This is a genomic window from Mycolicibacterium sp. XJ1819, from assembly GCF_053483675.1.
The window spans coordinates 57,474-115,144 of sequence record NZ_JBEFST010000018.1; the positions used below are offsets into that span (position 1 = coordinate 57,474).

Annotated in this window: 56 protein-coding genes and 1 pseudogene (2 of these 57 cut by a window edge); 40 read left to right on the forward strand and 17 right to left on the reverse strand. The window is 63.4% G+C overall.

What is annotated here, in order from left to right; translation table 11 throughout:
- From ABQE89_RS19850 to ABQE89_RS19910, 13 genes are all read left to right on the forward strand, one after another.
- A protein-coding gene (locus tag ABQE89_RS19850) for a fumarylacetoacetate hydrolase family protein (protein ID WP_448419740.1) crosses the window boundary here: on the forward strand, positions 1–392 show its end. It extends 628 nt beyond the left edge of the window; the window shows 392 of its 1,020 coding nt (coding positions 629–1,020); its start codon lies off the left edge, out of view; its stop codon occupies positions 390–392.
- Positions 393–422: 30 nt separating this feature from the next.
- Complete coding sequence (locus ABQE89_RS19855) at positions 423–710, forward strand: YciI family protein (protein ID WP_448419742.1); 288 nt, start codon at positions 423–425, stop codon at positions 708–710.
- Positions 711–858: 148 nt separating this feature from the next.
- Entirely contained in the window at positions 859–1,347 is a 489-nt protein-coding gene (locus ABQE89_RS19860; RefSeq protein WP_448419743.1) for a cupin domain-containing protein, read from the forward strand.
- On the forward strand, positions 1,344–2,849 hold the full coding sequence (locus ABQE89_RS19865) for an aldehyde dehydrogenase (protein ID WP_448419745.1): 1,506 nt from the start codon (positions 1,344–1,346) through the stop codon (positions 2,847–2,849). Before ABQE89_RS19860 ends, ABQE89_RS19865 begins: the two co-directional genes overlap by 4 nt.
- A 78-nt stretch (positions 2,850–2,927) precedes the next feature.
- Complete coding sequence (locus tag ABQE89_RS19870) at positions 2,928–3,866, forward strand: cupin domain-containing protein (RefSeq protein WP_448419747.1); 939 nt, start codon at positions 2,928–2,930, stop codon at positions 3,864–3,866.
- Between the two features lie 178 nt (positions 3,867–4,044).
- Positions 4,045–5,286, forward strand: coding sequence for a CaiB/BaiF CoA transferase family protein (locus ABQE89_RS19875; RefSeq protein WP_448419749.1), 1,242 nt, complete (start codon positions 4,045–4,047; stop codon positions 5,284–5,286).
- Positions 5,283–6,080, forward strand: a complete 798-nt coding sequence (locus ABQE89_RS19880; protein WP_448419751.1) for an enoyl-CoA hydratase/isomerase family protein — start codon at positions 5,283–5,285, stop codon at positions 6,078–6,080. The genes ABQE89_RS19875 and ABQE89_RS19880 overlap by 4 nt, the downstream gene beginning before the upstream one ends.
- Positions 6,077–7,321: an acyl-CoA dehydrogenase family protein gene (locus tag ABQE89_RS19885; RefSeq protein WP_448419753.1), complete on the forward strand. Its 1,245-nt coding sequence runs from the start codon at positions 6,077–6,079 to the stop codon at positions 7,319–7,321. The genes ABQE89_RS19880 and ABQE89_RS19885 overlap by 4 nt, the downstream gene beginning before the upstream one ends.
- Complete coding sequence (locus ABQE89_RS19890; protein WP_448419755.1) at positions 7,318–8,079, forward strand: SDR family NAD(P)-dependent oxidoreductase; 762 nt, start codon at positions 7,318–7,320, stop codon at positions 8,077–8,079. Before ABQE89_RS19885 ends, ABQE89_RS19890 begins: the two co-directional genes overlap by 4 nt.
- Complete coding sequence (locus tag ABQE89_RS19895; protein ID WP_448419757.1) at positions 8,076–8,993, forward strand: 3-hydroxyacyl-CoA dehydrogenase family protein; 918 nt, start codon at positions 8,076–8,078, stop codon at positions 8,991–8,993. The genes ABQE89_RS19890 and ABQE89_RS19895 overlap by 4 nt, the downstream gene beginning before the upstream one ends.
- Before the next feature lie 11 nt (positions 8,994–9,004).
- Complete coding sequence (locus tag ABQE89_RS19900; protein ID WP_448419759.1) at positions 9,005–9,877, forward strand: 3-hydroxyacyl-CoA dehydrogenase family protein; 873 nt, start codon at positions 9,005–9,007, stop codon at positions 9,875–9,877.
- Positions 9,877–10,653, forward strand: coding sequence for an enoyl-CoA hydratase-related protein (locus tag ABQE89_RS19905; protein ID WP_448419761.1), 777 nt, complete (start codon positions 9,877–9,879; stop codon positions 10,651–10,653). The genes ABQE89_RS19900 and ABQE89_RS19905 overlap by 1 nt, the downstream gene beginning before the upstream one ends.
- Position 10,654: 1 nt before the next feature.
- Positions 10,655–11,647, forward strand: a complete 993-nt coding sequence (locus ABQE89_RS19910; protein WP_448419763.1) for an acyl-CoA dehydrogenase family protein — start codon at positions 10,655–10,657, stop codon at positions 11,645–11,647.
- On the opposite strand, the gene ABQE89_RS19915 is transcribed toward ABQE89_RS19910, so the two are convergent.
- The 4 genes from ABQE89_RS19915 to ABQE89_RS19930 all read right to left on the reverse strand — a co-directional run bounded on the left by ABQE89_RS19915 (position 11,636) and on the right by ABQE89_RS19930 (position 14,724).
- Complete coding sequence (locus tag ABQE89_RS19915; protein WP_448419765.1) at positions 11,636–12,490, reverse strand: sugar phosphate isomerase/epimerase family protein; 855 nt, start codon at positions 12,488–12,490, stop codon at positions 11,636–11,638. The genes ABQE89_RS19910 and ABQE89_RS19915 overlap by 12 nt on opposite strands.
- Positions 12,487–13,329 (reverse strand): SDR family NAD(P)-dependent oxidoreductase, encoded by an 843-nt coding sequence (locus ABQE89_RS19920; protein ID WP_448419767.1) that lies wholly within the window; start codon positions 13,327–13,329, stop codon positions 12,487–12,489. Before ABQE89_RS19920 ends, ABQE89_RS19915 begins: the two co-directional genes overlap by 4 nt.
- Positions 13,254–14,057, reverse strand: coding sequence for an NHL repeat-containing protein (locus ABQE89_RS19925; RefSeq protein WP_448419769.1), 804 nt, complete (start codon positions 14,055–14,057; stop codon positions 13,254–13,256). Before ABQE89_RS19925 ends, ABQE89_RS19920 begins: the two co-directional genes overlap by 76 nt.
- Positions 14,058–14,250: 193 nt before the next feature.
- Entirely contained in the window at positions 14,251–14,724 is a 474-nt protein-coding gene (locus ABQE89_RS19930) for a limonene-1,2-epoxide hydrolase family protein (RefSeq protein WP_448419771.1), read from the reverse strand.
- Between the two features lie 141 nt (positions 14,725–14,865).
- On the opposite strand from ABQE89_RS19930, the gene ABQE89_RS19935 reads away from it, so the two are divergent.
- Together ABQE89_RS19935 and ABQE89_RS19940 are read left to right on the forward strand one after the other, a co-directional pair.
- Complete coding sequence (locus ABQE89_RS19935; RefSeq protein ID WP_448419773.1) at positions 14,866–15,678, forward strand: mycofactocin-coupled SDR family oxidoreductase; 813 nt, start codon at positions 14,866–14,868, stop codon at positions 15,676–15,678.
- Positions 15,679–15,716: 38 nt separating this feature from the next.
- Positions 15,717–15,920, forward strand: a complete 204-nt coding sequence (locus ABQE89_RS19940; protein WP_448419775.1) for a ferredoxin — start codon at positions 15,717–15,719, stop codon at positions 15,918–15,920.
- A gap of 11 nt (positions 15,921–15,931) precedes the next feature.
- Here ABQE89_RS19940 and lpdA read toward each other — a convergent pair whose 3' ends face one another.
- The 3 genes and pseudogenes from lpdA to ABQE89_RS19955 all read right to left on the reverse strand — a co-directional run.
- The gene (gene lpdA, locus ABQE89_RS19945) at positions 15,932–17,326 is read right to left on the reverse strand and encodes a dihydrolipoyl dehydrogenase (protein ID WP_448419777.1); all 1,395 of its coding nucleotides are present in this window, start codon (positions 17,324–17,326) and stop codon (positions 15,932–15,934) included.
- 62 nt (positions 17,327–17,388) lie between these two features.
- The gene (locus tag ABQE89_RS19950) at positions 17,389–18,315 is read right to left on the reverse strand and encodes an alpha-ketoacid dehydrogenase subunit beta (protein ID WP_448419875.1); all 927 of its coding nucleotides are present in this window, start codon (positions 18,313–18,315) and stop codon (positions 17,389–17,391) included.
- A gap of 177 nt (positions 18,316–18,492) precedes the next feature.
- Positions 18,493–19,410, reverse strand: a pseudogene (locus ABQE89_RS19955) (thiamine pyrophosphate-dependent dehydrogenase E1 component subunit alpha); the annotation flags it as partial.
- Between the two features lie 304 nt (positions 19,411–19,714).
- Here ABQE89_RS19955 and ABQE89_RS19960 point away from each other — a divergent pair.
- From ABQE89_RS19960 to ABQE89_RS20025, 14 genes are all read left to right on the forward strand, one after another.
- Positions 19,715–20,968 (forward strand): cytochrome P450, encoded by a 1,254-nt coding sequence (locus ABQE89_RS19960; RefSeq protein WP_448419779.1) that lies wholly within the window; start codon positions 19,715–19,717, stop codon positions 20,966–20,968.
- Between the two features lie 14 nt (positions 20,969–20,982).
- Positions 20,983–22,161 (forward strand): cytochrome P450, encoded by a 1,179-nt coding sequence (locus ABQE89_RS19965; RefSeq protein WP_448419781.1) that lies wholly within the window; start codon positions 20,983–20,985, stop codon positions 22,159–22,161.
- A 56-nt stretch (positions 22,162–22,217) separates the two neighbouring features.
- On the forward strand, positions 22,218–23,042 hold the full coding sequence (locus tag ABQE89_RS19970; protein ID WP_448419783.1) for a mycofactocin-coupled SDR family oxidoreductase: 825 nt from the start codon (positions 22,218–22,220) through the stop codon (positions 23,040–23,042).
- 710 nt (positions 23,043–23,752) lie between these two features.
- On the forward strand, positions 23,753–24,493 hold the full coding sequence (locus ABQE89_RS19975) for an MlaE family ABC transporter permease (RefSeq protein WP_448419785.1): 741 nt from the start codon (positions 23,753–23,755) through the stop codon (positions 24,491–24,493).
- The gene (locus tag ABQE89_RS19980) at positions 24,490–25,344 is read left to right on the forward strand and encodes an ABC transporter permease (protein WP_448419787.1); all 855 of its coding nucleotides are present in this window, start codon (positions 24,490–24,492) and stop codon (positions 25,342–25,344) included. Before ABQE89_RS19975 ends, ABQE89_RS19980 begins: the two co-directional genes overlap by 4 nt.
- Positions 25,345–25,349: 5 nt before the next feature.
- On the forward strand, positions 25,350–26,792 hold the full coding sequence (locus ABQE89_RS19985) for an MCE family protein (protein WP_448419789.1): 1,443 nt from the start codon (positions 25,350–25,352) through the stop codon (positions 26,790–26,792).
- Positions 26,793–26,824: 32 nt separating this feature from the next.
- On the forward strand, positions 26,825–27,853 hold the full coding sequence (locus ABQE89_RS19990) for an MCE family protein (protein ID WP_448419791.1): 1,029 nt from the start codon (positions 26,825–26,827) through the stop codon (positions 27,851–27,853).
- A complete protein-coding gene (locus ABQE89_RS19995; protein WP_448419793.1) occupies positions 27,850–29,112 on the forward strand; it encodes an MCE family protein in 1,263 nt (420 codons plus the stop codon). The genes ABQE89_RS19990 and ABQE89_RS19995 overlap by 4 nt, the downstream gene beginning before the upstream one ends.
- Before the next feature lie 23 nt (positions 29,113–29,135).
- Positions 29,136–30,398 carry an MCE family protein gene (locus ABQE89_RS20000; RefSeq protein ID WP_448419795.1) on the forward strand — a complete coding sequence of 421 codons (1,263 nt, stop codon included), beginning with the start codon at positions 29,136–29,138 and terminating at the stop codon, positions 30,396–30,398.
- Between the two features lie 5 nt (positions 30,399–30,403).
- Positions 30,404–31,558, forward strand: coding sequence for an MCE family protein (locus tag ABQE89_RS20005; RefSeq protein ID WP_448419877.1), 1,155 nt, complete (start codon positions 30,404–30,406; stop codon positions 31,556–31,558).
- Between the two features lies 1 nt (position 31,559).
- Positions 31,560–33,035: an MCE family protein gene (locus tag ABQE89_RS20010; protein ID WP_448419797.1), complete on the forward strand. Its 1,476-nt coding sequence runs from the start codon at positions 31,560–31,562 to the stop codon at positions 33,033–33,035.
- Positions 33,026–33,727: an Rv1363c family protein gene (locus tag ABQE89_RS20015; protein ID WP_448419799.1), complete on the forward strand. Its 702-nt coding sequence runs from the start codon at positions 33,026–33,028 to the stop codon at positions 33,725–33,727. Before ABQE89_RS20010 ends, ABQE89_RS20015 begins: the two co-directional genes overlap by 10 nt.
- 273 nt (positions 33,728–34,000) lie before the next feature.
- The gene (locus ABQE89_RS20020) at positions 34,001–34,441 is read left to right on the forward strand and encodes a hypothetical protein (RefSeq protein WP_448419801.1); all 441 of its coding nucleotides are present in this window, start codon (positions 34,001–34,003) and stop codon (positions 34,439–34,441) included.
- A 14-nt stretch (positions 34,442–34,455) separates the two neighbouring features.
- Positions 34,456–34,938: a lipoprotein LpqH gene (locus ABQE89_RS20025; RefSeq protein WP_448419803.1), complete on the forward strand. Its 483-nt coding sequence runs from the start codon at positions 34,456–34,458 to the stop codon at positions 34,936–34,938.
- A 484-nt stretch (positions 34,939–35,422) separates the two neighbouring features.
- Here the strand turns inward: ABQE89_RS20025 and ABQE89_RS20030 are convergent, their stop codons facing one another.
- From ABQE89_RS20030 to ABQE89_RS20065, 8 genes are all read right to left on the reverse strand, one after another.
- Positions 35,423–35,713: a helix-turn-helix domain-containing protein gene (locus ABQE89_RS20030; protein ID WP_448419805.1), complete on the reverse strand. Its 291-nt coding sequence runs from the start codon at positions 35,711–35,713 to the stop codon at positions 35,423–35,425.
- An 85-nt stretch (positions 35,714–35,798) separates the two neighbouring features.
- Positions 35,799–36,074: a cytochrome C oxidase subunit IV family protein gene (locus ABQE89_RS20035; RefSeq protein ID WP_448419807.1), complete on the reverse strand. Its 276-nt coding sequence runs from the start codon at positions 36,072–36,074 to the stop codon at positions 35,799–35,801.
- 2 nt (positions 36,075–36,076) lie between these two features.
- A complete protein-coding gene (locus ABQE89_RS20040) occupies positions 36,077–36,688 on the reverse strand; it encodes a cytochrome c oxidase subunit 3 (protein WP_448419809.1) in 612 nt (203 codons plus the stop codon).
- Positions 36,685–37,440 (reverse strand): hypothetical protein, encoded by a 756-nt coding sequence (locus ABQE89_RS20045; RefSeq protein WP_448419811.1) that lies wholly within the window; start codon positions 37,438–37,440, stop codon positions 36,685–36,687. Before ABQE89_RS20045 ends, ABQE89_RS20040 begins: the two co-directional genes overlap by 4 nt.
- Positions 37,441–37,977, reverse strand: coding sequence for a nuclear transport factor 2 family protein (locus tag ABQE89_RS20050; RefSeq protein WP_448419813.1), 537 nt, complete (start codon positions 37,975–37,977; stop codon positions 37,441–37,443).
- A 496-nt stretch (positions 37,978–38,473) separates the two neighbouring features.
- Positions 38,474–39,289: a histidine phosphatase family protein gene (locus ABQE89_RS20055; protein ID WP_448419815.1), complete on the reverse strand. Its 816-nt coding sequence runs from the start codon at positions 39,287–39,289 to the stop codon at positions 38,474–38,476.
- A 155-nt stretch (positions 39,290–39,444) separates the two neighbouring features.
- Positions 39,445–40,467, reverse strand: a complete 1,023-nt coding sequence (locus ABQE89_RS20060) for a nucleoside hydrolase (protein ID WP_448419817.1) — start codon at positions 40,465–40,467, stop codon at positions 39,445–39,447.
- 25 nt (positions 40,468–40,492) lie between these two features.
- On the reverse strand, positions 40,493–42,493 hold the full coding sequence (locus ABQE89_RS20065) for an SDR family oxidoreductase (protein WP_448419819.1): 2,001 nt from the start codon (positions 42,491–42,493) through the stop codon (positions 40,493–40,495).
- Between the two features lie 75 nt (positions 42,494–42,568).
- Here ABQE89_RS20065 and ABQE89_RS20070 point away from each other — a divergent pair, with 75 nt between their 5' ends.
- From ABQE89_RS20070 to ABQE89_RS20095, 6 genes are all read left to right on the forward strand, one after another.
- A complete protein-coding gene (locus ABQE89_RS20070; protein WP_448419821.1) occupies positions 42,569–43,438 on the forward strand; it encodes a MaoC/PaaZ C-terminal domain-containing protein in 870 nt (289 codons plus the stop codon).
- A gap of 52 nt (positions 43,439–43,490) precedes the next feature.
- Positions 43,491–44,381 (forward strand): universal stress protein, encoded by an 891-nt coding sequence (locus tag ABQE89_RS20075; RefSeq protein WP_448419823.1) that lies wholly within the window; start codon positions 43,491–43,493, stop codon positions 44,379–44,381.
- Between the two features lie 315 nt (positions 44,382–44,696).
- Entirely contained in the window at positions 44,697–46,868 is a 2,172-nt protein-coding gene (locus ABQE89_RS20080; protein WP_448419825.1) for an alpha/beta hydrolase family protein, read from the forward strand.
- Positions 46,865–47,458: a hypothetical protein gene (locus ABQE89_RS20085; protein ID WP_448419827.1), complete on the forward strand. Its 594-nt coding sequence runs from the start codon at positions 46,865–46,867 to the stop codon at positions 47,456–47,458. The genes ABQE89_RS20080 and ABQE89_RS20085 overlap by 4 nt, the downstream gene beginning before the upstream one ends.
- A 77-nt stretch (positions 47,459–47,535) precedes the next feature.
- Positions 47,536–50,862 carry an error-prone DNA polymerase gene (locus ABQE89_RS20090; protein ID WP_448419829.1) on the forward strand — a complete coding sequence of 1,109 codons (3,327 nt, stop codon included), beginning with the start codon at positions 47,536–47,538 and terminating at the stop codon, positions 50,860–50,862.
- A 17-nt stretch (positions 50,863–50,879) separates the two neighbouring features.
- The gene (locus tag ABQE89_RS20095; RefSeq protein WP_448419831.1) at positions 50,880–52,022 is read left to right on the forward strand and encodes an MFS transporter; all 1,143 of its coding nucleotides are present in this window, start codon (positions 50,880–50,882) and stop codon (positions 52,020–52,022) included.
- Here ABQE89_RS20095 and ABQE89_RS20100 read toward each other — a convergent pair.
- Positions 51,988–52,398, reverse strand: coding sequence for a TIGR03667 family PPOX class F420-dependent oxidoreductase (locus ABQE89_RS20100; RefSeq protein ID WP_448419833.1), 411 nt, complete (start codon positions 52,396–52,398; stop codon positions 51,988–51,990). The genes ABQE89_RS20095 and ABQE89_RS20100 overlap by 35 nt on opposite strands.
- 22 nt (positions 52,399–52,420) lie before the next feature.
- Here ABQE89_RS20100 and ABQE89_RS20105 point away from each other — a divergent pair, with 22 nt between their 5' ends.
- Positions 52,421–53,080, forward strand: a complete 660-nt coding sequence (locus ABQE89_RS20105) for a nitroreductase family protein (RefSeq protein ID WP_448419835.1) — start codon at positions 52,421–52,423, stop codon at positions 53,078–53,080.
- Here the strand turns inward: ABQE89_RS20105 and ABQE89_RS20110 are convergent.
- Positions 53,064–53,528 (reverse strand): tRNA (cytidine(34)-2'-O)-methyltransferase, encoded by a 465-nt coding sequence (locus ABQE89_RS20110; protein WP_448419837.1) that lies wholly within the window; start codon positions 53,526–53,528, stop codon positions 53,064–53,066. The two genes, ABQE89_RS20105 and ABQE89_RS20110, sit on opposite strands and share 17 nt — an antisense overlap.
- Before the next feature lie 251 nt (positions 53,529–53,779).
- On the opposite strand from ABQE89_RS20110, the gene ABQE89_RS20115 reads away from it, so the two are divergent.
- The 4 genes from ABQE89_RS20115 to ABQE89_RS20130 all read left to right on the forward strand — a co-directional run.
- Entirely contained in the window at positions 53,780–56,590 is a 2,811-nt protein-coding gene (locus ABQE89_RS20115) for a HAMP domain-containing sensor histidine kinase (RefSeq protein ID WP_448419839.1), read from the forward strand.
- Positions 56,587–57,006: a roadblock/LC7 domain-containing protein gene (locus tag ABQE89_RS20120; RefSeq protein WP_448419841.1), complete on the forward strand. Its 420-nt coding sequence runs from the start codon at positions 56,587–56,589 to the stop codon at positions 57,004–57,006. Before ABQE89_RS20115 ends, ABQE89_RS20120 begins: the two co-directional genes overlap by 4 nt.
- A gap of 70 nt (positions 57,007–57,076) precedes the next feature.
- A complete protein-coding gene (locus ABQE89_RS20125) occupies positions 57,077–57,442 on the forward strand; it encodes a DUF742 domain-containing protein (RefSeq protein WP_448419879.1) in 366 nt (121 codons plus the stop codon).
- A protein-coding gene (locus tag ABQE89_RS20130; RefSeq protein WP_448419843.1) for a GTP-binding protein crosses the window boundary here: on the forward strand, positions 57,423–57,671 show its beginning. 363 nt of this gene lie beyond the right edge of the window; only the first 249 of its 612 coding nucleotides appear in the window; it begins with the start codon at positions 57,423–57,425; its stop codon lies off the right edge, out of view. Before ABQE89_RS20125 ends, ABQE89_RS20130 begins: the two co-directional genes overlap by 20 nt.

The following is a 57,671-nucleotide window of genomic DNA, read 5'->3' on the forward strand; positions in this document are numbered from 1 at the left end:
ACCAGGTCGGCCCGTCGAAGGGCAAGGACTTCTGCAACGTGCTCGGGCCCGTCCTGGTGACTCGCGACGAGTTGGGTGATGGTGTGCTGGAGGTCGCGGTCCGGGTCAACGGCCAGGAATGGGTCCGCACCGACACTAGCGGAATGCACTACAGCTGGGCAGATCTCGTCGCACACGCATCGTGGGAAGAGGAATTGGTGCCGGGTGACCTGATTACTGCGGGCACGGTTTCAGGTTGCTGTGCGCTCGAGTACTTCCTGGAGAAGGGGCTTCCCACAGCTGGCCCACTGCTCTCGCCGGGGGACGTCATCGAACTCGATGTGTCCGGGATTGGCGTGCTACGCAACACGGTTGGCCCGAAACCCGAACGGATGGTGTTGGACTATGGGTGAGCTCCGTAGAAGTGACCCGGAGGAAGTGCGGTGACGGTGCTTTTCGAGAAGGTATGGCTGGTCGAAGCGTCCTATGGAGCCGATGCTCTGGCCAAACGCGAACCGTTCCGTGCGGTCCACCTCGCGCGCGTGGCCGCGTTGCTCGCTGCCAAAACTGCGGTCCTCGCCTCCTCATTCGAGGATGCCAGTGGGTCTCTCATGGTCTATCGGCTCCCGGACGAGGCGTCGGTCTGCGCGCTCGTGGAATCCGACGTGTACTGGAAGGAGGGCGTCTGGTCCGCCTACTCGGTCAAGGCGTTGAACATGGTCCAGGGCTGAGTGCAGGGCATTGACCCCGTTTGCAAAATGTCCTATATTTTCACTTGCGTGTGGGGAACAAGATCTGCGAGGAACCGAACTCAAATTTGTGCCCCACCGTTCGCCCGGCTCCTGCGGTGCCGGATTCACCAACGAAAGAGAGATTGTTGTGCCTTCACAGGAATCTGACGACACAGTCGTCGCACCGAACGTGAGCCTGTTAACCGGTCCGATCCAGAACCCCGGCGAGCCGACATTCATCAAGATCGAGAAGCCTGAGATGAAGCGCGGCCGGCACGTGAGAGTTCTGGCTCGGACTGAAACCATGTACTGCAATGTGCAATTCATCCGCGAGGGCGGTGAGAACAAGCTTCACTCGCATCCGAATCTCGATGGCCTCTGGTTTGTACTGAAGGGTAGGGCGCGCTTCTACAAGGATCACGACGAGGTTCTTGTCGAACTCAACGCGGGCGAAGGCGTGGTCATCCCGCACGACTACAAGTACTGGTTCGAGAGCGTTGGCGAGGAGGACTGCGAAATGCTGCAGGTGGAGTCATTCCTGCACGCTGGAGAGGAGATTCAGCGGGTGGTGCATGACAAGAGCGGTGAACTTCAGAATGAGACATGGGATATGGAGAAAGCAGGAACAGGTAAGTGAGCACTCCGACGCAGACGGCGACCAACGTTCAACTACGCAGCCCCGATCGGTTCTTCATCGGTGGTGAGTGGGTTGAGCCGTCAACAAGCAACGCCTTCGAAGTGCTGGACTCCAGTACCGAGGGGCTCTTCCTTAGAGCTGCCGAAGCGGGACCGGAGGATATGGCTCGTGCTGTCACCTCCGCGCGCAAGGCATTCGACGAAGGGCCCTGGCCTCGGATGGCGCCGGCCGAGCGGGCAAAGTACATCCGAGCGTTGGCAGAGAAGATTCGGGATCGCGTACCCGACCTTGCGGAGATCTGGACCCGTCAATCGGGGACCTTGCACAGCGTGGGGCAGGCTCTCATGCCTGGCGTGGCCGGTCAGTACGAGCATTATGCGCACCTGGCAGAGACCTTCCCATTTGAGGAAGAGGTAGAGACCGACAAGGACTCGCCGATCGATGCCGGAGCGTTCGGATTACGTGTTCGTGAACCGGTCGGCGTGGTGGGCGCGATCATCCCGTGGAACGGTCCGGCGCTGCTCATCGTCATCAAGCTTGGGCCAGCGCTGGCGGCCGGTTGCACCGTAGTGCTGAAGGCGTCCCCGGAAGCCCCCGGCGAGGCGCTGGTGGTTGCCGAGATCGCTGAGGAGATCGGCCTTCCGCCCGGAGTTCTCAACGTCGTCACCGCGGACCGCGAGGTGTCGGAACTGCTCGTCACGGATCCGCGTGTCGACAAGATCGCCTTCACCGGTTCTACCGCGGCGGGGCGTCGAATCGGCTCCATCGTCGGCGGCAGAATAGGACGGTTGACGCTTGAGTTGGGCGGCAAGTCGCCTGCGTTGGTGCTCGACGACTATGACATCGAAGCCGCCGCAGCAACACTGGCAGCTACCGAGACGTTCATCACCGGTCAAGCGTGTATCTCGCTTACCCGCATCCTGGTGACCGAGTCGCGTCACGACGCGATGGTAGAAGCCCTTGCCAACAACTTCTCCAAGCTGAAGGTGGGCGATCCGTTCGATCCGACGAGTGAGATGGGGCCGTTGGCAACCAAGCGGCAGCTCGATCGGGTCCTGGGTTATATCGAGAAGGGGGTGGCCGAAGGCGCCGAGTTGGTGACCGGCGGTGGCCGCCCGGCAGGGCTGGAACGCGGATATTACGTAGAGCCGACACTGTTCGCCAACGTCGAGAACTCGTTCACGATCGCGCAGGAGGAGATCTTCGGTCCGGTGTTGAGCGTCATCCCGGTGAAGGACGAGGAAGACATGATCCGCGTCGCCAACGACACCATCTATGGTCTGGACTCCTCGGTCTTCACCAATGATGTGGACAAGGCCAGGACTATCGCTCGGAGTATCCGTGCCGGCACCGTCGGCCAGAACGCGCTGCGCTGCGATACGAATATCGGTACCGGCGGCTTCAAACAGTCCGGCCTTGGTAGGGAGGGCGGAGTCGAAGGTCTGATGGCGTACCTCGAGACAAAGGCCGTCGTGCTCGACGCGCGGCCCAGCGGTTACTGACCGATAGGCAGGAGTCCCTTCCCCGTCGATTATCCACGACGGGGAAGGGACGTGCTGCACCAAGAGAAGGGGTTTGGCATGCAATTGGTTCTGCACGAGTCCGACACGTTTGACGGCACCGCCCCGGTGTGTGTTGGCTACGATGAACTAGCCGTTCAAGGCCAAGGGTTCGGCGGGCGCAAGGCATCGAGCTGGGATCAGAGGTTCTTCCAGGTAATCAATCCCGAGCTCAACATCGCGGTCACCAACAACAGCGCGCTGGAGTTGGAGCGGATCGACAACGTTCGACACGCGCACACGTTCTCGCAGATCAGGTATTTCCATCGTGGCGCAATGAAATTCGGGTCGGATACGGTCGGCGAGGGGGATATCCAGTTCATCGGTGACTCGGTGAAGTACGGGCCGATGCGCTCGGTGGATAATCCAACGACCAGATGCCATATGCTGCAGACGCAGTTCACCGGTCCGGCGAACCGCCCCTTCCTTGATCAGACACTGATCGCGAAAACCACGAAAGAACTTGAAAAGAACGGGACATTCGCCGACGGAATCTACCGCCCGGACGGTGGACGACCCATCGATTCGTTCGAGGCGATCACCATCGCCATCGAGCAGCAGAAGACACGCTTGACCGGCGAGGAGTCGGTACGATATGCCGAGCCTCGTTCGCTTAACCCGGTTTATGTGCGGACCAAACAGCTACCGTGGCGGCCGTTGGGCGACGGGGTTGACATCAAGCACGTTCTCTACATGTACGAGACCGGCCCCAACGTAAAGCTCGTGCGATTGTCGAAAGGGGCGACCCTTCCGTCCGGGAAGGTGGATTTCCAGCAGACACGTTGGCTGGTCGAAGGTGCGGTGTCGTGGGAAGGTGAACGGCGCGAAGCTATTTCGTGCATGTTCTACCCGCCGAATGTCAAGTATCCGGAGACGCGGGCCGAGGCAGACGAAACCGTGTTGTTGATCCTGCAGTGGACGAGTAGCGGGAACCCGGTTTTGCCGCACATCCACCTCTGAGCTCGATTGAGCGCAACGCGCGGGTAAGACGCGTTGGGATGGCACTGGCGTATTCGCTGCGGTCGTACCGGAAAAGTTTGCTGATCAATACATTGAAATTTCACAACAAAATTGGAGAGGCGATGGCCGGTCTAGGTGGTTGCACCCTCGAGGTTGTACGAGGCCGAGGCCGGCCGCAATGAATCCAGATAGTGATGACAAATCGGCAGTCGGAACGCCGCCAGCTTCCGGACCGCTAAGGGGCGTACGCGTTGTCGACATCACCACCTCATTCGCGGGCCCAACTGCGTCAATGTACCTCGGTGACCTTGGTGCCGACGTCATCAAAGTCGAAAGGCCGGGCGGCGGCGACGACTGCCGCTCTTGGGGCCCACCGTTTGTCGATGGTCTATCGGCGTGGTTCACGGCGGCTAATCGCAACAAGCGCAGCATCGTCCTCGACTTGCGTTCGGAGCGTGGTGGCGAGGTCCTGTCTCGATTGCTCGATACCGCTGACGTCTTTCTGGAGAGCCTGAACCCCGCCAAGCTCATCAAGCTGGGGCTGACACCGGAGCATGTATGCACCCGTAGCCCACAGCTGATCTATTGTGCCGTGTCCGGATTCGGGCTCAGTGGGCCTGACCGCAATCTGCCCGGGTACGACCTCATCGCTCAGGCGAGATCGGGCATGATGAGCGTCACCGGTGCGAAGGGCGGTTCACCTCAGCGAGTGTCCACAGCCTTGTCGGACATCGTCACCGGACTGAGCGCCGCGCTGGCGATATCTGCGGCATTGGTTCGGCAACGGACAGGAGGACAGGGCGAGATCATCGATGTCTCGCTGCTGGATTCGGATCTGGCCTTGATGGCTCCGCGCCTGGCCGCCTTCCTGGCCGGGGATCCCGAGCCCGCACCGAGCGGCGGGACTGATTCGGTGTTGGCGATCTACCAGTCTTTTCCGACGGCGGACAGGTCGATCGTGGTCGCAGTGGGCAATGACTCGTTATGGCAACGGTTCTGTGAGGCAACCGGGTTGACCGAATTGGCAGCGGATGAGCGGTTCACCGACAACGCTCGGCGGCGCCAGCACCGCGACCTACTGGTGGAGCGAATTACAGCCAGGCTGGCCGGAGAATCGGCAGAGCACTGGTTGGCGGCTCTGAGGCGGGCCGGAGTTCCGTGCAGTAAGGTGCACACCCTCTCCGAGGTGGTCAGCGATCAGCAGGTGCTCGCGCGGAGCTCACTTCTTCCGGCTGGGGAGGACCAACAGCTTTTCAGCGTGCACAGCCCATTCCGGCTGGCCTCTGTGCGACACCCACGCAATGACCCGGTTCCGCGTCTCGGCGAGCACACGACCGAAGTGCTGACCCAACTCGGATATCCACCGCACGAGGTGGACACGATCATCTCCGAAACCAACGGATTGCGAGTGACACAATGACCGAATCGGTGGTGGTGACCGAGGAGCACGGCAAAGTGGCACTCGTACGGCTGAATCGGCCACGGGTACTTGGCGCGCTCAACGCCGCATTGCTGGCAGAGCTCGATCAGATCATCGCGGAGTTGACGTTACGTTCGGCTGTTCGGGCAATCGTCTTGACCGGCACCGGGGAGAAGGCCTTCAGTGCCGGTGCTGACCTCGACGAATTGGCCGGCTTGGGGGCCGCGGCCGCGTACGACGCGCTGGCGCGGGGGCAGGCAATCTTCCGGAGGATCGAAACCTGTCCCATTCCGGTCATCACTGCGGTCAACGGCCTGGCCCTGGGGGGCGGCTTCGAGCTGGTTCTCGCAACGAGCTTTCCGGTGATGGCCGAACACGCCACGTTTGGACTGCCCGAATCCTCACTTGGGCTCATTCCCGGGTACGGCGGTACGCAGAGGTTGACTCGCGCGATTGGCAGACGGGCTGCGGTACACGCGATGTTGACGGCGTCCCGAATCACCGCGGCGCGGGCCTACCAGATCGGTCTGACACCCGTCGAACCGGTTCCTGGCCCCGACTTGCTTGACACCACGTTGGCGTTGGCCGCCAAGGTAGCGCAGATGGGTCCCCGGGCGGTGCGCTCCATCCTTGCGGCCACTGCTGTGTCCGCCGATCAATCACTGGAGGCGGGCTTGTCAACCGAGACTGGGTTGGCAGCGGTCGCAACGGGAAGCTCGGACGCGGCGGAGGGAATCGCGGCATTCCGCGGCAAACGTGCAGCGAATTTTGCCGATTTCGGAGACCGGAGTTGAGCAATATCGGCACGGCCCCGTCGGTGCGAACACGGATTGCGACGAGCCCGGAGGCCTACCTGGCGGTACACGCGGCACTCGACGAACCGAGCACCGAATGTCTGCTCGACGGCCGGGAGCGGTCTGTGCGCGACACCGCGCGGTCGGTATGTGCGCAGTATGTCGCCCCGGTAGCCGCTGAATTGGATCAGACCAAAACCTTCGCACACGACAGTGTTCAACATCTGGCGCGCGCGGGGTTGTTGGGACTTCTCTTCCCGACAGAACTCGGTGGATCCGGTGACAGTACGGTCGCCTACGCCGCGGCGATGGAAGAGATCGCGGCCGCGTGTCCGGCTACCAGCCTGGTCTTCATGACTCAGACGCATGCGGCCTATCCGATCATGCTGGCAGGCAGTACCGAACTCGCACGGCGTTACATTCCTGCGTTGCTTGACGGTTCAGCGTACGGGTCATTGGCGATCACCGAAGCCGATGCCGGCAGCGATGTCTCCAGCCTGCAGACCACGGCACGCCGCACAGACGACCACTACCTGCTGCGAGGCTCGAAAACCTTCATCACCACTGGAGACCGAGCCGATGTTCTGGTGTGCTTCGCCACCACAGATCGAACGGCGCGCCGCGGCGGTGTGACCGCACTGGTGGTCGATGGTGCTGCGGCCGGCCTGCAGCGTGGAAGGACGCTCCACAAGCTCGGCATGCACGCTTCCACAACGGCCGAACTGTTTTTCGAGGATGTGAAGGTACCGATCGCAAATCGGCTGGGACCCGAGGGTGCTGGCTGGGAGGTCGTGATGCGCTCGGTAATCAAATCGCGTATCAGCGCGGCGGCGCAGGGGGTCGGCATCGCGCGTGGCGCCTATGCGCATGCGATCGCCGACCTCACTGACCGCTATGGCCCCCGGTTGCCTGCGCCGGTCGGCGCGATGCTCGCGCAGCTGCGTGGCCGCTTGTTGCAGGCACGGCTACTGCTCTTCTCCACCGCGCGTGAGGTCGATGCCTCACCAGAACCGTCGACGGCGTCGATCAGCATGCTCAAACAGCAGTGCACCGATACAGGCTTTGCGGTGGCGGCAGAACTGGTGCGGCTGCTCGGCTGGCGGGGCGATTTGCAGACGATAGGCGTGGAGCGCTACCTGCGCGATGCAAAGGTGACGCAGATTTACGACGGGACCAATGAGATCCAGCGAATGCTGGTGGCCAGGGACACAGCCGCACGGATGAAGGATGCGACACGATGAGCAATGCCGAACGCGTCCTTGCCGGCCGAGTCGCGGTGGTCACGGGAGCTGGGCGCGGTATCGGGCGAGCACTCGCAAAGGCATTGGCGCAAGCTGGCGCTGACATCGTGCTGGCGGCCCGCAGCTTAGAGCAGCTCGAGCACGTAGCCACTGAGGTGGAGGATTGTGGCGTAAGGGCATTGGTACAGCCGACCGACATCACAAGCGCCGAGGCCGTCGAGGTGCTGGCGGCACGCACTTTGGAGGCCTTCGGCCACGTGGATATTTTGGTCAACAACTCCGGCATCCTCGCCACCAGGTCGCTTCTGGACCAGGAGCCCGATGAGTGGGATGCGGTGCACGCTACCAATGTTCGCGGTACCTATCTGGTAACCCGGGCGATCGGGCGACACCTCGTCGAGCAAGGCAGCGGCAAGGTGATCAACATCGCGTCCAACTTCGCCCTCACCGGGGTGGCCATGCACACGGCGTATTGCTCGTCGAAGGCGGCGATTATAGCCTTCACGCGTTCGCTGGCCATCGAATGGGCGCGCCACAATGTGCAGGTCAATGCCGTGGCGCCCGGCTACTTCGCCACGGAGCTCAACGCCGCCGCCAGGTCGGATCCCGAACTGTATCAACGAATCTTGAAGGGTGTTCCGGCTCGACGCATGGGGGAGCCGGATGAGATTTCTCCGTGGCTCGTGCAGTTGGCGAGTCCGGCTTCGGACTTTATGACGGGATCAGTGATTGTTATCGATGGAGGACAAAGCGTATGAGTGCATCGGCTGACCCCGCTGCTGAATTCACCCACGACACCGCATCAATCAAGACGGTCGCAGTTATCGGAGCCGGGACGATGGGCTCGGGTATCGCAGTCGTCGCTGCGCGCGCGGGCTTCCGGACCATTATTCGTGACATCGACGAGAAGAATTTGGGCCGGGGCCTTGAGACTGCGCGAGGCTTTCTCAGCAACAGTGTTCAGAAGGGCAAGCTGGACGCCGAAGCCGGCCAGGCCGCAATCGCGCGGCTGTCAGCGACAACTGAGCTGAGCGACCTCGCGGATGCCGATGTGGTTGTCGAGGCGGTCTTCGAGGACCTGGCGATCAAACAGCGGCTGTGGTCCGAACTCGACTCCGTGGTATCGCCAGAAACCCTCTTTCACAGCAACACGTCAACGCTCTCCGTGACGGGTATCGCCGCCGGATCCCGACTGCCGAACCGAGTGGTCGGCACCCATTACTGCAACCCCGCGCCGATGATGAAGTTGGTCGAGGTGGCTCGCGGTCAGTACACCGATGACACTGCGTATCAGCGCACGCTCGGGTTCATGGAACGACTCGGGAAGGTGACAGTGAGTGTCAAGGACCGGCCCGGGTTCATTGTCAACCGGTTCCTCATCCCATGGGAGAACAACGTCATCCGCGCCTTGGAGGCTGGGGTCGGCACGGTCGAGTCAATCGATTCGGCTGTCGTCAATGCTCTAGGGCACCCGATGGGGCCGTTCCGCCTGCTTGACATCGTCGGGATGGACATCCACAAAGAGGTCGCGATGCGACTCTATGAGCAATTCCGTGATCCGCGCTTCGCCCCGCCCCCTCTGGTGGATCGAATGATCGCCTCCGGCGACCTCGGGCGCAAGACGGGCCGCGGGTTCTATAGCTACGACGACTCCCGACTCTTCGGGGCGTGAGGAGGATCCAAATGTCTGATTTCACACAGGTCGCGGTGCTCGGATACGGCACGATGGGGACCGGAATCGCGCAGGTTGTCGCCCAATCTGGACGGCGCGTCAAGGTATTGGAGACCGACGGTGACCGTATCGCGGCGGGACGGCAGAAGCTCACCGACTTCCTCGTTGAGGGCATCCGGCGTCACAAGATTACTGCTGAGCAACGTGATTCGACGCTTGACAACATCACGGAGACGACCGCCGTCGACGAGTTGGCGGGATGCGGTCTCGTGATCGAGGCGGTGGCCGAAGACGTGGTGCTGAAGGAGGCGTTGTGGCCGCAGGTAGCCCGGGTGGTCGGCCCGGATGCGGTGTTGACGACCAACACATCGGCCCTCTCGGTGACGCGGCTTGCCAACTGCGTCGACAACCCGAGCCGGTTCGCGGGGCTGCACTTTTTCAATCCGGCGCCCCTGATGGCGCTGATCGAAGTAGTTGGTGCATTGCAGACCGCTCCAGAAGTTGTTGCCGCCCTGTCTGAGTTCTGTATCTCATTGGGCAAGACGCCCGTACAGGTCAAGGACCGGCCCGGCTTCCTGGTCAATCGGTTATTGATGCCGTACCTCAATGATGTGATCGACGCCTATGACAGCGGACTTGCATCAGCCGAAGACATCGACACCGCACTGGAACTGGGACTCGGCTACCGGATGGGCCCCTTTCGACTGCTCGATGTCATCGGCCTTGACACACATCACCACGCAACAGTGAGCGCATATGAGCAGACGCAGGATCGGCAGTATGCGCCCTCGCCGTTACTGAGTCAGATGGTCGCCGCGGGATACCTGGGAGACAAGAGCGGCCGCGGCTTTCGTGCCGGCGGCGGAATCACAGAGGAGAGCTGATGACGTACCGAGACATACTCGTCAACGATGCTGACGGTGTCCTGACTATCACTTTGAATCGTCCGGAGGCTGGCAATAAGTTCCGCGACGTCACGTGTGTCGAGCTGCTCGACGCCTTGCAGCGCTTCCGAATCTCACCCAACCTGCGAGTCGCGATCTTGACGGGGGCAGGCGAAAAGTTCTTCTGCATCGGCGGGGAACACGACGAGGTCCACGGGCTGGACTATTCCAATGTGCTGCCGATCATTGATGTATATCAGGCCATCGATACGATCGCGAAACCAATCATCGCGGCCGTCAATGGTTTCGCCGTGGGCGGGGGCAACGTATTGCACACCGTGTGCGATCTGACGATCGCCGCAGAGAACGCGGTGTTCCGACAGGTTGGACCTCTAGTCGGCAGCTTCGATGCGGGTTACGGCACCTGGTACCTGGAGGACACGATAGGGCGCAAGCGGGCTAAGGAGATGTGGTATCTGAACCGGAAGTACACTGCAGAGCAAGCGCTGTCGTTAGGTCTGGTGAATGACGTCGTGCCGGCAGATCAACTCATCGACCGGGCGAACGAGGTGGCCGGCGAACTGATGAGCCGCAGCCCGATGGCGTTGGGCGCGCTCAAGGCGGCCTTCTCGGCCAAGCACAATGGGGTTTCGGGTCAGGCTCGGATGGCCCACGACCAGCAATTGACGTTGTACTTGACGACGCGGGAAGCCCACGAAACAAGCGCCGCGTTCGCCGAGCGGCGATCACCGGATCCCAGCGTGGTTTGGAAGTGAGATGACCACTTCGCCGATGCCCCTTCTCACGCCGGAACACCGAGCGATGTGCGAGTTGATCGCTGACTTGACCTCGGGTCCGCTGAAGCGAGGAGCCGACTCCGAGCGGGCCCGAAAGACGCTGGCCGATAGCGGGATCTGGGCGCTGGGTATACCTGAGCATCTCGGAGGGGGCGGTGCTGACCATCTGACGACGATGATTGCCATCCGTCAGGTCTCGATCGGCTGGCCGGCGATGGGATTGGGCATGGCGCAGTTGCATGCGTGTATGCCCCTCATCAACGCGGCCTCCTCCCATGCGTCGACCCTCTCGTCAGCAATCGAACGCGGCGACGCGGTGGGAGTTGTCGATCTGTCGGTCGTCGGGGCAGGTGACGGCTCGACACGTATTGAGCGCTTCGACGCCCTTGGAGGCAACGCGCATCTGCTGGTTCTGCGCGGATCAGAGTTCTGCGTGGTGTCGACGTCCGAACTCGCACGACGAGAGCCCGTGCGCTGTACGGGTCTCGACGGCATGGTGGCCTGTGCGGCGGATCTGGCTGAGCGTGTTTCATGGCGCCCGGCGGTGGCCGACGACGAGGTCCGCGCTTCGCTCTACAGCGGAATGATCGCTGTGACGGCCGGCCTTGTCCATCGTGCCGCGGCCTCCGCCCTCACCTATGCCCAGAGCCGGGTTCAGTTTGGTGGGCCCCTCACGGCGTTGCCCACCATGAGGGACGAGCTCGTCCGACTGCGGGCGGCAGCAGACTTGCTCGAAGCCCAGATACATGCTGGAGAGCCGACTGTGGCACGGGCGGCCGGGATACTGCTAGATGCGCTGGACACTGCCGTCGACATTGCGGCTCGCGCCTTGCAGTGTTTCGGTGGCTACGGCTATCTCGAAGAGTATCCAGCTGCGGGACTGCTCCGGGATGCGGTTTCGCTGCGGGCAGTCGCGGACGCGGCGGGCATCGGCCAGATCGCCGCTGCTGCCGCGGTCATATCAGTCCGCTGACAGCCGATCCAGCAGTCGCATCATGGCCTGTGAGCAAGCCTGGGCGGCGGCGAGGGGAGGCATTTCGACCAGCCTATCATTGAAAATCTCTGGGCCCGTGGGGGGAAGGGGCCCCTTGTCGAGGATTCGTTGGACGATATCGGCCACCGGCAATTCGCCCTCGCCCGGCAGCTCGCGGAAGTGCGTCGAGTCGTAGAACCTATCGACCTGGGTGGCGAATGAACCGTCCACGAGCTGTACCTGAAAAATGCGTTCCAACGGAACGGGATCGACGTCGACGGGGCGACCTCCGGATTTGATCAGGTTGTAGGTGTCGATCACCAGACCCAGCCCTTCGCGCCCCACCGCCTCCACCAGGGCCAGACCGCCGGCGATGGTGCTGACCTTCGATCCGTTGCTCACCTCGAGATGAGGTCGAACTCCGAGTGCATTCGCCCGGTCGGTGAACTGTCCCAGAGAATCGACAACGGCCTCGAACGGAGCATCCGCGCCCTGGAACGGCGCCACGAGCGAGATGAACTCGACACCCAGCTCACCTGCATACCGCAGAATGTCTTGCTCGCTGGTTTTGAGTAGGTCAGCTGCCGCGCCGGCGGCGCAGCCCGGATCGTAGCCCGGATACCAGCCGATGTAGAGGTCCAGACAGATCACCGGAGCATCTCGTTCGGCCAACGCATCTCGAATCGCGCGTGTCGAGCCTAGACGAGCTTCAAGCTCTTCGACATCGCTGACGAATGCGGTCATCGAGTCGAAGCCGGCCGGGCGCAGACATTCCGCCCGAGTCAGTAGGTCGTGATTGTGGAGGCAGGCCCCCCACATCACGTTCACCGGGCTCGTCGTCACGCCTGCATGAAACCCATGTCGACTTCGAGCACCGTCCCGCTCACATACGATGCCTTGTCCGACAGCAGCCACGCTATGGCTTCGGCCATCTCCTCGGGTTCGGCCAGCCGACCGCAGGGCATCAGTGCTGCGAACCGCTGCTGTGCTTCTTCGGGGTACGAGCGGATCAGCGCGGTCGCCGTTGCACCGGGGGCAAGAGCGTTGATCCGGATGTTGTCTTTGATGTAGTCCACTGCAGCGCTTCGGGTCAGCCCCACCACGCCGTGCTTGCTGGCCGTGTAATTCGTGAGCCCGGGCGGCCCCGCCTTCAATCCGGCACCGGACGCGACGTTGACGATGCCACCCCCGCCATTGGCCAGGAAATGCTTGACTTCGGCACGCAAACACAACCAGGTTCCGGTGAGATTGAGGTTGATCACAGCATTCCACTGCTCAAGCGTGATCTCGTGCGTGCGTGCCTCCGCCAGAGAGATGCCGGCATTGTTGACCGCGATGTGCAGTCCACCGAACGTTGACAACGCAAAATCAACCATTCCCGCGACGGCCGACTCGTCGGTGACGTCCACGTGTCGGTATGCGGCTTGTCCTCCACCAGCTCGTATTTCATCGACGATACGCTGGCCGGCTTCATCGGATATGTCAGCGACGACCACGGCGGCACCTTCGGCCGCCAGCAGCTGAGCGGTGGTTGCGCCGATACCCGATGCGGCGCCGGTGACGATCGCTACCTTGTTCTCGAACAGCACGTTGTCCTCGTCCTCGTCTATATCGTTGGGTCCCAGCGCCGGAGGCTCACCGGTGCTGTCTTCGGAGTGATGGCGAAGTTGTAGTTGAGCCACGAAGTGGCCACCTCTGCGACGTAGATCCGGCCACCGGAGTCGACTGCGACGTCGTGCGGTGCGACCAGATTTTCCCCTTGCGTGTGGCGATCAAGTACGAACCGCTCCCGCCCTCGAGCGTCGATGGCTACCAAGCGGTTACCGAGAACGTCGACATCACGTTGGATGCCGCTGGCGCCAAGTTCGGCGACGAGAAGCAAATCCTCGCCGTCGATGGAGATGGGAACCGCAGCGCAGGGGCGATGCGAGTGCCATTGACCCAGCGTCATCCCGCCGGTGTCGAAGAACTGCAACCGGAAGTTCTCCCGGTCGGAAACTACCAGGATGTCTTCGGTCAGGAAGTGAAGATGGTGCGGAAGACTGAAGCAGCCGAGTCGACTCCCGGGTTCGCCCCAAGACTGCATATGGTTTCCTCGGCGGTCGAACCGGTGTACACGTGAGTTCGCGTAGCCGTCGGCCACATACATATCGCCGGTACGGGGATGCACCGCCACTGAAGTCGGCCGGTTGAACCTCCCGCCACCGTGTGCCGGCGCCGCTTGGCCGCGAGAACCAAGAACCAGCAGCAGTTCGCCTTCCGGGCTGCGCTTCTCGACGACATGAGCGAATTCGTCGACCAGATAGACGTCGCCGAATCGGTCGACCCGGATGCCGTGTGGACGCACGAACTCGTCGCGGCCCCAGCAGCGCAGGAGCCGACCGGACTCGTCGAACTGGGCAACTGGCACTGGACCGCGGTGAAATACCCACACGCTGTCATCCGGTCCGATTGCGACGGACGCAGTGTCGCCGGTTACTTCGATCTCATCGTTGCGCGTTGGCCAGCACACCGGTCGGTGGGTGGTTCCCACCGGATCGCAAACCGAACCCCGGCCGGGCAAATCGGCGAGCTCAGTTGTGGGCGGAAGCAGCGACGGCATGCTACATCGAACTGTCGGACATATTAACAATCCCGTTCTCTGTACCGGCTACCGAGCGAGTGTGGATGACTGTCGGGTCGAAGTAGTCCCGGTGCGCACTGATCTTCCCTGCCCGAATGTCGAGCCTGCCCATGATGGCGATCGACGAGATTACCGATCCGCTGTCGTCGAACATCGTGTCGATGCGCTCGGTGAGAACAAACCCCGTCCCCACGGCGAGGCGCAGGATGTTGATCTCAGATCGCTTGTAGCACTGTTTCACCTGTTCATCGACGAAACTCAGCATCGACGACATACCGTGGATGGCGCGATAACCCGGCGCCGACCAGACGAAGTCGTCGGTGACGAGGCGAACCAATTCCCGCTTGAAGTGGCCAGGATCGTGTGCGCGGGCGGCGAAGTACGCGCGAGCCAGCGCGTCGATCTCGGTGACGGCCGAACCCTGGGCTGGTGTCGACCGGCGCGATTCTTGCAAGGTGACGCCTCCCGGCTTCTAGATTATGTCCGACATTTATCGTACCGTACTGGGACCGACGGCGTTAGAAATCCCCACCACGCCATCCAGCGCAGTGGATCGAGTCCGCACGCCGAGGCAACGAAGAAAGGAAGCACTGGAGTGGGAAATTTAGCTGGGAAGGTTGTGCTGATCACCGGGGCCGCCCGTGGGCAGGGGCGCAGCCATGCATTACGGTTGGCTCGCGATGGCGCCAACATTGTCGCCGTCGATGTCTGCAAGAAACTGCCGCACACTGATTATCCGGCGGCAACCCCGGATAACCTGGAGCAGACCGTCAAGGAGGTCGAAGCGGTCGGCGGGAAGATCTTCGCCGCGCAGGCCGATGTGCGAGACCGTGCTGCGCTCGAGGGCGCGATCAATGACGGTGTCGCTCAGTTTGGCCGGTTGGACGGTGTGATCGCCAACGCAGGCATTATCACGCTTCAGGAGTGGTCGGAAGTCACCCCGGAGTTGTGGGGCGACATCATCGACATCAACCTGACCGGCGTCTGGAACACCGCTCAGCTTGCGATCCATCACCTTCTTGACGCTGGTGGCGGTTCCATCATCTTCACCAGCTCGGCCGCCGGCCTCAAGGGTATTCCCTTCATGCAGCCTTACACGGCAGCGAAGCACGCGCTGGTGGGCTTGGCCCGATCGTTGGCCTTCGAATTGGCCGAGCACAATATCCGTGTCAACACGATCCACCCGACCGGCGTTGAGACACAGATGAATTCCGAGTCGTCGATGAACAAGCTCAATGAGCTCATCACCAAACATCCCCGTCTCGGCGGAATGTTCACCAATGCGTTGGATGTGCAGATGATCCAGGCACAGGATGTCAGCAACACGATCGCTTTTCTAGTCTCCGATGATGCCCGCTACATCACCGCCCACGCTATGACCGTCGACGCCGGGAACATTCCGTACTAACGATTGCCTGGATCCGGCGCTGACAAACGAAGTCTGGAATGGAGGAAAAAGTGAAGATCAAGGTCGACTACGACAGATGCCAATCACACGGTGAGTGCATGATGTACGCTCCGGACGTTTTCGAGGTCCGAGACGATGGCTTTCTGTACGTCCTACAGGAGGAACCGCCGACTGAGCTCATGGGTGACGTAGTGGCCGCGGTGAATTGCTGTCCTACTCAAGCGATTTCAGTTGAGCAATGATTGCCGAAGTATTAGCCGTGCACGTGTAGCGGCTTGCCGGCCAGTGCCAGGTGGGCTTCGCCCAGGGCCTCGTTCTGCGTAGGGTGCGCATGCACCAGCGGAGCGAGGTCCTCGGCGCTCGCCTCCCAGCTGCAGATCAGTTGCGCTTCACCGATGAGTTCGCCCACTCGGGCCCCGACCATATGGATGCCCACGACGGGTCCGGGAACGTCCTTCCCGCCCTTCTTGACCAACTTGACTGCGCCGGCGGTCCCGAGAATCTGACTCTTCCCGTTCCCGGCCAGATCATATGTCACAGTTTGGACTTCACCGTAAAGGTCACGTGCAGCAGCCTCGGTCAGTCCCACTGAGGCGACCTCGGGGTCACTGTAGGTGACGCGCGGAATCGCCGAATCATCGCTCGGGGTGGGGTTGAGACCGCCGATATCTTCGGCGATGAAGATTCCGTGTTGGAACCCGCGGTGAGCCAGTTGCGGTCCCGCAACTATGTCTCCTGCGGCGTATACACCAGCCCGCCCGGTACGCAGTCGCTCGTCGGTGACTACGAACCCGTGGTCCAAGGTGAGTGCGTCTTCGAAGCCCAAGCCGCTGGTGTTCGGGCCTCGTCCGACGGCTACCAGCAGGAAGTCGGACCGCACGGATTCGCCGTTGGACAGCGTCACCGACACGGAATCGGCGGTCTGAACGGCGCTCTCGACAGCAACGCCGGTGTGGATCTGGATGCCACGGCGCCGGAAGGCCCGTTCCAACTGCGTTGAGCTGAGGTCGTCGTCACTTGGCAACAGACGCGGCAGCGCCTCGACGATGGTGACCTCAGCACCGAAGCTACGCCAGATGCTGGCGAATTCGACCCCGATGACACCACCACCAAGAACTATCACCGACTCCGGGAGCGTGGCCAACGCGAGCGCGTCTTCACTCGTGATAATGCGCCCGCCGAGGTGGAGGTTGGGCAGAGACTTGGCGTAACTGCCGGTTGCAAGGACCAGGTTCCTGGCCCGGTAGACTTGTCCATCGACGGCCACACCCGTTGTGTCGCCGTTGGTCACAAGCTTTCCATGCCCCTTGAGAACAGTAATCTTACGGCTCTTGACCAACGCCTGGAGTCCCTTGTAGAGCTTGGCGACGACGCTCTCGCGATATGAGTGGATCGCGGGGAGATCCACCTCCGTCAGCGATGCACGGATTCCGAACTTACTGCTTGTGCGTATCGAGTCGGCAATCTCGGCTGTATGGAGCAGCGCCTTCGTCGGAATGCAGCCGCGGTGTAGGCAGGTCCCGCCGAGCTTATCGCTTTCGATGAGCAGTACCGACATACCCAGCTGTGCGGCTCGTAGCGCGCATGCGTAACCGGCCGAGCCCCCTCCGAGGACCGCAATGTCGTGGTTGATTTCAGGCGAGTTCATGGGCAGGCGCCCTTTCCGTAGGTTCCTTGAAAAGGATTGGCTGTCAGTACATATCGCGCCGGTCAGTACACGAGCACCGAGTCGACCGCGTCGAGCACACGGTCGACATCTGGCAGGTACAGGTGCTCGAGCTTCGCGGGTGGATAGGGCATGTTTCGACCGCCCACGCGACGCACCGGCGCCTCGAGATGTAGATAGCAGTCTTGGGATATGGTCTGGGCCAGTTCGGCGCCGAAGCCGCAGAACAACGGTGCCTCGTGCACGACTACGGCTCTGCTGGTGCGCTGCACTGACGCGACAATGGTCTCGATGTCCAGGGGCGCCAGTGAGCGGATGTCGATTACCTCGATATCGACACCGTCCTCGGCCGCGAGATCGGCAGCCCGCCGACATACTTCGACGGTGCCGCCATAACTGATCACGGTGACGTCGGAGCCTTCGCGCAGGATGCGCGCAGCCTCCATCCCGCACTGCTCCACGCTCAACGGTTCCGAGATCGACTTCGTATAGTAGAGCCGTTTGGGCTCATAGAAGATTACGGGGTCGTCACACTCGATAGCCTGGCGCAGCATCCAGTACGAGTCGGCAGGCGATGAGCAATACACGACACGCAGACCTGCGGTGTGGGCGAAGTATGCCTCGTTTGACTCGCTGTGATGTTCGACGGCGCCGATTCCGCCGCCGACCGGTATGCGAATGACGACCGGCAGTGAGACCTCTCCCAGAGTGCGGGCTCGCATTTTCGCGAGCTGGGAAACGATCTGATTGAAGGCCGGATACACGAAGCCGTCGAACTGGATTTCGCATACTGGCCGGAAACCACGCAGGGCCAACCCGATCGCTGTACCGACGATCCCTGACTCAGCCAAGGGAGTATCCAGCACGCGGTCGGAACCGAACCTGGTTTGAAGGCCATCGGTAATCCGAAAAACACCGCCGAGCAGGCCGACGTCCTGACCCAGCACCAAGACCCGATCATCGTCGGACATAGCGTCGTGCAGGCTCCGGTTGAGCGATTTGGCGAGGGTGGTTGGCGCAACCTCGTCGCGGGGCGATTCGATCGTCCTTGGGTTCGCGACGCTCAATGGAGATGGTGTGGAAAGTACCACGCTCTCCAGATGGTCGATATCGGGTGGAGCCAGGGTCGAGCACACCTGTCGTGCCTCGGCGGCGATCTCATCGCACAGCTTGTCCACCGTCGTCAGCAGGTCTGCCTCCAACCAGCCAGAGGCACGCATGAACGACGCAAGGCGAACCAGCGGATCACGCGCGCGCCATTGGTCCACTTCGGTGGTGGATCGATACCGAGTGGGGTCGTCCGCTGTACTGTGGCCAGCCATGCGGTAGGTGACCGCTTCGATGAAGGCAGGACCGTTGCCGCTGCGGACGTGCTCAGCCATGGCACGGGTGACCGCGTGCACCGCGAGGACGTCGTTGCCGTCCACCACCGCAGACTTCAGGCCGAATCCGGCTGCTCGCTGATGCAATGGCGCACCCATTTGTGCGCTCGTCGGCGTAGAGATGGCGAGTCCGTTGTTCTGACAGATGAATAACAACGGTGCGCCCGTGACCGCCGCCCAGTTGAGGGCTTCATTCGCATCACCCTCGCTGCTCGCGCCATCGCCGAAGTAGACGACGGCAATGTCGTCGGAGTCGTCCCGCTGCAATCCCATCGCGTAACCGGTGGCGTGCAGTGTCTGAGCTGCCAGAACGAGCGTATAGATGTGGAAGCGGTGCTTGTTCGGACTCCATCCGCTGTTTCGACACCCGCGCCACTGGGCCATGATCTCGTCCGCCGCGACGCCGCGGGCCAGTGCGGCGGCATGCTCGCGGTAGCTGGGAAAGACGTGGTCCTCTGCCCTGATCGCGGTGATCGAACCGATCTGCGCGGCTTCCTGTCCGACGCAACTGAGCCACAGTCCGAGCTCGCCCTGCCGCTGCAGATTCTGACACTCTGCGTCGAAACGTCGTGCAACGCGCATGTGCCGATACAGCTCCGCGCAGAGGTCGGCACCGAGTTCGAGATGAATTTCCGGATGCGCGGTGAATTCACCGTCCGGGCTCAGCAGAGTGATGGGGGTCATGGGTGCTACCACCTCGTCGTCGGTGCCGGCGTAGGTTTGCCACAGCTGGCGTGATCAGGCGCTTCGTCGGCCGGGGTGTGGTCCGGAAGCAGCATCGCATCGGGTGTGCGCGACACCTGTCTATTGTCCGACATAAGGTCTACCTGTGCAAGCCACTTGTCAGGGCCGTGGTGAGAATCGAACTACGCGCTTAGGGTGTGTGTTCCTGGTAGGAAACAAGATTCACCAATCCGACGAATCCCCTATGCAACTGTAGGACAATATGCCAAGCTGATTCATCGTTGACGACAGTGAGGTGGTGGCAATGGCCGATTTCGATCCGTACGACACCAGTTTCAAGCATGACCCGTATCCGATCTTCGAAGAGATGCGTCGTACCTGCCCGGTGCACCACTTTGTGGTCCCGGCGGAGCGAATCAATCGCGGGTCGGGCAATCCGTGGGTCGCGGAACCGACCGAAGAACTGTTCTCCCTCTTCCGCTACGAAGACATTGCGCGTGTGTTCCATGCGCATGAGGTCTTCTCCAACAAAGAGGGCCCGGGCCCGGAGCGGATGCAACAGATCAGCGAGGACGGCATGCTGTTGGTCGCCGACGAGCCCGCCCACCGGCGCCAACGCAACATCGTCAACAAGGCCTTTACGGCCCGAACTGTGCGCAACTACGAGCCCGAGATCGAAAAGATCGCGGAAGAACTGGTTGACCGATTGCGTCCGCAGGGAAAGGCCGACCTGGTAACCGAGTTCGCCGCGAGCCTGACAATCCAGGTAATCGCGAAGATCATCGGCGTCGACGATTCGCGCCTTGAGGACTTCTACCGCTGGGGTTCCGATTTGGTAGGCGCGTTCGGTGCCGACGAGGAAGCTGTGCAGCGGTCCTTGGTCTCGGGACTGGAATTCATGGAGTACATGACGTCGTTGATCACACCTCGCCGAGAGGCGCTTGCTCGCGGTGAAGCCATTCCTGATGACGTGCTCAGCGCGATGATAACGGCCGAAGACGACGGTTGGCGGCTGGATGACCAGGAGTTGCTACTCGGTTGCCAGCAGTTCATGACGGCCGGTTTCGAGACGGCGATGACCACGGTCGCCAGTGCCGTTTATCTGCTGTGTACGCACCCTGAGCAGCGTGCGCTCGTCGAAGCGGACCCGAAACTCATGGAGATCGTGGTCGAGGAGACCCTGCGATACATTTCGCCACTCGACGGGATCTGTCGTACCGCGTTGGAGGACACGGAAATCAACGGCGTTCCGATTCCAAAGGGCGCCAAGGTGCGACTGGTGCTCGCGTCGGCCGGCCGCGACGGTGAACGATTCGCGAATGCGGACAAGTTCGATCTCATGCGCGATCGTGCTGACGTCCGTGGACATCTGACCTTTGGGGTGGGTATCCATTCTTGCATCGGCGCCGCCTTGGCGCGCGCCGAAATCCGGATCGCCCTGACGGCGTTGTTCGGGGGCCTGCCCGGTTTGGACTTGGATCCCGACGAACCACCGACACCGGCCGGGGCAATGCTGCTCAATGGGTTCAGCCGACTCCCGGTCCGCTGGGAAGCATGAGGGGTACTCACCCGGTGACGTCGCAAATCAGTGAACTCCTCGACGGCTTCGACCAATACAATCCTGACCACGTCCAGGTCATGCATGACGTCTTCGAGCATGCAAGACGCGAGTGCCCGGTCTTTCACACCTCCGCGGAGCCGGGATATTGGGTCGTAACCCGCTACTCTGATGCCAAGCGGATCTTGCTCGACACCGAGACGTTCTCGAATCGGAACGGTGTGACGGTGCATGGCGTCAGTGAGCCGATTCCACTGCCCGCAGCTTCTGATCCGCCACTGCACAAATGTTACCGAGACCTGCTGCGGCCGTTCTTCGCCCGGGATGCGTTCCGCGCTTACGAATCGGAGATCCGCACGATCGCGCGGCAACTGATGGAGCCGTGGCTGCACACCGGCAGGGTGGAATTCGTCAACGACTATGCGGCCAAACTGGCGTACGCGTCGCTGTTCGCCGTCTTCCTGCAAGCCAAGGACAGTGCCGACGTCGACCTGCTGGTCGAGGGCGCCGACCGAATTGTTCAGGAGAGCACCCAGGAAGCATATTCCCACCTGATGGGACTGGTGCAGCAACTGCTCGCCAAACGCCGTGCACAAGCGGAGCAGATCGACGATATGCTCAGTGCGGTAGACCAGGGCGTCATCGACGGGCGACCGCTGAACGAGAACGAAAAGTTGGGGCTGATCTTCTCAGCCATTGCCGCCGGGTTCGAGACGAACTACGCGACGATGGCACTGATCATGCACGAGGTGGTGCAGCGGCCAGATCTCGTGGCGAGCATCGAAGGTCCCGATTGGACTGGCAGGTCGCTGTCCGAGTTCTTACGCTTCACCACGCCGGTCACCGGACTGATACGAACGGTGACGCGAGACACGACGATTAGAGATGTCGAACTGAGGGCGGGGGACACGGTCCTCATCAGTTACGCATCGGTGGACCGCGACGAGGAACAGTTTCCTCAGCCGGACACACTGGACTTCGCCCGGCTCAACAGTGGTCAGCACATGGCGTTCAGTTATGGGGTCCATCGGTGCCTGGGGGCGCCGTTTGCCGAGTTCGTCATCGGTATCGGCCTTGACGAACTGACGCAACGTGCAACCAACTTCCAGCTGCAAGAGGGCTGTGAAGTCACCTATACCACTGGGGTTGTGCGGCGCCCTGAAGCGCTTCCGCTCACTTTTGAACTGCGCTGACTTCAAGGAAACGCCAAAATGACGAACAGACGTAGTAGTACCAGGAGGTTTCAGGAATGACCGGCCGAGTTGCAGGAAAGGTCGCCTTCGTCACGGGGGTGGCACGCGGGCAGGGACGCAGTCATGCTGTTCGATTGGCCGAGGAAGGCGCGGACATCATCGGGATTGATGTGTGCGAATCCGTCGACACGGTGCCTTATCCCGGTGCGACCAAGGGTGACCTCGAGGAGACGCGTCGCCTCATCGAGAAAACCGGCCGACGTTCGGCCTTGAGTGTCGCCGATGTGCGGAATTACGGCGAAGTGGCAGCTGCGCTCAATGAGGGTGTCGTACAGCTCGGCCCACCCAACGTCGTGGTGGCCAATGCGGGCATCTTCTCGTATGCGCCCGCCGACAACATGCCGGACGACGTGTGGCTTGAGATGATCGGCGTCAACCTCACCGGAGTGTGGTGGACGTGTCGCGCAGCAATGCCACATCTGATTGCCGCCGACGCGGGCGGTTCGATCATCATGATCAGTTCACGGGTCGGCTACGCGAGCGGATCGCCGAACCTGGTTCACTACTCGGCCGCCAAAGCAGGCGTGGTAGGCCTCATGAAGTCCTTGTCAGTCGAACTGGCGCCACACAGGATTCGGGTAAACACCGTGAACCCTACGAACTGCGACACTCTGATGCTCCGCAATGAGGCGATGATGCAGTTGTTTTTTCCAGACAACAGCGACGCCACCGAACAAGACTTCGCAGACGCCTGCCAGGCGACACATAACTTGCCAATCCCCTGGGTCGACCCGGTTGACGTCAGCAACGCCGTGCTGTATCTCGCATCAGACGAATCACGTTATGTGACAGGTGTTTCCCTTTCTGTGGGCGAGGTCTGATTCAAGGGTTACGATCCGGCGCATGATCTGAGCGCCGATACCGCACCGCAGGAGTGCCGTCGGTGCGGGGCCGTACGACACACGCGGCTAGTCAGGGGCTGCGAGACGCCCAACTCCGACTGGCGCTGACGTCATGCGTAGCTCCTCCCAAAAGTAACTACGTCGGCTTCGTCCAAGGCGGGCCTGGCCAGGCTGCGTCGCCGGCCGACGAGAAGCCCTTCCCATGAGAAATCAGATCCATTCCCTCGATTCTTACAACTGTAGGACAATATGCATTAAGCTCAGCTTGTCCGAATACCAGGTAGGTAGAAAATGTCCGACAGATACGGCATCACCACTGCTGGGGTCCCTCCTTGCATAGCGACTGACCGACGCCAGCAGGATGTTCCTGGCGCAGAAGGTGCAGCAGCCGCCGCCGCTGGGACTACTCACGTAACTAGCGGACATTTTGGCTTGCGGGGCGAACGGGTGCCCGCCCGGGGTCTCGATGCGAGTGCCTTTTCCCGTCTGAAGAAGGATGAAGATGGCGAACCATACGTTCGAATGCAACCCGTGGATGACGTAGTGCACGCATTCCTGGTTAGGGGCCAGCGCTGGACACCCTCGGCAGTTGGAAGTGCGCAGTGGTAAGCGAGACCGATGCCCGGCCGAAATCGGTTATGGGAGACCGAGCTCGGCTCCAACGGATAAGACGAAGTCTGGCCAAGCCGATGGCCGACGTGGGCAGCTTCATAGGCCTGTCGCTAGACATCATTGTGGAGACTTTCCGACCGCCGTTCCCGTGGCGGGAATTTCTCGACCAGACGTGGTTCGTGGCGCGAGTCGCGATCGTGCCGGCGCTCTTGCTGGCACTTCCCTTCAACGCGTTCGTTATGTTCCTTTTCAACGTGTTGCTGGTCGAGTTGGGCGCAGCAGACGTCAGCGGGGCTATCGCAGCGCTGGCTTCTGTATCCCAAATCGGGCCTCTGGTAACAGTTTTAGTTGTAGCCGGTGCGGGTGCGTCGGCGATGTGCGCAGATCTTGGTGCACGAACAATTCGAGAAGAGCTCGACGCGATGCGGGTGATGGGATTGGATCCCATCCGTATGCTGCTCGTGCCACGAGTTGCCGCTTTGACGGTCAACGCGTTTCTCCTACTCTCGATCGCCATCATCGTGGGAATCGCCAGTGACTATGCCTTTGCAGTCTATTTCCAGCACGTGACTCCCGGTGCATTCGCCGCAAGCATCCCCTTGGTTGCTGGTCTCCAGAACGCGGTGATGGCCATCGCGAAGTCCGTGATGTTCGGCGCCGCCGCAGGATTCATCGCATGCTACAAGGGAATTTCAGTGGGGGGTGGCCCGCAGGGGGTCGGTAATGCGGTCAACGAAACCGTTGTGTTCACATTCATCGCGTTGTTCGTGATTCATACGCTGATGAATGGTGTTGAAGGTGAGTTGATGCTGTCGTGAGTTCCTCGATCGTCGGTAAGCCGGCAACACGGCTGCGTAATGGGTGGGCCGCCTTCGTCAGTACCTGGAACCAACTCGGAGTCCAGACGGCATTCTTCATGAGGGTCACCGGCCTTATCGCGCACGCCGTCAGCCGCCACACCGGAGAAGTGGTGCGCGTGATGGCTCAAATGAGCCTCGGTGTAGGAACGCTGGCGGTGATCGGCGGCAGCATCGTCATCGTCACCTTCTTGGTTATGACCGCATCGCTTGCCGTGTCCGCGTTCGGACATGCCGCGTTGTCCTACATCGGGGTCGATGCGCTCGGTGGCTTTGTGTCCGCGTACGTCGTCACGCGGATCGGCGGACCGTTGATCACCGCGTTCGCCCTCGCTGCGACGATCGGCGCCGGCGCGACGGCGCAGCTCGGAGCGATGCGGATTGCCGAGGAGATCGACGCCCTCGAAGTGATGGGCATCCGAACGATTTCGTATCTGGCCAGCACGCGCGTGGTTGCCGGGGTGATCGTGACGATTCCTTTGTTCTGTCTTTCGATGGAAGTGGGCTATCTGGGGTTCCGCTTCGCGTATACGCTCGGCTACGGCCGGTCGGCCGGAACCTTCGCGCATTACTTCGACACCTACTTGAATCCCACCGACGTCATGACGTCGCTCGTACAGGCGATGGTGACCGCTTTTCTGGTCATGCTCGTCCATACCTATTACGGGTTCAATGCGACGGGCGGGCCGGCAGGCGTGGGCGAAGCCGTCGGACGCGCGGTGCGCGCCTCACTGTCTGTCGCCGTGGCCGCGACTCTAGTCATCGCCATGACGGTTTATGGCATCACCGGCGACTTCAACCTATCGGGATAACAGCTATGCAGCCGAAACTCCGTGAAATGGGACTTCACCCAGCCGTCTGGACGGCGTTCTTGCTGGCCGTCGTCGTAGCCATAGGAGTGGTGACGGTAGGGATGTTCAATCGGGACTTCACCCGATACGCATACGTAACCGTTGTCGCTGACCGAGGTGGCCTCGTGATGGAACCCGGCGCCAAAGTCAAATTGCGTGGTGTCCAGGTGGGCCGGGTCGCAGACATTCAGCACGGCAGCACCGTCAAATTGCAGCTCGAGCTCTATCCTGATCAGCTCAGGTATATTCCGGCAAACATCAACGCACAGATTGCAGCGCCCACCGTGTTCGGCGCGAAGTACGTTGAACTACTGCCGCCGAGTAAGCCCGAGCAGCAGCGACTTCGGCCCGGGGCAGTGGTGGCGTCACGCAATACGAGTATCGAGGTCAACACCGTATTCCAGAACCTGGTTCGTGTGCTGAACAAGATCGATCCAGCCAAGTTGAATGCTGTTCTCGCGACGTTCTCCCAGGGGTTTGCCGGCAAGGGGCCCGAAATCGGACAAGCCATTACTGACATGAATCAGGTGTTGGCCGAGATCAATCCCCGGAGTGAAGCCATCCGGCAGGATTTCCAGTCGCTCAAGGGATTCGCGGACACATACGACGTTGCGGCTTCTGACATCGTCTCCGTATTGGATTCGGTCTCCACCACGAGCGCTGCGATCTCCGATAATGCGAGCGCGCTCGATTCGTTGCTGGTCAACGTCATCGGTCTATCAAACGCAGGCATAAATCTACTTGCCCCCAACAAGGACAACCTCATTCGCGCTGTCAACGGTTTGGAACCGACTACGAACCTGCTCGAAAAATACAACCCCTCGCTGACATGCACGCTGCTCGGCGCGAAGAAGGCGTTGGACATGGGATGGGCCGACATCGTCGGGGGGCGCAACGGAAAGTCGGTCATTTTGGACGTCGCGCTGCTTGCTGGTGATGACCCGTACAGGTATCCGGAGAACCTGCCGATCAACGGTGCAAAGGGCGGGCCCGGCGGGAAACCCGGATGCGGTTCGCTCCCGGATGTGGCCAAGAATTGGCCTCAGCGTTACCTGGTGACCAACACCGGCTGGGGGACCGGCGTGGACGTTCGGCCGAACCCGGGGATCGGATTCCCCGGCTGGGCCAACTACTTCCCGGTGACCAGGGCCGTGCCTGAACCGCCGACCATCCGTTACCAACGCCCCCAGGCTCCGGGACCGATTCCGTACCCCGGTGCACCGCCCTACGGAGCCAAGCTGTATGCGCCGGATGGCACGCCGCTGTATCCAGGACTTCCGCCCGCGCCGCCGCCGGGGCGCGCACCCGAACCGGGGCCACCTCCGCCGGGGTCGGAACCCTTCGTGCCCGCACACCCAGGGGCGCAACCCACGCCGTTCTCGCCGCCGCCGGCCGCCCCGATGCCCTGACTGCCCCGAAGTGATGAGGAAGTGAAGTATTGATGCGACGCAGTTTTCATGGCCTTCTCTGGCGCCTCGCCGTCTACGCGGTGGTGTGCCTGACGGGCATGGCGCTCGTGGTCGCCACCATGGGCGAACTTCGGTTCGATTCACATAACACCTACAGGGCTGTGTTCGCCAATGCCTCCGGCCTAGCAGCCGGAAACTTCGTCCGGGCGGCGGGGGTCGAGGTCGGCAAAGTGAAGAGCGTGAAGCTCCAGCCAGATTCGACCGTGCTGGTGGAATTCGGTGCCGCCGACTCTGTGCTACTCACCGAGGGTAGTAGGGCTGCGGTGCGGTACCAGGATCTCATCGGCGGCAGGTTCCTGGCGCTTGAGGAAGGGACGGGGGGACCGAAGCGAATTCACCCCGGAGACACCATCCCGCTAAGCCAGACCGAACCGGCATTGGATCTGGAAGCTCTTGTGGGGGGCTTCCGGCCGCTGTTCCGCGCCCTGGAGCCCGAACAGGTCAACGCCTTGACGGGGCAGTTGATCGCTGCCTTCCAGGGGCAGGGCACGGCGATCAGTTCCATCCTGTCTCAAACAGCAGCGTTGACCAATACGCTCGCCGACCGCGATCAATTGATCGGTGAACTGATCACCAATCTGAATACCGTGCTTGGTTCGTTCGCAAGCCAAAGCGGGCAACTGGCCACGACAGTCGAGTCGTTGACCGCTCTCGTTGACGGTCTGGAGGCCCAGAAGAAGGACATTTCAGACGGTCTCGCGTACGCGGATGCGGCTGCGAAATCGCTCGCCGACCTCCTTACCGAGGCGCGAGAGCCGGTGAAGAAGATTGTGACAGAGACGGATCGGACAACGGCCACCGTGCTGGCGGACAAAGAGTATTTCGACGACCTGCTGAAGACGCTGCCCGATGCATACCGGATTATCAACAGGCTCGGCCTCTACGGAGATTTCTTCAGTTTCTACCTTTGCGAACTGGTCTTGAAGGTGAACGGCAAGGGCGGCCAGCCCGTGTACGTCAAGCTCGCTGGTCAGTCGTCAGGAAGGTGCGAGCCCCGATGAAACGCTTCTCGGAACGAAACCCGCACGCCATAGGTGCGATCGGTATCGGTGTGGTCCTGGTGGCCGGAGCGGTCTCGCAGAACTACACGGCACTGCCGATATTCAATCGTGGCCACGAGTACTCGGCCTACTTCGCAGAAGCCGGTGGACTTGAGTCAGGCAGCTTCGTCGAGATGTCCGGTGTGCGTGTCGGCAAGGTATCCAGCGTCGAGCTCGACGGTGCGCGTGTGCTGGTCAAGTTTCGCGCCGCGGACGTACATCTCGGTGATCGCAGCGAGGCGGCGATAAGACTCGCCGGCGTGCTCGGCACCAGGTTCCTACAACTGACCTCTCGCGGAGATGGCGAGCAGGCTGGACCCATACCGCTGGAGAGAACCACGCCACCATACGAATTGCCCGACGCATTAGGCGACCTCACCAACATCATCAAGGGGATGGACACGAACCAGCTCTCGGATTCGCTTGCCACACTGGCTGACACATTTTCGGACACCCGACCGCAGCTCAAGGTGGCAGTCGAGGGCGTGGCCCGGGTATCAGACTCGATCGACAAGCGTGACGAGCAATTGCGCACACTTCTGCGGGATGCCAACAAAGTCACCACGATTCTGGCAGAACGAAGCGACGAAATAGTACGGCTGGTCACCAATACCAATGCACTACTGGTTCAGTTGAGATCCCAAAGCGACGCACTGGATCACATCTCTAACGATGTGGCAGAGCTGGCGACACAGCTGGACGGATTCATCGCTGACAATCGGGACACGTTACGTCCGGCGCTGGAAAAGCTCAACGAGGTACTCGGGATCGTCGACAACCGGAAAGAGGCCGTACAGGAGGCGATCCAAGGACTCAACCGCTATGCACTTGGCTTGGGCGAGGCGGTCGCGTCGGGGCCGTTCTTCAAGGCCTACCTTGTCAATCTTCTGCCCGGCCAGTTTGTCCAGCCGTTCATTGATGCTGCATTTTCCGACCTGGGCGTGGATCCGAACGTGCTTCTCCCGAGCGATCGCAACGATCCGCCGACAGGCCAACCGGCGACACCGCCGCTACCGGTACCGTTCCCCCGTACCGGCCAAGGCGGTGAGCCGAAACTGCACTTGCCCGACGCTATTACCGGTAATCCGGGCGATCCCCGGTATCCGTATCGAGAGACACTTCCGGCGCCGCCGCCTGGTGGGCCGCCGCCCGGGCCCCCCGCGACGGATGACGGTTCAACTGCCGATGTTCCTGAACCTACTGAGAGTGGGAGGCCGTGAAAAGGATTAGCCTGAAAGCCGGTTTGGCGACCGTACTGGTATTGGTGCTGCTGGCTGGTGTAGCGGTTATCGTCCGTGGATTCAGCACCACGGGACGCACCCATGTGGTTGCCTACTTCGACAACACGAATGGGATCTACGTCGGAGACCGCGTCGTCGTGCTCGGTGTTCCGATTGGGCAAATTGAGCGGATCGAGCCGCAGCCTCAACGGGTGAAGGTTTCGTTCTGGTACAGCGACAAGTATCGCGTTCCTGCTGATGTCAAAGCGGTCATCCTTTCGCCGACTCTGGTCACAGCCCGATCCATCCAGTTGACGCCGCCATACACTGGTGGCGAGGCGATGCGAGATGACATGGTTATTCCACAGGAACGGACGGCTGTGCCAGTGGAGTGGGATGCCTTCCGCGAGGAACTCGAGAAGCTGACGGAAACGCTTCAGCCGACCGAACCCGGCGGCGTCAGTGCCTTGGGATCTTTCGTGAACACGGCAGCAGATAACCTGCGCGGCCAGGGCGTCGGAATCCGCGAAGCTCTCATCAAGCTGTCACGAGCTGTCAGTGCGTTGGGTGATCACAGCGATGACATCTTCACCACCACGAAGAATCTTTCGATCCTGGTGTCAGCGTTGCGCGACAGCAGCAATCTGCTGCAGCAGTTGAATCGCAATCTCGCCGCCGCTACCGGTTTGGTTGCCAACGATCCTGGAGAAGTGGGGCGCGCGGTCAAGCAGCTGAAAGAGGTAGTCGGCGACGTCACGAGTTTCGTAGCGGAAAACCGAGAGGCAGCGGGTGTGGCATCCGAACGCCTAGCGTCGATAACGAAGGCGGTGACGGATCGGCTCGACGATGTGAAGCAGACGCTGCATGTCGCGGCACCGGCCATTCAGAACTTCGTCAACATCTATCAGCCGGCTCAAGGGACGCTCACGGGCATACTCGCCGCCAACAACTTTGCGAACACGATTCAATTCCTTTGCGGAGCGGTGGAAGCCGCCTCTCGGCGAGGTGCTGAGGAGTCAGCGAAGCTGTGTGTGCAGTATCTTGCGCCTATCGTCAAGAACCGTCAGTACAACTTTTTCCCGCTGGGGATAAACCCGTTCGTGGGCACCATGGCCCGTCCTAATGAGCTCACCTACAGCGAGGACTGGCTTCGACCCGATTACATTCCGCCGGCTGGCCCGCGAAACGAGCCACCGTTGGCCGCGGAACAATCGGTGCCCGCTGACACTCCCATGGATCCGAAAGAAGATCTGCACGACATGATGCTTCCTGGAGGTGGCCGGTGAAACGCGTGGCCTGGCGACGTCACCTGACCGTAGGACTGCTGACAATACTGACGGCGGCCGCGGCGTGCGGATGCGGCAGCTTCCGAGGACTGAACTCGATCTCCCTCCCCGGAACGAAAGGTGGTGGACCCGAGGCGATTATCGTTCAGGCGCAGCTTCCCGACGCCCAGAACCTCGAACGAAACTCTCGCGTACGGGTGGGCGACGTCACAGTCGGGCACGTGACAGACATTCAGCTCCAGGGATGGCACGCGTTAGTCACCATGAGCCTTTTAGATGACGTTGATTTGCCGGCCAACGCGACAGCCACCATCGGGCAGACGAGTCTCTTGGGTTCGGTGCACGTCGAACTGGCCCCGCCACCGAGTATCGCGCCGCAAGGCAGGCTTACAGATGGATCCTTGGTGCCGTTGGCGTCCGCCGGTGCTTTCCCGTCGACGGAGCAGACGCTCGCCGCTGTGTCCATGGTGCTCAACGGCGGTGGTCTGGGCCAGCTCGAACCCATCGTAGAGGCGTTGAGTACCGCATTCACCGGCCGCGACGCAGATCTGCGAAGCCTGATTGAGCAATTTGACATCTTCGTCGGACACCTCAACGAACAAAAAGACGACATCATCGCGGCGATGGACAGCCTGAACAATATGGTGGGCAAGTTCGCCGATGAGAAGCCTGTGCTGGATAAAGCGTTGAACGCCATACCACGTGCACTCGAGGTTCTAGCGGACGAGCGTGAGAATCTCACAGAGACTTTTGGCAAGTTGGGCCAGATCGGCTCTCTCGCTGCGGATTCTGTTGACCAGATCAAAGAGAATCTGGTCAACGAACTTCGAGACGTCGGACCAGTGTTGCAGTCGCTGGCCGATGCCGGCCCGGCATTGACGCGATCACTCGACATGTTGGTGACCGTACCGTTTCCGAAATCGACGCTAGATAAGTGGATCAGGGGTGACTATGCGAACCTGACCGCTGTGGTTGATCTGACGTTGAGCCGTCTTGATGCCGGACTTTTCACCGGTACCAGATGGGAATGCGACTTAACCGAACTCGAACTGAAATGGGGCCGTACGATCGGCCAGATGCCGAGCCCGTGTACTGCCGGGGGCCCGGGCGTACGCGGGAATCCACTTGTCGCACCTTACCGATTCGATCAGGGACCGTAATATGCGCCTCAACAGAAGAACCAGAATTCAGTTGTCGATATTGGGCGTCGTCTCGCTGATCTCGATTACTGCAATGGTTGTCGTCTATATGCAGATCCCGACGACTTTCCTCGGGTTTGCTCGCTACACCGTGACAGTGCAACTGGACCAAGCCGGCGGCCTGTACGAGCGCAGTAATGTCAGCTATCGCGGTGTTGAAGTCGGCCGGGTCTTGGAGGTCCGCCTGACCGATAACGGCGCGGAGGCGAAGGTTCAGCTGAAGTCCGACGTTCCCATACCGGCTGACGTCGATGTCGAAGTGCACAGCGTATCGGCAATCGGAGAACAGTATATTGCGCTATTGCCGCGAAGCGATGATGGTGCGTTGTTGAAGAACGGGGATGTGATCGCCGCTGACAAGGTGCATATTCCGCCGGACATCAACTCATTATTGGCGGCAACAGACCGGGGCTTGGATGCAATCCCGGCCGACAATCTGAAGACCGTGGTTGATGAGAGCTACGTGGCCTTCGGTGGTTTGGGGCAGGAGCTGTCGGACCTGATCAAAGGCTCAACCGCGCTGGCCGCCGGCGCGCGAGACAACATCGAGTCGATCACCAACCTGATCGATCATTCAAAGCCATTGTTGGACAGTCAGACTCAATCGGCGGACGCCGCCCAGGCGTGGGCAGCCAATCTGGCAACAGTCACGGCTCAACTTCGTGACAACGACCCAGCAGTTCGAGATCTACTGCAGCAAGGCGGACGGGCCGCTGACGAGGTACGACAGTTACTCGACCGCGTTCAACCGACGTTACCCCTCCTGCTAGCTAACCTGGTCAGCGTCGGCCAGGTCGCGCTCGACTATCATGCCAACGTCGAGCAGCTCTTGGTGCTGCTGCCGCAGGTCGTCGCGAACGTCCAGTCGATCCTGGTACCGAACGCCTACTCGAAACAGGATTATGCGGGAGCCTTCCTGAGCTTCAACTTGAACCTCAACCTGCCGCCGCCATGCACCACCGGGTTCCTACCTATTCAACAACAGCGTGCGGCGAGCGACCTCGATTATCCGGACGTCCCAGACGGTGATCTCTATTGCCGTATACCGCAGGACTCGGCCATCACCGCGGTGCGCGGCGCGCGCAACTATCCGTGCGCGACACGGCCGGGCAAACGCGCGCCGACCGCCAAAATGTGTGAGAACGGCGAAGATTACGTGCCGCTGAACGACGGCTTCAACTGGAAGGGCGACCCAAACGCAACGTACTCGGGTCAAGATGTCCCGCAGCTGCGGGACGGTGCGACACCGCCCGCGTCAGAGGGATCCGCGCTAGCGGAGCAGTCACCGGGGCCGACTTCGCCCGTTGCCATTGCGGCGTACGACCCAGCGACGGGGACGTTCGTGGGCCCTGACGGACGAGTGCACACCCGAGGCGATCTCGCTCACGGTGCCAGAGAGGGGATGACGTGGGAACAGATGCTGACCCCGTGGAAGTGACAAGGGCCGACCAATCGCGCTCGACCAACATGGGTAAGGCACGGTATGGCGAGTCGGTGCCTATGGGGCATGCAAAGGCGATTGTCGAAGCGGAGGGTGAAGAGTCGGCCGCGGCCGCGGATCTTGCCGATGCCTCCGGCACTGCGATGACCGAGGCCGCCGGCAGTGCCTCCCCGAAAGGTCACGTGTCGCAGGGGAACCGATTCAGCTCCCGGAGGCACCTAGTGGCATCTATGGCATCGGTTCTGCTGGTGGGTGGGTTGTTAGTGCTCAACGGATGGCTCGGATACGAGGACTACCGAGAGCGCCAGGCCGGCCAGGAGCGCGAACGACTCGTCGAGGCGGCTCGGCAGGGTGCACTGGACTTGACCACCATCGGCTGGGAACACGCTGAAGCCGATACTGAGCGGATTCTGGCGACTGCGACAGGAACCTTCTACGATGACTTCAAGGAGCGATCGCAGGCGTTCGTCGACTTAGTCAAGAAGGCAAAGTCGAGTTCGAAGGGGACAGTAGCCGAGGCCGGCTTGGAATCTGAATCCACCGATGGAGCCGACGTTCTGGTCGCCGCCAGCGTCGACACCTCGAATGTCGGTGCTGAAGAACAGGAGGCAAGACATTGGCGAATGCGAATATCGGTAACCCGTGTCGGCGAAGACATCAAGATATCGAACGTCACTTTCATCCCGTAACTGCCGTGCTGCGAGATATTCACGAATTCGCGAGCGACCCGTGCGGGCGAGGCCGGATAGGAGTGTAGTTCGATGCGGAGCGAGACCGAGACAGTCGACGACGCTGAGCGAGAGATGGTCAAGCCACGAGATGTGTCGGCCGCCGACAGTTCAGAGCCGGGGGGACAACCGCAGAGATCACGGCGCGGTCGGGACGGTCGCGAAGCGACATCGCCCAGTGCGCGCCGAATGCGCAAACGGTCTCGCCTTGTGGTCTACGTGCTATTGTCCATCGTGGCCGTCGTGCTGGCTGCCGGAGCAGGATTCCTTGGGCAGCAGCGTATTTCGGCCGGCCTGACGGAGAACGCGCGCGCAGAGGCTGTTGCGGCCGCTGAAGAGGCGACGGTTGTGCTTCTGTCGTACAAGCCCGAAACTGTCGACCAAGACCTCGCGTCCGCCGAGGCTCTGATGACGGGTGACTTCAAGGAGTCCTTCGCGCAACTGGCGCGCGACGTGGTAGGCCCAGGCGCCCGTCAGCACCAAATATCGTCTGCTGCTCAAGTCCCTGCTGCGTCCGCCGTTTCGGTAACTCGTGACCGTGCGGTAGTGCTCGCATTTGTCAATCAGTCGGTCACGGTAGGCGAAAAACAACCCAGCGAGAGCTCATCCAGTGTTCGGATTGCTCTTGACAAGATCGGCGACCGCTGGCTGATATCCGATTTCAAGCCCGTGTGAGGAGCCTTAGAGGCGTGTTGAACATCAATGTTGGTGCGACCAAACCTGCACGAGACCTGACTCGGTGTAGAACCGCGATATTCGCCACCGCACTTCTTCCGCTCATCGCCGCGGCTGGGTGCTCGGCGGACCGATCCGCCGCGGACGCGCTGACCAGTCTGTCCCCCGGCGGTGGAAAGCTGACGATCGGAGATCGCGATTTCCACCGCATACACAACCTGAAATGCGGTGTCACGGAACATATTACGATACTAGAATCCTCGCAAGAGGAGTTCGAGATCAAGGCTATGGTGTCCACCATTGACTCGCCAACCGTCAAATGGGTTCGCCTTCGTGATGATAGCTTCGCGGGCAGTTACACCGAGGACCTGAGTGGGGAAGCCGAGGTGTCATTCAATGGTGCGGTATATCGAATCGTAGGTACCGCTACGGGATTCGATGGGAACAAGCCGCCCCGCCCCACAACAGAGGACTTCGTTCTCGACGCATTGTGCTAAAGCCAGAGGTATTGGACTTAATCGGAACCTTGATGGTGCCGAGGACATGCGATCTTGCGACGGGCTAATGAGCCAATTCGCGCCTGGTCATCGACGAGCTGCAACGTCAGACCTCGGTTGGGTGAAGTGCTCTTGATTTCAGGCGCCAGACATACGCACTGCAACCGCAAGCCCGCCTTCCCTCGCCCCGCCAGTTACCGCGGCGAAACCCTGCGCCGCAGCACCACCGGAACCCGCCAACCACTACACTGACCGCTGCTCACAGGTGAGAAATTTCGGCGAGCACACCTCGGGACTTTCGATGAGCGTGATCACAGAGGACGTCCCGGCCCGCTCGCGCGAGCTCCGCACCTGCAGACCCTCTGCGCGGCCGGCAGGCGGCGGTACGCGGAGCGGGCCAGCCCAATGGCACTGCACGCCAACCGTTCCGACATACTCAGCGTCTCTTAGAGCATGTCTACGGCGCGGCGCTTGGCAGCTGGGCTCAGAATTTTCCCTTCGCCGCCTCCCGCAGCGCGTCCTTTTTCGAGTTCGGCCTCGGCCAGCAGCCGCTTGAGGCGGAAGTTCTGCTCGCGCAGTTCCTTGAGCTCCTTCGTGCGTCGGTGTCCATGCCGCTATAGGTGCGTCGCCAGTTGTACAGCGTCGCCGGCGAGACCTGCAGCTGGGCGGCGATCTCCTCGCCGGTCTTGCCCTCGGCACCCAGCTCATCCGCGCGCCGCAACTTGCGCACGATGTCCTGCGCGGAATTTCGCTTGAGACCAGTCAGGTGTTCCATTGTCCCTTCCGGCCCGACTTCGGGCCGCAGGCCTCTAGATCCTCCCGGTCTCAACCACGGGGAACACGCCATCGACACTGGCTGGTCAGCCCCACAGGTAAAGAGATATGAGAAGCGCGAAAAGAATCAGGCAGTACGCTTCAAGTGCGGCTCTCAGCCCAAAAACAGCGTCCTGGAGTTCCATGAAGTAAAGGCCGATCATCCGGATCTTAAAAACGGCAACCACCATAATAACGATGCTGGCGGGAACATGTTTATCGGAGCCGAATCCGTGCTCGACGCCGAGCATCCAGGATATCAGCGTCAGTACGGTTAGGACGCCCCAAGTCAGCGTGACCCTATCTCGCAGTAGTACATTCACGATTACCTCACCAAGTATAGAAGGGGGAAAATGACGATCCAGAGCAAATCGACCAGATGCCAGAAGCATGCGCCGCCCTCGAGAAGAGCGGTCTTGCCACGAGTGGACCGTTGATTGCAATACGACTGCGCAATGACCAACAGTACGCCGAGACCGACAAGCACATGGAACAGGTGTATGCCGGTGATGACGTAGTAGTAGGTAAAGAATTCGTTGGTACTCGGTGTCAGCCCAGCAGCAACCTTGGTGCTGTATTCGATTGCCTTTATCAGGACGAAACACGCGCCGACCCCGGCAGCCGCAAGTGTCAACGGGCGGGTGAGTTGGGCAAGCTGTGGGTCGCGGCGGGACTTCACGGCGAACACCACCAATAGCGAGCTAGTTAGTAGCACAAGGGTATTGATCGCGCCCCAATGACGGTTCAGCAGATTCTGTGACTCCGCGAACTGAGTGGGGTGCGCAGCGCGCGAATTCAGATAGACGATGAACAGAATGGTGAATACGGCCATGTCGCCGAAGATCAGAATCCACAGACCAGGCTCCCCCGGTATGCGACTACGGGCGCTCGGTGCGTCTTCTGGTTGATTTCTTACCCCATATATGGTGTCGGTCATGCCAGTTCCTTCTCTATGGGTTCGCTCACGCGCTGGAGGGGTTCGGTGCTGGGAGTTTCGAGTTGTTTGATGGCTCTCAGCATGACTGTTGACATCGAGACCATCCAGATGAAGAACACCCCGAGCGGAACCAGGTAGGCGAACACGCCACTCCAAGAGAAGGGCCCGTCCTTGAAGAAGGACATCAGGCCGCCGGCAACCGAACACAGCGCGGTCCATAAACACAAGTACCCGGCCCAACGGGGGAACACGGGCTCGGCCGAGTTGTCGGTCAATATCGTCCATCCCGTTACGACAAGCCAAATCATCAGGGGTGGCCAGGGATAGAGAAAGAGGAACCAGCCGATATCGCTGATCGAGACAGTGATGTCCGGGGCGATCTCACCGGGTCGGAACGCCGCGATGGCCCACATCATGGGAATGAACAGCACGATGACGAGCACCGCAGCGATGCAGGTCACCTGCGTGTAGGTAATGACCGACGAGTGACCTTTCACGTGACGCGTAAGCGAGGCGAGCGCGCATCCCCACAGCGACACGAAACTGAAGCCGGTAACCATAAGGAAGCAACCGATACGGATCGGACCGATATCGGCGATATAGCGGGCGACAACGGCTTCACTGGAGTCCATTGCGGAAGGCGGTATCACCAGACCGGACAAGATGTAGCCGCCTCCGAAGAGGAGGAGCATGCTGATGAGACCGGCCCAGATCGCGATCTTCTCTGCGCGCAGGTCGAGCGATTCGGTCATTTACTCTCCCAATGCCTTATATAGCGGGTCATTACGATCCGTTGTGCCAAAATGAATTTCGTCAGCTGGCCATTGATCCCACATCTGCGCAGTAGGCGCCGACATCCGGGAGTAGTCAAAAACCACCCGCCGGTGCGCGATCGCCCATCGCCCGTTCCGCTTTTCGAAGCGGTCGATGAAGCGTCCGCCCACAAGTGCGTCCGGTTGCGTCGGGTCTGCATGCCGACGCACCATTGGGTTGTAGAGGTATGACTCGACGTGCGCCACATCGCCCTCACGCTCGATCAACGTGTTGGTCATGACATGTTGCATGATTCCGAACTCGGATTGCGGGCCGCGGAACTGATGTATCAGCTCGGTGAAACCTTCGAGATTGCCGTTGAATATCCCGTGCTCGTCGATCGCGTCGGGGTGGTAACAGGACAAGACCAGATCTAGGTCATAGCGATCGATCCCACGGCTGTATCGGTATAAGCAGTCCCGTATCTGTTCGCGCGCCCAAAGCTCCTCGACGATTGCGGGCGTGTCCAACGCCACGCCGGCCCCTTGTTCACGTGGCGACGTCAACCCGTGCCCTCCCGTTCGTGTAAATGTCGAATAGTTAGCAGAGAATACGTGGGTCGCGCCGGGTGGTCAACCAGTTGTTCTGATCCGTCGCAACCGGTGGCAGCTGGGAGGCGGACCCGCGTGGTGTCCCTGTTCGCGTCGCATGTTTACGCAGCTGTCTTCGACTAACTGTCTGAACTGTTAGTCAGTTTCGGCATGATGGACGACAGATGGTGGCCAAGTGAAGGGAAAGATCGGACGGTTGGTTGTCGGGTTAGCCACAGGGCGAAGGCCTCAAGATTTATCGCATGTTGGCAACTACTAAAACATTGGACATTTCGGCAGGTGTGACGTGGCCGGAAGCGGTCCACGTTGCAGGTTCCACGGGAGCCGTGCCCCGCACCGATGAGGCTCGAAGCGAGGCGCGAGAGCGTCTCCTGGTCCGTCGATCACCTGCGCAACATCGGTTTCAGGTGCGCGAAGCACGTCAACGAAATGTCATCAAGCCACGCTTTTCGGCTCTGTGGCCCGTGTCCAGGTGGGCGTGATCGTTGATAGACATCACCGAAGTGCCGGTTCGTCCCACGATCAGTTTCGTGATGGATGCATTAAGCATCGTGCGCGACAACTGAATCCAGGACCGCGCATCCATGCCTAATAGATTCGCTGTGACATGGCTGATGGTGCCCGCCGAAGACACGACGAGGACTGACCTCCCTGATACAGCATGCCGTTGGACCGTCATAAGCGCTGCGGTGCAACGTTGGCGGTATTGCGCGTATGTCTCAGTTCGAAAATCGTCGTCCACTCCGGCGCATTCCGTCCACCGCGAAAGCCGATCGTCAACCAGGCGCTGGAGTTCCCGACCGCCGGTCGTTGCGGCCACACCGCCGCCACCCAGGACTGCGTCGAGATCGTATTCGTTCCACTGCGGATCGGTGTTTTCCGAGAAGTCGCCGCCAAACCGCTCCATCACGATGTGGAGAGTTTCCCGTTGCCGATCGATTTCGCCCGAGACAGCCCAGTCAAAGCTGTCGACGCGGCGCGCCAGCGCTGCGGCCGCCAGCCTTGCTTGTTCCCGGCCAAGAGGAGTCAGACCGTGACCTGGTAATGATGAGCCCGGCATAGATCCGTATGATTCGACGGGCGCCTGGCCGTGCCGAAGAAGGTAGATGACTCCCACGGCAGCATTATGCCGGTCCCACGACGCCTCGGAAGGGTCGCCCGCCGCGGCGGTGACCTTCGCGTTGTTCCGATGCATCAGCACCTGGAATGTGGCAGAACTCAATTCGTCGGCCCGCAAGGACGGTGACCGTTAGTGGACCGTTGTGGCCTGCGGCGCGAATATCGACGACGAGTGCACGGCGGTACTCTGGATTTGAGGTACACCGATGGCCGCACGAGTTCACCTCGTGTCCGGCGATCGTGTCGCGCCTCCGGTGAGACGCGTATCAGAATTCAACCCAGTCGCTGCGCGAACGTCCCGACCCGGGCGATGAACCGGTCGAAGAATCCTGTCGGGTCGACGTGAACACCGACGTGCGCATTGGGCTCCCGGCCCCACCGGTGGCTCCAGTCGGCGATGGTCATACCCCGCGTCAACGTCCCCGTGAGCTCGACACCTAGTGTGGTAGCACGATATTCGACGAGGTCGGGATCCAGTGCCACGGCGGCGGCCAGCGGGTCGTGCAGATGGGCGAGGTAGCCCTCGTTCTGGTCGAAGTGGAACTCGAAGTAGAACCTCATCGCGTCTTCGAGCACCGCGATCAACGGGTTGGACGCCGTCGATCTCGTGCCGCGGCCGTCGCGTTCGCTCATCGGGGTCGACGACGACCGAGCCTCCTCGGCCAGCCGGGCCAGCAGTGCCGGCGTCATCGCGATGTGCTCGGTCAGGTTCAGCCCCAACACGATCGGAAGATGCCCGGGCGGGTTCTCGGACCAGGCCGCGAACACTTCGGCGGCGGCTTCGGGGTCGACGCTGATGTTCCACTCGGCGACCGGCGTGGTGTTGCCCCGGTAGTCGAAGGCGCCGCCCATGATCACCAGTCGGCGCAGCATCCCGGGCAGCGCCGGTTCCCTGCGCAGCGCCAGCGCCAGGTTGGTCAGCGGGCCGGTGGCCACCCCGACCAACTCGCCGGGAAACTCGCGGGCCGCTCGGATCCAGGCCTCGGCGGCGTCGTAATCGGTGAGCGTCCGGTCGGTGGCGGGCAGTCGGGCATAGCCCATGCCCTCGGGACCGTGGGTGTCCTCGGCCGTCCGCAGCGGTGTGCTCAGTGGCTGCTCGGAGCCCTTCGACACCGGAACGTCGCCCATTCCGCACAGGTCCAGCAGGGCGAGGTTGTTGCGGCAGACCTGTTGCACCGCAACGTTACCCGCGGTCGAAGCGATTCCCACCACCCGGGCGTCGTCGCTGGCGAACAGGTACACCAACGCCATCGCGTCATCGACGCCGGTGTCGACGTCGACGAAGACAGGATTCATCCCGCCAACGATAGGGCCCCGTCGGTCACCAATGCACTCCGGGCACCAGCCGCACCGCCCGCTTGACCGGGCCGGGGACGCGCAGCGGCGTCACCGTGCGCGACGGCCGCCTGGGGCGTCGCGCCGTCGGCTCGGTCGGCTCGAAGGTCTCCCCGCGCGCCGCGGCGGAGTCGGGGTAGCCGAGGTAAAGCTGATGCAGGATGCGTCGGGACAGCTTCGGCGTCAGATAATTACCGAAGTCGGCGAGCGTACCCAGCGGGGTGTCGATGCGTGCGGGCTTTTCCACCAGGCCGCGCACCACCATCGCCGCGGCGTGTTCGGCGCTGATCGCCGGCACCGGGTTGAGACGGCGGGACGGCACGATCATCGGCGTGCGCACCAGCGGCATGTGAATATTGGTGAACGTGATGTGATCGGACAGGGTCTCGGTGGCCACCACGTCGGCGAACGCGTCCAGTGCCGCCTTGGTCGGCAGGTAGGAACTGTACTTCGGATTGCGTGCCTGCACACCGGCGCTCGACACGTTGACCACGTGGCCGAACCGGCGTTCACGCCAGTGCGGAAGCATCGCGAGCACCATCCGCACCGCGCCGAAGTAGTTCACCGCCATCACACGTTCGTAGTCGTGCAACCGGTCGGTGGAGGCGATCACCGAGCGTCTGATGGACCGGCCCGCGTTGTTGACCAGATAGTCGACGTGACCGAACCGGCCCAGGATGTCCTTGATCGTGTGCTCGACCGAGGTGGAGTCGGTGACGTCACAGGTGAACGCGTAGGCCCGCCCACCGGCCGCACGAATCTCGGCGACCAGCTCGTCGAGCGCTTCTGCGTTGCGCGCCAACGCGAATACCGTTGCGCCGCGTTCGGCGACGGCGATCGCCGAAGCGTGCCCGATGCCGCTGGAGGCGCCCGTGATGATCACGTGCCGGCCCACGAGCGGCCCGGCCGGATCGTCGCGGCGGGCGCGGTCGGGATCGAGATGCGCGGCCCAGTACCGCCACAGCCTGCCCGCATAGGACTCGAACTCCGGCACCGTTATCCCGGTGCCGTGCAACGCTTCGTCGGTGTTGGCCCGCGTGAACCTCGGGCGCAGGTCGACGACATCGAGGATCTCCGGTGGCACCCCCAGTTGGGTCGCCGCCATGTTGCGCAGCACCTTGGCACGGCCGGTGGCGTGGGTGACCGGCACCGCGGTGGCGCGCGGTAGCGACCCGCGCAGCGGCGGCAACCCGGCCGCCTTGGCCACCCCGCGGTAGATACCGCGCAGCCCAATAGTTTTCGGCGCGGTGAGGTGGAAGGTCTGCCCGTCGCGGCCCTCCGCGTGCATGATCGCCACGAGGGCGTCGGCGACGAAGTCGACAGGGACGATGTTTGTGCGGCCGGTGTCGGGAAGCAGCATCGGGGTGAATTTGGGCAGCCGGGCGAACTTCGCCAGCACGCCGAAGAAGTAGTAGGGCCCGTCGACCTTGTCCATTTCGCCGGTCTGCGAGTCGCCGACCACCACCGCGGGGCGATACACCCGATAGCGCAACCCGTGCGCCTCACGGACCAGCAGTTCGGCCTCGAACTTCGTCTGGTGATAGGGGGTGGGCAGGTCCTGGCCCACATCGAAATCGTCCTCGCTGAACTCGCCGCGGTAGTTGCCGGCGACCGCAATCGAGGACACGTGGTGCAGCGTCGCGCCCAACCGCGCGGCCAGGTCGACCACCGCACGGGTGCCCTGGACATTGGCGGCGCGCTGGTCGGCGGCCGGGGCGGTCATGTCGTAGATGGCCGCGCAGTGCACGACGTGGTCGACGTCGCCGAGGTCGGCGACGACCTCGCCGGTGAGCCCCAGGTCCGGCGCGGTGAGGTCGCCGACCAGCGCGTTCACCCGATAACCCCAGTCGGCGGCCAGCTGTTCGAAGCGCGAGAGGGACCCGCGACGCACCAGGACCCACACCTCGGCGTCCGGGCGCTGAGCCAGTAGTCGCGCCACCACGCGGCGGCCAATAAACCCGGTACCGCCGGTAACGACATAGCGCATGCGAGCAATGGTCACCCCTCGTCGGCCATACGTCAATACCCATGCGCCAAGCAGCGGAAGCGGTAGCGTCCGCCTATGTCGATCGACCCGAACGCCGTAGGCGCCAAGACCGAACCGCAACTCTTCGAATGGACCGACCGAGACACGCTGCTGTACGCGCTCGGGGTCGGGGCCGGCACCGACGATCTGGCGTTCACCACCGAGAACAGTCACGGGATCGAGCAGCAGGTGCTGCCCACGTTCGCCGTCATCGCCTGCCTACCGTTCGCCGCGGCGGCCAAGATCGGCTCGTTCAACTTCGCCATGCTGCTGCACGGTTCTCAGGCGATCCGGCTGTACGAACCGCTGCGGCCGGCGGGCAAGCTCAGCGTCGTCGCCGAGGTCGCCGACATCCAGGACAAGGGGGAGGGCAAGAACGCGATCGTCATGCTCAAGGCGACCGGTACCGATCCCGATACGTCGAAGGTGGTGGCCGAGACGATGATGACGGCGGTGATCCGGGGTGCAGGCGGCTTCGGCGGGCAACCCGGTCAGCGTCCGGCTGCACCCGAAATCCCCGACCGCACACCGGACTCGACGATTTCTCTGCCCACCCGCGAGGACCAGGCGCTGATCTATCGGCTGTCGGGCGACCGCAACCCGCTGCACAGCGATCCGTGGTTCGCGCGCGAGATGGCCGGTTTCCCAAAGCCGATCCTGCACGGCTTGTGCACCTACGGGGTGGCCGGGCGCGCGCTGGTGTCCGAGCTCGGCGGCGGTGACGCCACCAAGGTCAGTGCGGTGGACGCCCGGTTCACCTCGCCGGTGTTTCCCGGTGAGACGTTGACGACGTCGATTTGGCGCACCGAGGCCGGGCGTGCGGTGTTCCGCACCGAGGCGGCCCACCCGGACGGCTCGAACAGCCGCGTCGTTCTCGACGACGGTGCCGCGGAGTTCACCGGCTGACTTTTCGGCAAAAGCGGGAGCGACGGCCGTCACCGCTTGTCAGGATTGAGCGATGAAGGTGCTCGTGGGCTATCTGGCGACGGCCGGCGGCGCCGATGCGCTCGCGCTCGGTGTTCGTCTTGCGCGCACCCTCGATGCGCAACTCGAACTGTGCATGGTGCTGCCGCCCGACTACCGGGTGGTGCCCGGCGTCGTGCTGCCGGGCGGTTACGAGCAGCTTCTCGCCGAACAGGCCCAGGAATGGCTCGACGAAGCCTGTAAGTCGGTGCCCGGCGAGATCGCCACGGACAGCCATGTCCGTTTCGACGAATCAGCGGCCGAGGGGCTGATCAAGGAGAGCTCCCGGCTCGGAGCCGACGTCGTGGTGGTGGGCGGTACCGGCGGAGGCCTGATCGGCAGGCTCACCCTGGGATCGGTCGTCAATGAGCTGTTGCATTCCTCGCCGGTGCCGGTCGCGGTGGCGCCGCGGGGGCTTCGGGAGTCGTCGGTGGATCGGGTGCGGGAGGTGACGTGCGCCCTCGGTGAGCGGCAAGGTGCGGATCTGTTGTTACAGAACGCAGTCAGATTCAGCCGGGCTGCGGGCAGTCCGTTGCGGTTGGTTTCGCTGGTGGCGCTCGACCCGGTGTTCGGCGCGCTGCGTGGCGACGACGACGCCATCCGGCAGCGGGCGCGAGAGCATGCCGAGCAGATCCTCGACGCCGCCAAAAGTGAGCTGCCCGAGGAGATTCCGGTCACGTCCACGGTCGTCGACGGTACGACCGTGGAGGATGCGGTCGCGAAGCTCGCCTGGCGGGACGGGGATGTGATCATGGTCGGCTCCAGTCGGCTCAGCGCGCCGCGGCGACTGTTCCTCGGCTCGACCGCGGCCAAGATGTTGCGGGTGCTCGAGGTGCCGATCGTCGTCGTGCCGAGGGATCAGTTGGGACGGGACGAACTGCCTTAGCGAGTCTGATGTCGTATCGGCCGTGTTGTCGATCGTGACGATTTCGGTGCTCGTGGCACCACCCCGCCATGCCAAAACCCCTGTTAACCGCATTCTGGTACCGCAAACTCTTGTTGCGATTTCAATAACCGCTTCACGGCTACCGGTTATTTTTGACTGCATCGTTAATAACGCTGCTAACCTGCCGCTCCAGAGATTGGTTCTCGCGAGGGGTGGTCTGTCATGCGCGAATTGGCATCCAAACCAGAAAGTCACAGGGCGAGGCGGCGGCGGGCCGCTCGGCGTGACAGGAAGAGGTTCAAGAAGCTCGCTTTGATGAGCGCGAGCACAGCAATGACTGCTGCGCTTGCCCTGACGCCCAGCGCCGCCGAGGCGGCGACGAGTTCCACCTATACCGTCGGTCTCCCGTTGGGGATCACGATTCCGGGCACGACGACGTTGTCGACGGACCCGTTGGGCATCAACAACGCCCTCGTCGCAACCCACGACACCGACCCACTGGTCTTCCCCAACCTTCCCAATCCGTTCTGGGGTCTGCCCAACCTGTTGGTGTGGAACAACAATCCCCTTGCCGTGGGCAACGGGACGACATATCTGACGAACGTCAACGTCGTCGCCTACGGCCAGGGGTCCTATGCCATGTCGCAGGCTTACCGGGCGATGTTGGACAGCGCCAACGGCAATACCCGCGCCGGTTTCGACCCGGTGCAGGGCGCTGGGCCGCGATTGAATGACCCTGCGGTGGTGACGATTACGGGTTTCAACCCGCCCACGCCGAATGAGGGCGTACCGCCGGCCTATGTCGTCAACGATCCCGGCTTCCTCCTTGACCAGGAGCTGCTGGTGGTGGCGCTGCTGCGCAACCCGACTCGGGGCAACGGTGGCCTCTACACCCGGCTTCCGGTCATCACCAGCGTGCTGTTCGGAGTGCCGCCGAACGAAATCGTCACGCCCGAACGTCAGAACTTCTCCGTCGACGGTCGCACTTACACCGTCGGCCTCACCGACCTCACCTGGGCGTTCGACCTGTTCTCCGACGCTCCCGCGACCGCGAACCCGCTCGCCTGGGCCAATTCGATTGCCTCGGCGATTTTCCTGACGAACCTGCTGGACCCGTCGGCACTTCCGGTCTTCGTCCCGTACGTCGCTGCCGACGGGACGATCTACGGCACCATCATGCCGCCGGATGGCCAGATGCCACTGTTGGCGCCTGTGCGACTGCGCACTGACCTGCTCAGTCTCGTTGTCGGTCAAGCGGTCCCGAATCCGATCTCGACGGCCCTCAATCCGATCACGCAGATGTTGGTGAACACCGCCTACCCGGATTGGGTTCGCAACCCAGACGGCACCTACGGGCGGACGCTGGAGCGGCCCGACGAGTTGATCCCGTTCGGGACACCGACAATGACCTTCCAGGACATGCTGTACCTACCGGGGGACGGCATCCTGCTGTTGGGGATGGGGCTGGGGAACGCGACCACCGAGTCGCTGCAGTTCGGCTACGGCGCGCTGGCAGGCCTTTTCAATCAGCCCATCGATCCGAACGTGATGCAGGCCTTGGCGGTGCCGGGGGACATCATCTCGACAGCGAGCAGATTCGTCGGCGACGCGGTGACGGAGGTGTTGACCGGTATCGGCGGGCCGTTGCTTCCCGACACGTATCCGCCGGATTTGATTGCGCCGCTGCGCGAAATCGTGGCCGGATTGACGGCAGGTCTGCCGGCGGGTCCGACGACTCTCTCACAGAGCCCGCTCGCGTGCGCCCCGTTCCTGTCCGGTCTGGATCAACTCGGCGTCGTCCGGTTGTTCGACCAAGTTCTCGCCGGCATCCAGTCCGGCGCCCCCATCATCGGTCCGGGCGGTTGGCTGATCGGCAACGGCCTCAGTGCGGACGCCAACTGTACGGGCTCCGACTGCGACGGCGGAAACGGCGGATTGCTGTTCGGGAACGGTGGCGCCGGCGCAAACGGCGGCAAGGGCGGCAATGCCGGCCTGTTCGGTACGGGCGGCCGCGGCGGCGACGGGACCGACCCCGGCGCCAACGGCGGCGACGGCGGCTTCGGCGGGGCCTCGGCAATGGCGGTGACGGCGGCGACGGTGCGCGGGGCGGCGACGGCGTCTACGGGGTCTCGGCGGCCCAAGTCGGCGGCAACGGCGGCAACGGCGGCACCGCGGGTCTGTTCGGCAACGGCGGCTCCGGTGGCCTCGGCGGTCCGGGTGGCAACGGCGCGCACGGGGTCAACGGCGTATGGGACGGCGTGTCGAAGGCCCCCAACGGCCAGAACAACGTGCTCGCTCCGCTCAACAACGCCTCCGTCGGAGGCGCCAACGACAACGAAGCCGGCGGTAACGGCGGGACGGGGCTGGCTCTGGGCGGAGCCAACAACCCGCTCAGCGTCACCGGGGGCCCAGGCGGTGTCGGTGGTGCGGGCGGCGGCGTCGCCGGGCCGGGCGGCACCGGCGGGACCGGTGGCCAGGCGCAGGTGAACTTCAATCTCCTGGGCGGGCCGACGGCCACCGGCGGCCCCGGCGGCCGGGGCGGTGACGGCATGGCCCCCGGCGCCGACGGCGGCGACGGCGGCACTGGCGGCAACGCGATCGCCGGCGCCGGCCCGAACGCGAGTACGTCGGGAATCGCCCGAGCCGGTAACGGCGGTCGCGGTGGCGACGGCGCGGATGGCGCAGCGGGCCAGGACGCAGCGGCCGGAGGTAAGGGCGGAAACGGCGGCGGCGGCGGACTGATCGCCGGCAGCGGCGGCAGCGGCGGTGGCGGAGGCGTCGGCGGGATCGGCGGCGACGGGGACACGGGCGGCGACGCCGGCGACGGCGGCGACGGAGGCAACGCGACTGGCTCCACGGCAGCCAACCGGAAGTTCCCGGGCATGGGCGGTCAACCCGGCATCGCCGGCGGTGGTGGCCCGGCTGGTTCCGGTGGCGCGGCGGGCGCCGGCGGGGCCGGCGGCACCCGAGGTCTGGTGGGTACGACGGGCTCTACGGGCTCACCGGGCACTCCCGGCCAGGGCGGCACCGACGGTGACCCCGGCGCCCCCGGCAGCCCGGGCGATCCGGGCTCATAGCCCGAGCTCATCGCACCGCGGCTATGCGCGAAGGTGGCACCTGACATATCGAACACCAGTTCGATAGACTTGCTCCCATGGGCTGGCACACCGGACCGCCGAGCTGGACCGAGATGCAGCGGGTGCTGGAGGGCAAACCGCGCCGAGCGGGCTGGCCGATCGACGAGCTGGTCGGGGAGTATCACCACGACAACGAGCAGATCGGGGACGGCGGGGACAGTCCGGCCTGGTCGCGCAAGCGTGGGGCGTATCAGGCGTTCGACGTGGAGCGGGCGGCCTCGACGGTGCCCTATGCCGAACTGCACGCGCACTCGGCGTACAGCTTCCTCGACGGCGCCAGCACGCCGGAGGAACTCGTCGAAGAGGCCGTCCGGCTCGATCTTCGGGCGATCGCGCTGACCGACCACGACGGGCTCTACGGGGTGGTGCGCTTCGCCGAGGCCGCCAAGGAACTGGAGATGTCGACGGTGTTCGGCGCCGAACTGTCCCTCGGCGGAGGTGACCGGACCGAAGACCCCGACCCGCCGGGTCCGCATCTGCTGGTGCTGGCCCGCGGTCCGGAAGGCTACCGGCGGCTGTCGCGCGAGCTCGCCAAGGCGCATCTGGCCGGGGGTGAGAAGGGCAAGCTGCGCTATGACTACGACGCGCTGACCGAAGCGGCGGGCGGCCACTGGCACATCCTCACCGGATGCCGTAAAGGTCATGTCCGCCAGGCGCTTTCGCACGGCGGCCCCGATGCGGCCGCCGAGGCGCTGGCCGATCTGGTGGACCGGTTCGGCGCGGACCGGGTCAGCGTCGAACTCACCCACCACGGGCAGCCCTGCGACGACGAACGCAACGCGTCTCTGGCTGACCTGGCGCCGCGCTTCGGCCTGAGCGTGGTGGCCACCACCGCCGCGCACTTCGCCGAGCCCTCTCGCGGCCGATTGGCGATGGCCATGGGGGCGATCCGCGCCCGGCACTCCATGGACCAGGCCGCCGGTTACCTTGCCCCACTGGGCGGTTCGCATCTGCGCTCCGGAGCGGAGATGGCGCATCTGTTCGCTCACTGTCCTGAAGTGGTGACGGCGGCGGCCGATCTCGGCGAGCAGTGTGCGTTCGGGCTTGCGCTGATCGCGCCGCAGTTACCGCCGTACCCAGATGTACCGTCCGGGGAAACCGAAGACAGTTGGCTGCGCCACCTCGTCATGGTGGGGGCTAGGCGCCGATACGGCGCGCCGCAGCAGGCGCCGCGGGCCTACGCGCAGATCGAGCACGAACTCAAGGTCATCGAGGCACTCAAGTTTCCCGGCTACTTCCTGGTGGTACACGACATCACCCAGTTCTGCAGACAGAACGACATCCTGGCCCAGGGTCGGGGGTCGGCCGCCAACTCCGCGGTCTGCTACGCCCTCGGCGTCACCAACGTCGACCCCGTGGCCAACGAACTGCTCTTCGAGAGGTTCCTGTCTCCGGCCCGCGACGGACCACCCGACATCGACATCGACATCGAATCCGACCTGCGCGAGAAAGCGATCCAATACGTCTACGACCGCTACGGCCGCGACTACGCGGCCCAGGTCGCCAACGTCATCACCTACCGCGGCCGCAGCGCGGTCCGCGATATGGCCCGCGCGCTGGGATTCTCCCAGGGCCAGCAGGATGCCTGGAGCAAACAGCTCAGTCAATGGGGGAACCTGGCCGAAGCCTCGCACACCGAGGACATTCCCGAGCAGGTCATCAATCTGGCCAAACAGATCTCGAACCTGCCGCGGCACATGGGCATCCACTCCGGCGGCATGGTGATCTGCGACCGTCCGATCGCCGATGTGTGCCCGGTGGAGTGGGCACGCATGGAGAACCGCAGCGTGCTGCAATGGGACAAAGACGACTGCGCGGCAATCGGATTGGTGAAGTTCGACATGCTCGGTCTGGGCATGCTCTCCGCCCTGCACTACTGCATCGACCTGGTCTGCGAGCACAAGGGCATCGATGTCGACCTGGCCAAACTGGACCTGTCCGAGCCCGCGGTCTACGAGATGCTGCAGCGCGCCGACTCCGTCGGGGTGTTCCAGGTGGAGTCCCGCGCGCAGATGGCCACCCTGCCGCGGCTCAAACCGCGGGTGTTCTACGACCTGGTGGTCGAGGTCGCGCTGATCCGGCCCGGACCGATCCAGGGCGGCTCGGTGCACCCGTACATCAAGCGCCGCAACGGTCAAGAGCCCGTCACCTACGAGCACCCGTCGATGGAGCCAGCACTGCGAAAGACATTGGGGGTGCCGCTGTTCCAGGAACAACTCATGCAGCTCGCGGTGGATTGTGCCGGGTTCACCGCCGCCGAGGCCGACCAACTGCGCCGAGCGATGGGCTCTAAGCGCTCGACCGAGCGGATGCGCCGGCTGCGGGGCAGGTTCTACGACGGAATGCGTCAGCGCCACGGCATCACCGGTGAGGTGGCCGACCGGATCTACGAGAAACTGGAGGCCTTCGCCAACTTCGGCTTCCCGGAAAGTCATTCGCTGAGCTTTGCGTCGCTGGTGTTCTACTCGTCGTGGTTCAAGCTGCATCATCCGGCGGCGTTCTGCGCGGCGCTGCTGCGCGCGCAGCCGATGGGCTTCTACTCGCCGCAGACGCTGGTGGCCGACGTCCGCAGGCACGGCGTCACCGTGCACGGTCCGGACGTCAACGCCAGCCTCGCGCACGCCACGCTGGAGAACCGGGGCGCCGAGGTGCGGCTGGGTTTGGGCGGCGTCCGTCACATCGGCGACGAACTGGCCGAGCGGATCGTCGACGAACGAAAAGCCCACGGGCCGTTCACCTCTCTGCTGGACCTGACGCAGCGGATCCAGTTGAGTGTGCCGCAGACCGAGGCGTTGGCCACCGCGGGGGCGCTGGGCTGCTTCGGGATCACCCGCCGCGAAGGTCTGTGGGCCGCAGGGGCGGCCGCCACCCAGCGGCCCGACCGGTTGCCGGGCGTGGGGTCGTCGTCGCATGTCCCGACGCTGCCCGGGATGACCGAACTGGAGTTGGCCGCCGCCGACGTGTGGGCCACCGGCATCTCACCCGACAGTTATCCCACCCAGTTCCTGCGCGAGAACCTCGACGCGCTCGGCGTGGTGCCCGCCGACCAACTGCTGGACGTCCCCGACGGCACCCGGGTGCTGGTGGCCGGCGCGGTGACGCACCGGCAGCGGCCCGCCACCGCGCAGGGCGTCACATTCCTCAACCTCGAGGACGAGACCGGGTTGGTCAACATTCTGTGTTCGCGCGGCGTCTGGGCCCGTCACCGCAAGCTGGCGCAGACGGCGCCGGCGCTACTGGTTCGCGGTCAGGTGCAAAACGCGACCGGCGCGGTCACCGTCGTCGCCGACCGGATGGACAAGCTCACCTTGGCGGTCGCCTCCAAGAGCCGCGACTTCCGCTAGCCCGCTACCGTGGACCGGTGGCGCGATCGCTGGTCTTCCTCGTCGGCGCCGGGACCGCGCTCATCGCCTGCTGTTACGGCTTCGCCCGGTTCACCTACGGCCTGTTCGCGCCGGTGTTCGCCGACGAATTCGACCTCACCCCCACCCTGGCGGGGGCGATCGGCGCCGGAAGCTACATCGGGTACTGCGCGGCGATCATCGCGAGCACCCTGCTCACCGAACGACTCGGCGCCCGGCGGGTAGCCGTCACCGCCGGGGTGGTTGCGACAGTGGGTATTTCGATCGTCGCCGCGGCGCCGTCGGCGTGGGTGCTGGCCGCCGGGATCCTCGTCGCCGGGTGCAGCACCGGAATCGCCTCGCCACCGCTGGCCGCCGCGGTGGCTCGGCACGTCCCACCCGACAAGGCCGACCGCGCCCAGACGGTCGTCAACGGCGGAACGGGTGTCGGGGTCGTGCTCTCCGCGCCGGTCGCCCTGCTGATGCTGGATCAGTGGCGCGCCGCGTGGGCCGTGTACGCGGTGATTGCGGCGCTGGTCACGATCTTCCTTGCCCGCGCCGTCCCGTCGTCACCGCGCGAGACGTCCGGGTCTCGGTCGCACCGGCGCTGGCGCGACGGCACTCTCGGTCTACTGACCGCATCGCTGTTGACGGGGATCGGCAGCGTCGCGGTGTGGACGTTCGGCCGTGACCTGATCATCACCGCTGGCGCCGACGCCACCCAGTCGACGCTGATGTGGATCGTGCTCGGCGCGGCGGGCATCGCCGGAGCCTTCGCCGGCGACGCCGTCCAACGCATCGGCCTGCGCAGGGCCTGGATAGTGGCCACCGTGGCGATGGCCGCCGCGTCGGTGCTGCTGGCCGCCGCCCCCGCCGTGCCGGCCGCGATCCTGTTGGCGGCCACGATGTTCGGCGGCGCCTACATCGCGCTGACCGGGCTGGTCCTGCTGTGGGGTGTGCGGATCTACCCCGACAGCGCGTCGTTCGGGGTCGGGCTGTCGTTCTTCACTCTCGCCGCCGGGCAGGCCCTGGGCGCGCCGGCGGCGGGTGCGCTGATCGACGCCGTCGGCGCCAGAACGGCGGTCGTGGTGATCGCACTGCTCGGCCTGTGCGCCGTCGCGGTGCGGCCTAGCTCGGCGTCGTCCACACCTTGTCGACGTTGATCTTCAGCCGGGTGCTGTAGGCGGCCAGGAACTCGTCGCTGAAACCGATGCGCGCGGCCAGCTCACCGTACTTGGCGCGATACTGGTCGTCTCGCAACGGATTCGAATCCTCGGCATCGATCGTCGCGACCCCGCCGACCGCGACGACGCCGCTGCCGTTGCCGTCGGAGTCCAGGTTCAGGCTCACCCGCGGATGCGACTTGATGTGTCTGACCTTCGCGGCGTGCGGTTCGGTGTAGACGACGACGTTTGTGCCGTCGAAGTAGAACCACACCAGTCGCGGAACCGGCTGACCGGACTTCGCGACCGTGGTCAACCAGCCGAACTGGCCGGAGGTCAACCGATCGGACACCTCTTGCGGAAATTCCACTGCCATGAGGCAAATGTAGTCTCCAGAAATGGCCTTGAATCTGTCCGTCGATGAAGTGCTCACCACCACGCGCTCCGTGCGCAAGCGGCTGGACCTGGAGAAGCCGGTGCCCCGAGAGGTGCTGCTGGAATGCCTCGAGTTGGCCCTGCAGGCGCCGACGGGCTCCAACGCGCAGGGCTGGCAGTGGGTGTTCGTCGAGGATCCGGCCAAGAAGAAGGCGCTCGCCGAGATCTACCGCACCAATTGGAGCACCTACCGGCAGATGCCCGATCCCGAATACGCCGAGGGCGACACCCGCGGCGAACGCAGGCCGCTGGTGTTGTCGTCGGCGGAGTATCTGGCCGAGCACATGCACGAGGTGCCGTGGCTGCTGGTGCCGTGCCTGGAAGGCCGGACCGACGGGATGCCGGGCGGGGTGAGCGCGAGCTTCTGGGGCTCGCTGTTGCCCGCGACGTGGAGCTACATGTTGGCGCTGCGGTCGCGCGGACTGGGGTCGGCCTACACCACGCTGCACCTGATCGGCGACGGGGAGAAACAGGCCGCGGAGATCCTGGGCATCCCGTTCGACCAGTACAGCCAGGGCGGATTGTTCCCGGTCGCCTACACCTTGGGCACCGACTTCCGGCCCGCCAAGCGGCTCCCGGTCGAGCAGATCGCGCACTTCGATACGTTCACACCCCGCCGTTGAAGCCGTGTTGGCGCCACGCCTCGTAGCAGGCGACCGCCGCCGCGTTCGACAGGTTCAGTGAGCGTCGGCCCGCGAGCATCGGGATGCGCACCTGGGTGGTGATGTGCGGGTCGGCCAGCGTCGCGGCGTCCAGTCCGTCGGGTTCGGGACCGAACAGCAGCACGTCGCCGGCCTCGTAGCGGATGTCGGTGAACGAGGTGGCGGCCTGCGAGGTGAATGCGTGGACGCGGGCCGGCGCCAGCGCATCCCAGGCGGCGGCCAGGTCGGGGTGCACGGTGACCGAGGCCAGGTCGTGGTAGTCCAATCCGGCGCGACGCAGTTTGGGTTCGGACAAATCGAATCCCAGCGGCTGCACCAGATGCAATTCGCACCCGGTGGCCGCCACCATTCGGATCGCATTGCCGGTGTTCGGTGCGATGCGCGGCGAGTAGAACATCAGCCGGAACATCCCGACAGTTCAGCACACGCGGTGTGGCCGCCGGCTATTTGCTCTCACCGCACACAAGCCCGCTACCATTGAGTTTCGAACTCTGTCTGTTCAGTAAGAATTGTGGAAACGGCAGCACTTCGCTGGCATACTCGTGCAATTGCCAGGGGCAGAACCGTCCATCGAGTGCGGACGGAAATAGCAGGAAGCCTTATGAATCACGCTCAATTGCTGAATTGCGGACACCCGACCGAGAGCGCGGGTGTGCGCCGATGAGCGCATTCACGCAGCTGAAGCAGTCAGACGGCACCATCGTAGATTTCGAACCGAAACCCGAGACCCCGATCAAACGCCCGTCGCGATGGGCATTGTCGAATTGGCCGGTCCGGTGGAAAGTCTTCGCGATCGTTTTGGTGCCGCTGGTCCTGGCCGCGACGTTCGGCGGGTTGCGCATCTATGGCAGCGCGACGGAGGCCTCCGATTTGCGGCGCGCAGCCGATCGCGCCGAAATGGTGCCCGCCATCGTCGACTACATGGCCGCATTGGACGGCGCAATGTTGGCGAGTTCCACCGGCGGCAACCCCGAGGCGGCGCTGACCAACTTCGATGCCACCAAGCGGGAATTGCAGCGCCGCCTCGACGAGACCGATATCGCATCCGACGTCCGCGAAGGCGTCACGAGCATGATCGACGACGGTCAGGCGCTGATGGACAAGGTCGCGTCCAACAGCATCACCCTGTTCGACCGGGTCGCCACCTACGCGCCGATTCTGCTGACCGCCGAAGACGCCATCAACGGTTCGGTCCGCGTCGACGACGCCCGCATCCGGGCCGAGACGTCGGGGCTGTCTCGCGCGGTCGGCGCCCGAGGCCAGATGATGATGCAGCAGCTGCTGGTGAATCTGGGCGCCGAACTGCCCGAACCCGAGTTGCGCACCAGGATGACCACGCTGGCCGGGACCGAGCCGTCGACGCTGTTCGGGATGAACCAGGTGCTCGGCGTCGGCTCGGCGGAGGCCGCGCGGCTGCAGGCCGAGTTCGTCAAGCGGATGGGCATCGTGTCCGACCCGGCCGCGGTGCTGGTCAACAACCCCGAACTGCTGGCCTCGATCCAGGCCACCGACCAGATCGCCGACCAGGTCATCACGGACACCACGAAGTCGATCGGCGCCGCCGTGCAGGGCCAGGACGCCGAGGAACGCCGGGACGTCATCCGCGACTCGGCGGTCGTCGCCGGTGCGCTGCTGGTCGCGCTGCTGATCGTCGTCCTGGTGGCACGCTCACTGGTGCGACCGCTGCGCCGACTGCGCGACAGCGCGCTGTCGGTGGCCCACGACGATCTCGTCCGCGAGCTCGAACACGTCCGCGCCGGCGGTGAGCCCGAGCCGATCACCCCGATCCCGGTGCACACCTCCGAGGAGGTGGGCCAGGTCGCCCATGCCGTCGACGAGTTGCACGAGCAGGCGGTGCTGTTGGCCGGTGAGCAGGCGCGGCTGCAGCTGCAGGTCGGCGACATGTTCGAGACGCTCTCGCGGCGCAGCCGCTCACTGGTCGACCAGCAGTTGGCGCTGATCGACCGGCTGGAGCGCAACGAGGAAGACCCCGACCGGCTGGAGAGCCTGTTCCGGCTGGACCACCTGGCCGCCCGGATGCGACGCAACGGCGCCAACCTGCTGGTGCTCGCCGGTGCGAAGGTGCCCCGCGAGCAGGCCGAACCCGTGCCGGTGTCGGCGGTGATCAACGCCGCGGCCTCCGAGGTCGAGGACTACACCCGGGTGGTCACCGCGACCGTTCCCGACAGCGAGATCGCCGGGTCGGTGGCCGGTGACCTGGTGCACCTGCTGGCCGAACTGCTCGACAACGCGCTGCGCTACTCGCCGCCGATCTCGCAGGTGCGGGTGTCGGCCGTGCACACCGGCAACGGCGGGCTGGTCATCGAGGTCAGCGACATCGGGCTCGGCATGACCGAGTCCGACCTGCGGGTGGCCAACACCCGGCTGCAGTCCGGCGGCGAGGTCACCCCGTACACCGCCCGGCACATGGGGCTGTTCGTGGTCGGCCGCCTGGCTGCGCAGAACGGGTTGGTGGTCAGGCTGCGCAGCACGATTGCGGGCGAACCGAATTCGGGGACCACGGCCGGCGTGTACGTGCCCGCCGAGCTGCTCGGCGGTGCGGCGACGCCCGACCAGTTCGGCGAGACCAGCACTCCCGCCGATGCGCACGCGGGCATCGCGACGGCGCTGGCGCTCGACGAGGACCACCACGGCGACTATGGCGACGCCGACGAGTATGGCGACGGTTATGAAGAGCCCGCCGAATCCGGGCGGAACGGCCATCCCGAGGTGCCCGTCGCGTTGCTGCCGCGCCGCAGCCCCGGCGCCAGTGGCATCTCCGACATCCCGTCGACGCTGGCTTCGCCGCCGCCTGAACCGCCGACGCCTGAGCCGGCCCCGACGCCTGAACCGGCTCAGCCGGCCGACGAGCCGGCGGCACAGCGGCCGACGGACACGTCGGGGTTCTTCGCCGCCAGGGCGCAGGCCGCGAGCAACGGGGCGTCGGCCCCGCAGCCTCAACCGGAGCCGTCGCCCGCGGCAGAGGTCCCGCCGGATCCAGAGGAACCCGAGCAGGAGCAATCCGAGACGGCCGGCTCCGACGACGCCATCTACCAACGGATGCTCTCGGAGTGGCTCGTCGACCCCACCGAGCTGGCCAACAGCGAGGACCTCGACTGGGAGACGGTCTGGGATCGCGGCTGGTCGGCGGCGGCCGCCGCCGAGGAGTCGCCGGTCTTGCAGCACACCGAGGAGGGTCTGCCGGTACGCGAACCCGGTGCCCGTCTGGTGCCGGGTGCGGCCGAGGAGGTCGACCGTAACGGCGGTGCGCACCGCAGCGGCGACACCGGCGAGCACGGCGGCGAGTCGGTAGCATCGGCGGCTGACCTGGACCCCGCGGCCCAAGAGGGCGCCGGTGGGCTGCCGCGGCGCGACCCCGACGCGGTCCGCGCGAGCATCAGCAGCCACTTCGGCGGCGTGCACGCCGGACGCTCGCACGCCCGAGACGTAAGAGGAACAGATAGCCAATGACCTATCCGCCACGTTCGGCGCAGCGTGATTCGCTCGACTGGCTGGTCTCGAAGTTCGCCCGCGAAGTTTCCGGAGTCACCCACGCCGTGCTGGTCTCCGCCGACGGTCTGCTGATGGCGGCCAGCGAGCACATCCCGATCGAACGCGCGGACCAACTCGCCGCGGTGGCATCGGGTTTGGCGAGCCTGTCGACGGGCGCCGCCCAACTGTTCGACGGCGGACACGTGCTGCAGTCGGTCGTCGAGATGGAGAACGGGTATCTGCTGCTGATGCGGGTCGGTGACGGATCGAACCTGGCGACGCTGGCGGCGCGCAACTGCGACATCGGCCAGATCGGTTACGAGATGGCCATTTTGGTGGAACGAGTCGGCACAGTCGTCCAGTCCGGGCGGCGACGCGCCCCGCAGCACTCGTGAGCGGCCCATGGACCATCCGGAGCAGGACCACAGCGCGGGCGACAACGGCCGTGCGACCGACGGCGGTTCGCTGTGGGAACGGGAGGTCACCGAGAAGCCCAGCCTGGTCCGGCCGTACACGCTGACCGCGGGCCGTACCGACACCCGGGTCCACCTGCCGCTGGAGGCGCCGATCGGCACCCAGCCGTCGGGCAAGGCGCCACGCTGGCCGGGAAACGATGTGCGGGGCCAGATCCTGGGGATGTGTGTCGATCACCCATCGGTCGCCGAGATTGCGGCACAGTTGTCGCTGCCGCTCGGCGTGGCGCGGGTGCTGATCGGCGACCTGGTGACTCAGGGTTACCTGCAGGTGCACACCACCTTGACCGATACGGCGACGGTCGACGAGCGACGAGAACTGATAGGAAGGACGCTGCGTGGCCTTAGGGCACTCTGAGCGGCACCGTGCCGCGACGGAACCGACGGCGGTGCGGACCGCCGCCTCGACGAAGATCGTCATCTCCGGTGGCTTCGGTGCCGGCAAGACGACGTTCGTCGGCGCCGTGTCCGAGATCATGCCGCTGCGCACCGAGGCGCTGGTGACCAACGCCTCGGCCGGGGTCGACGGCGTGGACGCCACGCCCGCGAAGACCACCACCACGGTGGCCATGGACTTCGGCCGCATC

Excerpts from the sequence above, each read along its gene's own strand:
- ABQE89_RS20115 (WP_448419839.1), top strand. The coding sequence starts at position 53,780 with ATGAGCGCATTCACGCAGCTGAAGCAGTCAGACGGCACCATCGTAGAT.
- ABQE89_RS19960 (WP_448419779.1), top strand. The coding sequence starts at position 19,715 with ATGGCCGATTTCGATCCGTACGACACCAGTTTCAAGCATGACCCGTAT.
- ABQE89_RS20105 (WP_448419835.1), top strand. The coding sequence starts at position 52,421 with ATGGCCTTGAATCTGTCCGTCGATGAAGTGCTCACCACCACGCGCTCC.
- ABQE89_RS19910 (WP_448419763.1), top strand. The coding sequence starts at position 10,655 with ATGACCACTTCGCCGATGCCCCTTCTCACGCCGGAACACCGAGCGATG.
- ABQE89_RS20060 (WP_448419817.1), bottom strand. The coding sequence starts at position 40,467 with ATGAATCCTGTCTTCGTCGACGTCGACACCGGCGTCGATGACGCGATG.
- ABQE89_RS20030 (WP_448419805.1), bottom strand. The coding sequence starts at position 35,713 with ATGGAACACCTGACTGGTCTCAAGCGAAATTCCGCGCAGGACATCGTG.
- ABQE89_RS19985 (WP_448419789.1), top strand. The coding sequence starts at position 25,350 with ATGCAGCCGAAACTCCGTGAAATGGGACTTCACCCAGCCGTCTGGACG.
- ABQE89_RS19975 (WP_448419785.1), top strand. The coding sequence starts at position 23,753 with ATGGCCGACGTGGGCAGCTTCATAGGCCTGTCGCTAGACATCATTGTG.
- ABQE89_RS19870 (WP_448419747.1), top strand. The coding sequence starts at position 2,928 with ATGCAATTGGTTCTGCACGAGTCCGACACGTTTGACGGCACCGCCCCG.
- ABQE89_RS20100 (WP_448419833.1), bottom strand. The coding sequence starts at position 52,398 with ATGGCAGTGGAATTTCCGCAAGAGGTGTCCGATCGGTTGACCTCCGGC.
- ABQE89_RS20090 (WP_448419829.1), top strand. The coding sequence starts at position 47,536 with ATGGGCTGGCACACCGGACCGCCGAGCTGGACCGAGATGCAGCGGGTG.
- ABQE89_RS19895 (WP_448419757.1), top strand. The coding sequence starts at position 8,076 with ATGAGTGCATCGGCTGACCCCGCTGCTGAATTCACCCACGACACCGCA.
- ABQE89_RS20070 (WP_448419821.1), top strand. The coding sequence starts at position 42,569 with ATGTCGATCGACCCGAACGCCGTAGGCGCCAAGACCGAACCGCAACTC.
- ABQE89_RS19990 (WP_448419791.1), top strand. The coding sequence starts at position 26,825 with ATGCGACGCAGTTTTCATGGCCTTCTCTGGCGCCTCGCCGTCTACGCG.
- ABQE89_RS19875 (WP_448419749.1), top strand. The coding sequence starts at position 4,045 with ATGAATCCAGATAGTGATGACAAATCGGCAGTCGGAACGCCGCCAGCT.
- ABQE89_RS20040 (WP_448419809.1), bottom strand. The coding sequence starts at position 36,688 with ATGACCGACACCATATATGGGGTAAGAAATCAACCAGAAGACGCACCG.
- lpdA (WP_448419777.1), bottom strand. The coding sequence starts at position 17,326 with ATGAACTCGCCTGAAATCAACCACGACATTGCGGTCCTCGGAGGGGGC.
- ABQE89_RS20080 (WP_448419825.1), top strand. The coding sequence starts at position 44,697 with ATGAGCGCGAGCACAGCAATGACTGCTGCGCTTGCCCTGACGCCCAGC.
- ABQE89_RS19970 (WP_448419783.1), top strand. The coding sequence starts at position 22,218 with ATGACCGGCCGAGTTGCAGGAAAGGTCGCCTTCGTCACGGGGGTGGCA.
- ABQE89_RS20045 (WP_448419811.1), bottom strand. The coding sequence starts at position 37,440 with ATGACCGAATCGCTCGACCTGCGCGCAGAGAAGATCGCGATCTGGGCC.
- ABQE89_RS19950 (WP_448419875.1), bottom strand. The coding sequence starts at position 18,315 with ATGTCCGACGATGATCGGGTCTTGGTGCTGGGTCAGGACGTCGGCCTG.
- ABQE89_RS19940 (WP_448419775.1), top strand. The coding sequence starts at position 15,717 with ATGGAGGAAAAAGTGAAGATCAAGGTCGACTACGACAGATGCCAATCA.
- ABQE89_RS20110 (WP_448419837.1), bottom strand. The coding sequence starts at position 53,528 with ATGTTCCGGCTGATGTTCTACTCGCCGCGCATCGCACCGAACACCGGC.
- ABQE89_RS19995 (WP_448419793.1), top strand. The coding sequence starts at position 27,850 with ATGAAACGCTTCTCGGAACGAAACCCGCACGCCATAGGTGCGATCGGT.
- ABQE89_RS19890 (WP_448419755.1), top strand. The coding sequence starts at position 7,318 with ATGAGCAATGCCGAACGCGTCCTTGCCGGCCGAGTCGCGGTGGTCACG.
- ABQE89_RS20075 (WP_448419823.1), top strand. The coding sequence starts at position 43,491 with ATGAAGGTGCTCGTGGGCTATCTGGCGACGGCCGGCGGCGCCGATGCG.
- ABQE89_RS20120 (WP_448419841.1), top strand. The coding sequence starts at position 56,587 with ATGACCTATCCGCCACGTTCGGCGCAGCGTGATTCGCTCGACTGGCTG.
- ABQE89_RS20010 (WP_448419797.1), top strand. The coding sequence starts at position 31,560 with ATGCGCCTCAACAGAAGAACCAGAATTCAGTTGTCGATATTGGGCGTC.
- ABQE89_RS19900 (WP_448419759.1), top strand. The coding sequence starts at position 9,005 with ATGTCTGATTTCACACAGGTCGCGGTGCTCGGATACGGCACGATGGGG.
- ABQE89_RS20065 (WP_448419819.1), bottom strand. The coding sequence starts at position 42,493 with ATGCGCTATGTCGTTACCGGCGGTACCGGGTTTATTGGCCGCCGCGTG.
- ABQE89_RS19880 (WP_448419751.1), top strand. The coding sequence starts at position 5,283 with ATGACCGAATCGGTGGTGGTGACCGAGGAGCACGGCAAAGTGGCACTC.
- ABQE89_RS19905 (WP_448419761.1), top strand. The coding sequence starts at position 9,877 with ATGACGTACCGAGACATACTCGTCAACGATGCTGACGGTGTCCTGACT.